Raw genomic sequence first — 57671 nt, 5'->3', positions numbered from 1 at the left:
TGTTCCGACACCAGCAGGACGGCGCCGCCCCACTCGCCGCCCAGCGCGAAACCCTGCACCAGCCGCAGCGTGGTGAGCAGCACGGGAGCCGCGCTGCCGACGGTGGCGTGGGTGGGCAGCAGGCCGATGGCGAACGTCGCCCCGCCCATCAGCACGAGACTCAGCACGAGCAGTTTCTTCCGCCCGAGCCGGTCACCGTAGTGCCCGAACACGAGCGCCCCCAGCGGGCGGGCCGCGAACCCGACGGCGTACGTCAGGAAGGACAACAGGGTTCCGACGAGCGGGTCGGAGTCCGGAAAGAACAGCTTGTTGAACACCAGCGCGGCGGCGGATCCGTACAGGAAGAAGTCGTACCACTCGATGGTGGTCCCGATGAGGCTGGCGGCGACGATTCTGGGGAGGCTGGCGGGGGGTGGGGGAGCAGTGGTTCCGGAGGCCATGTGCGCCACTTCCTCGTGTGCGGTGGGGACGGGTACGTGTCGGCACACGGTAGGAAGATGCAGGTCAGGCGCACATGTGGTGGGGCTACATAGTTTCGGGGTTGGCTATGCGTGTGACCACCATGCCGGTTCACGGAAGGGCGTTTCAGGGGCTCGAAGACGGTCGAAACGAGTGCTGTCCGGGATGCGCAACAAGCCCGCGGCGGATGGTCATCACCCGGTGCGTGAGTTGGACGGGCGGTCAGGGGCATTCGTACGTGAGGCGGGTGGCAACCGTTCGGTGGTCGGGAGAGACGATGTGTAGTTCGGCTCGTGCCCTGTAGTGGCCCTTGCCCTGGAAGGTCCACAGAAGGTGTAGCCGCGCCTGCCTCTGGCCCCGGGGCACCGTTTCCCGCAGGACGGCCGAGGCGGTGCCGTCGCTCCGGCTCCAGCGGTAGGAGAGTGTGCCCGGGCGGCCGTTGGTGGTGACCCGACCGACGATGTCCGCGGTGCCGTCGCACGCGACAGTCGTCGGCCGGACGGTGACCGACAGCGTGCGCACCCCGACGGTCGGCGAGAGATGCTGCCAGGCCAGGAACGCGATGACACAGATCAGCGCCAGCGCGGGCAGGGTGTGTCTGCGCAGGCCCCGGCGTAGGGGTGCGGGAGCCGGTGGCACGGTGGGCGGCGTCCTGTTGGTCCGTTGCCCGGCGGCGGCCGTCACTCCGGGGCCGAAACGCAGCACGGTGCCTTCGATGCGATCCGGCCGCGTCGGCGCGGTGGGCCCGAGCCCCTTGCCGGGCGGCCCGACGAGGGTGTCGTCGGGCTCGGGCCGCTGGATCCAGTGGCTGGCGAGCACGGTGGCGCTGTACCCGGCGTCATTCGGAAGCGTTTCGCGGACCGGGGGGCGTTCGGCGCCGGGGGCGAGGCGGGTGGCGGGGGCGTGCTCGTCATCAGGTGCGAGGTGGACGGTGGGGGCGTGCTCGTCGGCCGGGACGAGTACGTGGGTGGTTTCGGCGCCGGGTTCGAGCGCGTGGGTGGGTTCGCAGTCGTGGGCAGGTGCCGCGGAGCGGCCGTCGTCAGCGGTCATCGAAGGTCACACTGCCTGGTCGGAAGCTGCTGCGAGGCGCCGCCGTCGGCGGCGGCCGGGGTCGTCGTGGCCTGCACCGCCCAGTAGCAGCCCTTGTTCTGGAAGGCGTGGTCGACGGTGAGCGCGTACTGGGTTGCGCCACTGCGCTCGAAAGTCTGCGACGTACCGTCGGGGGTGCCGAGCATTCCCGCGGAATCGCTGGTGAACCACGAGACGGTGATGGAGACCGGCCCGGTGCCGTCCGTGGTGACGCCGATGGTCGCCGTGGCGGTGGACGGATCCGTCTGACGGAAGGCCGACACCGCGACGTCCCTGACCGCGGGAGCGGCCGGCGTGGGGGAGGCGGTGGTCGGAGTCGGGTGGGTGGTCGGCTCGCCGGACGGCGTCTCCCCAGGCGGAGTCGTGGTGACGGACATCGAGGGGTCGTCGGTGCCCGTGATCTCCGGAGTCGGTGGGGCCGAGGACGACAGGCTCGGGGACGCGGCGGTGGTCGGGGACGGGAAGGGGTGGGCCGACGAAGTCGGTGCGATGGGCCCCTGCGACGTCATGCCGGGCCGGGCGATGGTCGTGGCCAGGGCCTGTGCCGTTCGTTGCGGATCCGCTGCCGGGGCGTGCTGGGCGGCGTAGGCCAAGAGGATGCCCAGGAGCACGGCCGCCGCGGACACCAGCATCCCGGCCCGGCCGGGGAGCCACGACCGGGCCCGGCCGTGGCCCGCTCCCTCGGCCAGGACCGTGCGTGCGGTGTCCGTCGTGGTCTGCGGGGCTTTGCGCGCCGAGGGCAGCAGCAGCGGCAGCAGCGCGGCCAGCGCCGCGAGCCGGCCCCGCCCGCGCTCCTCCCAGTCGGGCCCGTAGGCGGCACCGGCGGCCGCCACCAGTTCCGACACGAACGCCTCGGCGTGAGTGGGCCGTTCCTCCGGGTCCTTCGCCAGGCCGCGCCGCACCAGTGCGCGCACCGGCTCGGGGACCTCGTCGGCCGGGATCGGCGCATCGACGTGCCGTAGCGCGAGTTCGGCGAGGTTGTCACCCGAGTACGGCTTGTGGCCCGTCAGGCACTCGAAGAACGTGGCCGTGACCGCGTACACGTCGGCGGCGGGAGAGGCCGGTGCGCCGGTCCACTGTTCCGGCGCCATGTAGGAGGGCGTTCCCGCGATGCCGACACGGGTGCCGGTGTCCACCGCGATTCCGAAGTCGACGAGCTTGGACGTTCCGTCCGTTGCGACCAGGACGTTCTCCGGCTTGTAGTCGCGGTGGACGATGCCGAGACGGTGCGCGTCGGCCAGGCCGAGCAGCGATCCCTTGAGGATCACGAGCGCGGCCTCGGGCTCCAGTGGACCCTCCCTCGACAGCAGGATCCGCAGGGAGACACCGTCCACCAGCTCCATCACGATGGCGGCGCCTTCAGGACTCTCGACGTACTCGTACAGTCCGGCGACGTACGGGCTTTCCAGCCCGCCGAGCAGTCGCGCCTCGGCCCTGAACTCGGACACGAAGCCCGGCCGGTTGCACAGCGACTCGCTGAGATACTTCACCGCGACCGGGACGCCGGTCTCCTCGTGCACCGCCAGCACGACCCGTCCGCTCGCCCCCGCTCCGAGTTCGAGCGACTCGATGTATCCGGGCACTGCCCATGCGTCCATCCCGTCCCCCAGTTCCGCCGTGCCACCGGAGTCCTACTCGCTCTGGAGCTTCGGGCACGCGCTGAAAGACACAATCTCGGCCACAACGGTTGCGGTGCGGTGCCGCGGGCGTCACGGGTCGCCACTCCTCGCAGCGCGGGAACCGGCGCTGCGGGTGGCGGAACTGACCTGGACCGGGCCGCGGCTTGCGTCCCCGAAATGCGGCGTCATCCTTCCGCTGCCGGGGCCGGGCGTTCATGCGCCCGGCTCTCCCGCGGCGCCGGAGAGGGGAATGCCCGGATCCAGGCCACGCCCGTGAAGCTCTTGGCCGGCACGTGGATTTCGGCGCGACGGAACCCCGTGGCGGTCAGACCGCTGTAGCCGTGGGAGACGAGGTCTTGGTAGAGGCCGTCCGAGAAGGCGGCGACCAGGTGGGTCGCGGGGGCGTCGGCGAGGGCACGGCGCACGGGGTCGGAGTCGAGGACACGGAACAGCGAGACCACCGCGGAGCCGGCGTACCCACTGTCCGCCTCGTGGACGATGCCCTGGTGCAGACAGGCCCTCATCCGGACTCGCTGCGGGGGACTGGCGGTGGCATTGGCCTCGGCCAGGGCCGCGGCGAGGCCGTTCAGGAGACCCGGCACCACCCGGGTCTCGTCGACGTCCGGCTCGAACACGAGCAGATAGCCGTCACCTTGTGCCTGGCGACCGCACCTGTGCCAGTCGATGCCGGCCCGCGCGCATGCCTCACGCAGCGCACGCAGCAGGACTCGCTGCAGACGGACCATGCCGGTGTTGTCGCGGGCGCTGTACTTCTCGATGTCCACGGCGAGGCACAGGCGCCGCAGTCCTGGTGGCAGTCGCTCTCCGGCAGCCGAGGCGGTGTCCTCGTACGAAGCCAGTGCCCAGGCGCCGGGCAGCGCCCCTTGCCGGACGGTGGGTCGTACGGCGGCGGGCCAGAGGTCGGCGGCCGAGAGCCGGAACGGTGTCTCCTGCGGGGTCTCCGCCTCTCTGCGCCGGAACGCACCGCCGAGCACCGGCTGTACGGTGACCGTTGTCAGGCTCAGCCTGCCGGACAACTCGGTCGCGGCCGCCGGGAGCCGGACGACTGCTTGGGCCCACCGCCCGTCGGGGCGCAGCGCACCGCTGCGTCCGGGTGCCCGGAAGACCCATTGGAGCCGGTCCTTGCCAAGCCCGAAAGCGGCGACTTCGGCTCCGTCGGCTGCCGTGCTGCCGGGGGCCGGGTGCAGGGTCACGGCGTGCGAGCCGTCGTCGAGCCGGACCGTGAGGGTCGCCTCCCGGTAGTCGCGGGCGCCCGGAAGTTCCTCGAGGTCGAACGGGAAACAGAGCAGGATGTCGCGTGGCGCCCCTCCGACCGTGGTGAGGTCGTCGGTGACCGGGGGCAGGGCGTAGGCGAGGGGGCGTCCCAGGGAAGCGCCGGCGATCCGTTCGCGTGAGGGCTCACCTCCTTTGGGTACTGCGGTGTCTCGGTCCAGTAGGTCGATGGCGGCCAGTTCGTCGTCCTGTGTACGGTCACGTCCCAACGCCCTGATTCCCCTCACCGGTTGTGTGGCTGCCGGTAGTCGCCGTCGGTTCCGGGCCTTCGTCCGTCCCGGTCAGCCGGGCGGACATGCGCAGTTCGTCCGGTGAGAGGATCGTCAGTCGGCTGTAGCCGACCTGGACGACGCCCCTGTGGGCAAGTTCGCCCAGGGCGTGGTGCACGCGGCGTTCCCCGGCGCCGACCAGCCCGGCGATCTCCGCCTGGGTCAGGCGCGGCCCGATGAGAACGCCGTCTCCCTGCGGCCGGCCGTAGTCTTCGACGAGATCGAGGAGGACCCGGGCCACGCGGGTAGCCACCGGACAACTGCCGAACTCACCCCGGCGCCGTACCGACCAGCGGTTCTTGCGCACCAGCATCCGGCTCACCGCCAAGGCGGCCGCGGGGTACCGGTCCAGGCAGCCGAGGAAGTCCCGTTGCCCGATGCGCCGGACGGTCACCGCACCGGCCGCGGTGACCGTGGCCGATCGCGGCCCGTTGTCCAACGCGGCGAATTCACCCACGAGTTCTCCGCCGAGCCGGACGGCCAGCAGAGCCGTGTCGCCGTTCTCCGAGAGGGCCGTGACCTTGGTGACGCCGGTCATCAGCAGCAGGACGAATGTCTCCTGCCGGCCTTCGCCGAGGAGTGTCTCCCCGGGGGCGTAGGTACGGGGTGTCCCCAGGGAGAGCAGGGCCTTCACGGCCTCGCCGGAGCCCGCCAGCTCCGCCAGCAGAGTGCCGTGCGGCCAGCGGCCCCCGGGCTGCGGGCCTGTGGGGATCTTCTCCGGCATAGCGGTACCTTCCCGACCTCACCGGCGTCTTGTGGCAGTTGCCGCATGCGGCATCGTAATGGGCCGGTGGCCGTCAAAGTCGCTGTTTGGCAGAGAATTGCGTTCCGCACTGCCGGCCGGGAGGCGCTCCCGAGAACGCATGCTCGCTGCGCAAGGGGCTCGGCACGGGGACCCCACCGTTGCACGACGACGGGGTCCCCGTGCTTGCGCCGCGGACCGTCGGAGGCGGCACGCTCAGCACGGTGGATTCATGCGCCGGCCTCCCTGGGGTGGGGCAGTGCGACGGCACGCACGGTGCGGACGCAGTAGTGGAACTCTTCCGACCCTTCCATGACTTGATCCCTGAACGCACCCCACACTTCCTGCAGCAGGGGCTTCAGGGCCGGCTCGGTGGCTTCCGAGGCCCGGCGGGCCTCGGCCGACGTGAGCACGCTCAGGTCCATGGGGCGGTCACCGACGAGGAGGTGCACCGTCTCGGGTCGCGCGCCCAGCCGCGGGACGTCTGCCGGCCAGGTGATCTTGACCGGCCTCGTCGTGCGCGCGCTGCGGTGCGGTGCACCGTGGGGCTCGATACGGTAGCCACTGGGCTGGTCGTTGGTCACCAGGGTGGTACGACCGCTCAGTCCGACGCCGAGCACCCAGAAGTACAGCGGCTCCTCGGAATGGTTCGTCACAGTGACGCGGTAACGGTCTCGGTCGTACAGGCGCTCGTCCGCCCACGGCAGGGTGCGCCAGGTGCCGCTGCGGGCCGGTACCTCGATCTCGAATCGGACCTCCACGTCGGCGGCCAGCAGGGCTCCGCCCTCCGGGTCGCGCAGGGCGCGTACCCGATCACCCCGTGCCAGGTCCTCCAGCAGCCCGGTGACGCTCGGGAGTTGCGACAGAGTCGCTTCCCACGGCTTCCGGAAGGGCAGGTCGTCGCCGTTCACCACGGTGGCGGTGCCGTTGCGGAGACGGACGGTGGCGAAGGCGTCCCCTTCGCGGCTCTCGGCCAGCCGGGGACAATCGGCGAGCTGTCGACGCAGCGCGTCGGCAACGGGGCCGTGGCCGTCGACGCACACCAGTCGGCGGTCGTGCACGCGCAGCGGCAGGGCGTAAGAGCCAGGTGGCAGCTCCGCCGTGAACAGCTCTGCAGACAGGGGAGATCCACCGGTGGAGGCATCGGTCTCCGGCTGCGTACGCAGTACGGCGTCACCTCCCTCCATCATGTCCACGGTGGCCGGCACCGTCGCGGCCGTGCCGTCGCCCGGCTCCCCGCCTTCGGTCTCCCGGCCCGTGGCCTCGAGGAACTCCGGATCCCCACCGAGGCCGTCGCGCGGAAACACCATGCGCAGCGTGTCCCCGCGGTCGAGGCCGAACAGAGCGCCACCGGGGACGACGAAACGGCCGTCCCTGCGGACCAGGGGCAGCCGGTCCGGGTCCGAGTGCTCTTCCAGGGAGAACGGCAGCCGCCCGGAGGGTCCTCCGGCATCGGGCCACTGCAGCGGCTGCCGCTGCTTGACACGGTCGCGCACACGAGCGATCAGCGATGACCAGGGCACCTCGTGGGCTGCGGGCGTGTCGAGTACGCCGGCCAGTGCGGCAGTGAACACCCCCTGGCGTCCGGCACCCGGGCGGATCTCGGCCTCGAACGCTGTCCCGTGCTGCGGACAAGCCGACAGCCTGACGACATTCGGGACCAGCGGGGCGTTGTGGCGGGCGAGGGCAGCGGCGCGGGCGAGCCCGTCGTCGTGCGTCACCTTGGGCGGTACCGTCGACTTGAGCCGCCACCGGCCCGGCTCGTGGTCGGCGTCGCGCACCGCTCCTCCGGAGTGGCACGAGTCGAGCACGGACGTGACGTTGGACGTGATGCGGCTGAGAACACGGACCGCGGCGGTCAGCTCGGCGGCCACATAGCCCCTGAAATCGTCGGGTGTGCTCTGTTCGATGTCGACGGGCACCAGGTACTGCAGGTCCCCGTGTAGCGCGCCGTGTCCCGAGAAGTAGACGACGACACCGTCGCCGTACCTGGTGTCCCGGCACAGCTGTTTCAGCGCCCGTGTGATACCCCCGTAGGTCGCCTCCTCCTCGACGTGGGCACGGATGTCGGTGAAGCCGTGCTTTGCCAGCACCCCGTGCATGATGTCGACGTCGGTGTTCACGCCCGTCAGGCCGAATGTCTGGGCGCCGATCAGCACCGCGCGCAGTGTCATGTCATACCCCCACATGGATGAAGGGCGCCCAGTGATACGGGTGCCGGTCGTCCGCTTCCGCTGAGCGCAGCTGTTCGCTGTCCCTGGTCCCGAGGCGGTGCCAGGACCTGGAGCGGTACGCAGGTCCTGGACACTCCCCGGCCCGTGCGCTGAGCGCCCGGAACTCCTCGTCCCGTTCCGTAGCTGACAGGTTCCGTACCTCCAGCTGGGCCTGCGCCAGCGCCGCGCCGACGGAGGCCGCCGGATCGTCGGCGAGACGACGGTAGGTACGAGTGATCACCAGGCAGCCAGTGCTGTCACGGACGGGCCAGAGCGAGACCACGGCGTGCCGCGCGCCGGTGATCAGTGCCGCGCGGGTCAGCCCGAGAACGTCACCTCCCGCGGTGGCCGTACCGCGTCCGGTATCACAGGCGGACAGGGTGAGCAACTGCGGGGCACGAGCGGCGGTGAGGAGGTCGGCGAGTCCGAAGTGGTCATCCCCGGCCAGCTGGAGCCGGCCGCGGTGGGGCGCGAGATCGTCGATCAGCCCGTGGGTGGCGAGGTGGATCACCGCGCAGTTGCTCGCCGCCTGCAGCACCTCCGCCCGCGTCGCGGCAGTTCCCGTCAGCAGTCGGTGGCGGGGCAGCAGCCGGGCGATCTCCGCCGTTTCGGCCGCGGTGCCGGGCAGGGGCGCCAACCCGAGGCGGGGGGTGGTGGCGGGGTTGCCCACCAGAAGTGCGTCGAGCTCGGGCCAGGGCCGCTCCGGAGGCTGTCGGCGGGTGAGGAGGGACGCTGCAGGGAGGTACGACACCTCATGGGTGGCGCCGAGGAGGTCCCCGTCCCAGGGAAGCGCGTGGAAGGGCAACAATGCGAGACCGGCCGGCAGGATCACGATCACCTTCCGCCGGTCGCGGAGCTGCCGGCGGAAGGGCTCCAGCATCAGATCAGCGAGCTCCTGGCCGTCGGCTTCGCCATCACCGCCGCCGTCCTCACCGGCACACCAGGCGTGGAACCGGCGGACGCTCGCGACAGTGCCGTGGGCCCAGCGGGCATGGCGCCGCGGGCGCAGGGTGTCACGGGTCATGGCCCAGCCGACGAGGTCATCGTCGTGGAGGTGGTAGGTCAGAAGGACGGCGTCACGGGACAGTGCGGTGGCAACTGCGGCAGCGTCCGGGGGCTCGGTGGTGTGCGACGCGGTGAACGCGGCGGGAGCGAGCCTGCGTACCTCCGACTCGGCGGCGTCCAAGTCCCGTTCCACCTCGTCGATCCGACGTCTGCGCTCGGGTACCGGCGCGGTGACCGCGCTGCGGCGGAGCGCCGCGGCCTCCGTCTCGAACTGTGCGGACCAGCGGATCTCGGCGGCCAGCCAGTTCCTGACCGCGGTGTGAGCCGCCTGGTCGTCGCCCACGGCGTCGAGGGCTCGCACGGCGTCGAGGAAGCCGGAGCGGGTGCGCTCGGCCACGTCGAATGAGGCGGCGGCCGCGTCGGGTCTGCAGCCTTCCAGCAGGGACAGCACGGCGGCGTGGTAGAGGCCGGCGACCACCGGATCGTCGGCGGACGAGGCGCGCAGAGCGTCGCGAGCCAGCCTGATGCGGCGCTCTTCGTACGCTGACAGCCCGCGCAGGGCGTGGCCGGCTGCCTTGTCGTACACGCCCCTGCCCAGCTCCAGGTCCGCTTGGAACGCGGGCAGTTCCCATGGCTGTGCGGGTTCGGGGCCGTCGGCGCCGATCCGGCGCACATAGGGTGCGGCGCGCTCGGGCTCGCCCACGTTCAGCCACAGGGCGGCGGCTTGGCTCGCGGAAAGGTGCTCCTCGATGGCCGCAACCTCGGCCCGGGCCGCGGACCGGTTGCGCAGGTCGAGATGGGCGGAGCAGCGCACGAGTCCCGCGAACATCGGGTCCGTGATCCGTTCGGCCTCCCGCAGGGTCTGGTGCGCGTGGAGGTCGGCTTCCGCGTCCAGTCCGGCCGAGCGGGCGCGCCGGGAGCGGAACCAGGTCTCCTGGGCACGGGAGGTGACGAGGTCGGACTCGAGCATGCCGAGCACGGACCGCAACGCGTCCGTGGAGGCTGAGCCGGTGTCGTCCGTGTCGGTTTCCTTCGCGTCCGCGGCGGTCAGAAGGCTCTCGGCGACATCGATCGCCGACTGGATCGAGGAGCGTGCGGCGGCGATCAGATCAGGGTCCCGCAGGGCGGACGCCTGGTCGTGGAGGACCTTCCCGCACTGGATGACGCCGAGGCAGTCGGTCAGGTCGAGCGGCTCGCCCCGGTCGGTCCGCTGCCGGATACGGTGGAGGTGTTCCTGCTGTTCCATGCCGGAGAGCACGAACGTGGCGAGGCGGTGGCCGGCCCGCTGGTAGCTGCCTGCCGTGGCGCGGGCCGTCGGGTTTCCCCGGCCGCCCGCGGGCTCACTGGTGAGCCGCATCGCCAGCAGGCCGGCCCGCTTGCTCTTGACGACCTCGCCCTGTGCGCCCCAGTACCGGGATCGGTCCTCGACGAGGTGGCGCAGCCCCCGGAGCCAAGACGAACTACCGTCCGTCGTGGCCCAGTTCACGATCCGTTCCGCGGCAGCGGATTCGGCCTCCCCGGCTTCCCCCGCCTCGATAAGGCCGAGCGCTTGGTGGACGCGGACCAGTGCCGTGCACCCGCCGTCGCCGGCGGAGACCGCCAGTCCGAGGGCCTGGCCGAGGAGATCGCGGCACTTCTCGTGCCGGCCGGCGAGCCGGTGCGTGTGGGCGAGGCGCAGCAGCGCTGCCGCCCGGCCGCGCGAGGATTTCGCCAAACCGTACGATGCTTCGGCGCGCTCGTAGCTGGCGGCAGCCGCCGCCAGCACGGCCGGGTCCGGCGCGGCCGGTTCGAGGGTGCAGCATTCCGCCGTTCCCGGGGGGCCGAGCTGCCAGTCACCGGTGAGTAGTGCGGCGAAGCCCTCGGCGGCGTGATTGCCGGTGATGCACTGCTCCGCGTCCCGCAGCAGGGGCGTTGCCGTCGCCCGGTCACCGGCCCGGACACGGAGATCGGCCGCGAGCAGCCGGTGGTATGCGCGGACGTCCGCGTGACCGAGTGCCACGAGCGGCTCGTACAGAGCGTCGAACCACTCCAGCGGCTGCAGCACGTCGTCCGCCGGCTCTCGCTCGGTCCAGGGACTCCGCGCCGCGTATCGCAGGCTATGGGACCTTGCTGCGATCGAGGCCGTGGCGTGGCCGAGCGTCATGCGGGCGGAGAGCAGCACGACGCCGACCTGACCGGCGAGGTGTGCGCAGAGCCGAACCGGCGGATCTGTGATCGATGCGATGGCCGCCTCCGTCCCGGAGTCGGCATCGGTCAGCGCGCGGAAGTCTTCGCGCCGCAGGTGGAGGAACGCCGCGCCGGGGTGCCAGTTGTGTTCCATCGCCACGGCGGCCGCACGCAGCGCCCCGGCCAGCGGTGCGTGGCCGGGGGGTGCGGGCTCGGAGCGCGCCAGGAGAGCAAGGGCCCTTTTGGGCTCGCCGGCGGCGAGCGCCGCCGCGGGCCGAAGCCATCCGCCCCACGTGGGGTCCTCGGTGCTCGGTTCCCCCGAGAGGTATGCCGCCGGGTCGCTGCCCCTCTGTTCGGTCAGCAGCAGTCCGATCAGCTGTTCGTGGGCATCACCGGTTTCCCCGGCCACGCCCCGGCCTTCGGTGTCGGCCATGCCTTCCCCCTGTCCCCGCGGTATGAGCCGGGACTTTGATACCGCACCATCCCTGTGGCCGATTCCGCAACACGACGGGATGTCCGCTGCTGGTGACTGGCATGGTGCAGGCCGGGTCGGGAGCCGTGTCGCGGATGGGGGCGAGTGCCATGGAACGGTCGTCTCAGCACGTCAGAAGCGGGTTACCGCTCGAGCCACTTGGGGCGGCGCCCCGGCGCGCAACGGCGCTTGTGCGCGCCGCCAAGCGACTCCACACTCCTGCCCACGGCCCCAAGTTGTCCGACAACCATCTCGGCGGCCGCCTGTGTCCTGCCACTCTGGTCCGGTCGGCGCGCAGGGGCGGGAACCGGCCCTGCGCGGCATCGGGGGAGCATTCGGGGGGACACATGGCACGGGCGGTCGGACGCGCCCTGGCGACGCTGGCGGCGGTGCTTGTCCTGACGGTTCCCTCGACGGGGGCTTCGGCGGGCGACGGCACCACGGTTCCGGACTGGCTGGACCGGACGGCGAGAGAGATGGATCCGGGCAAGGGACAGGGCGGCACCCTTGTGGTGACGGTCGGGCAGCCGCTCGCCCTGGGCGAGGGTGATGTGCGGGCGGGCATGGAGGGTGTCGTCGAAGCCATGAACAAGCCGGACGTCCGGCTGGTGGTCGTTCAGGAGAGCCCTGACAGCGGGCCGGGCGGCGCCTTGCTCCTGTTGCTCGCGGACAGCGCAGTCGTCCCCCGGGACGCCGGCATCAGCACACTGTCCCAGAAGCTTCTGCAGTCCGCCAAGGAGCTGCACCTCTGTGACCGGACCAGGAACCGTCTGTGCCAAGCCCTCGCCCAGCGCAACGGCAAGCACGTCCGGGCCGGGGACCCCGGCCCCGAGTCCGATCCGCGTATGGCGCAGGACGAGCAGGCGGCACTGGGGAAAGCCCGCCCCCCCGAGGGCACCGAACCGCACCGGCTCGTGTTGCCCCCGCCCGACGGCACGGACGGAGACGGCACCGGTCCGCCCGTGACGCTGCTGTTGACGCTGCTCACCGCCGGGGCCGCACTGATCGCCCTGGCGGTCCTCCGGACGAGGTACCGGCCCGCGTCCGCCGCCGGAGGGGCACGCGACGCCGCCCTGCCCGCATCCACCGGACCTGCAATCGACTCCTCGTCGCCGGCCCGTACCGCCGCATCCGCGCCCGCGCCGCCGCGGTGTCCACCGCAACGGTCGTGGCCCGCGGACCGTGCGGAGCCCGCCCCGGGCGGTTCGCGCGCCGTGCCGGCCGGCCCAGTCCGTCCGGCGACCGTACGCACCGGCCTGCATCCACAGGGATACGTGGAACTGGACGGCTGGCTGTACCGCGCGAGTTGGGCCGAACCGTATCTGGCCCCGCCGGCCCCCGGCGAGACCGTCGACGTCACCGACTGCCGGGCCGGAGCCCTCCTCGCCTACGCGCCCGGGGACTGCCGGAGCTGACACGAGAGCCGGACACCGGCGCCGAAGCCGGCGCCTGCCGTGCGCGCGCCGAACCGCAACGAGCGACACCTGCACCACAACACGGACACGACAAGGGGATCACGTCCCATGAACCCAGCGATTCCGGGCCCACCGACCACGCAGCCGCAGGGTCTGCCCGCCGCGTACGCGGACATCGAGCTCGGCAACAACGCCCAGCGGCTGCCGCTGCTGCTGTGCCTGGACATCTCCAGCTCCATGGCGGGCGAGCCGATCCGGCTGCTCAACGAGGCGCTGACCCTGTGGGGGCGTGAGATCCAGGAGGACGTGGGCCTCAGCTCCAGCGTCGAGATCGCCGTGGTGACCTTCGGGGGCGCCGGGATCGGAGTCTGGCAGGGCCCGAGCCTCCTCGACCCCCGGACCACGGCCAGTCCCTTCGTCACCGCCCATCAGTTCCGGCCGCCGCAGCTGACCGCCTCTGGCGTCACGCTGCTCACGGAGGCCGTGGAGACCGGGATACGCCTGGTGGCGGCACGGAAGACGGAGCTTCGCCGGTCCGGCCTCCAGTACTACCGCCCGCAGATCTGCCTGGTGACCGATGGTCTGCCGACCGACAGCCAGGGGATGGCGACGGATGCCTGGCGCAGGCTCGTCCCGGTGCTCGCGGCGGAACAGGGCGCGAAACGCTTCCGCTTCTACGCCTTTGGTATCGGCGGGATCAGCGAACGCGGTCAGCAGGTGCTCCGGGAACTGGCGCCGAAGTACCACGCCACGCTCAAGGGCTTCCCGTTCCGCGACCTGCTGCAGACCATGTCGGCGAGTGCCAGCGCCGAACAGCAGGGGGCGGAGGAGGAGACCTTCGAGCAACTGTTCAACCGGTTCAAGACCCAGCGGTCGGCCTGGGACTCCTGAGAGCGGCAGCGAGGGTGAGGGACCATCGGGTGGCGCGGGCCACGGAGACAGGACCGGTCGAGGGCCGGGCATGGCGCGTGCACGGCATGAGCGTGCAGGGGTACAGGCACGCCCAGCAGGGGATGCCGTGCCAGGACGCCTGGGGGACGACGCACACCGGGCCACCCCGTTCCAGGATCACTGTCCTGGCGGTGGCCGACGGCGCGGGCAGCAGACCGCGCTCGCAGGAGGGTGCGCAGCTGGCGATCCAGCTCGCCACGTCGGTGTACGGGGCGCGTCTGGCCGAGTGGGACAGGGCGCCGCGGAACGCCGAGGACCTTCGCGGGCAGCTGCAGGACGCCTTCCTGGAGGTGCTGGACGCGTTCCTCGCCGACACCCGGGCGCTGTCCGGCGACCGCTCGGGCAGCAGTGCCGGCCGGGACGGCCCGGCGGACTTCGCCACCACCCTCACCGTGGTGGTGCTGGGTACCGGCTGGCTGGGCTGCACCTCGCTGGGGGACGGGTTCGTGGTGCTGCGTGCCGGCGAGGAGGACGGCGAACCGCAGTTCCATCTGCTGCCGCAGCCCGAGTCCGCAGGCGAGTACGGCAATGAGACCACGTTCCTCAGCTCGGCGGACGCCGCGCTGAGGGTGGGGATCGCCTGCGTGCGGGACGACGGCGTGGACGGCGTTGTCGTCTCCACCGACGGTCTGGCGCAGGCCGCGCTGTCCGGTGGGCAGGGACCGGTGCTCTCGGTCAACCGCTCGTTCGCCGCCTCGGTGCTGCGCTCGCTGGACCGTCCGGGCCCGGACCCGCGGTCCGACGCGCGGGAGTTGCGGGCGCTGCTGCTGTCGGACCGGCTCACCGCACTCAACGCGGACGACAAGACGCTGGTGCGGGCGGTCCGTACGACGGACGGTCCGGGGTTCGGAGGGGAGCTGCCGTGACGGGGCGGAGGGTACTGCTGGACGGCAGACCGGTGGTGCTCCTGGAGCAGGCGCTGGGCTCGGGCCTGGAGGCCGCCGTGCATCCGGTGGAGGGCACCGACGACCTGGTCGTGAAGGTCTACCATCAGCCCGACGCCGCGCGTGAGCACCGGCTACGGCGGATGCTGGCGCTCAACCCCCTGGCGGGACGCCCGGTGGACGGAGGCCAACCTCCCGAACTGGCCTGGCCGGTGGGGCTCGCGTACGGAACGGACGGCGGGTTCCTCGGCTACGGCATGGGGCGTTTCGCGGGGCCGGAACACGTCCAGCTCATGGCGCTGTTCAACCGGGAGCAGCGGCTGCGCAGGTTCCCCGCGGAGGCCGACTGGCGGTTCCTGCTCGGAATCTGCTGGAACCTGGCGTTCATGACGGCCAGGCTGCATCACGAGGGCCTGATCATCGGTGACTTCTCGGCGAAGAACGTGGTCGTCGACCAGCGTGGCTTCGCGACGTTCCTCGACTGCGACTCGATCGGCTTCGCCGCCCCGGGCACCGGTGAGACGTTCCCCGCGACCCTCCACACACCCGACTACGCCGCCCCCGAGCGGCTGCGGGGCGAGCCCGGCAGTGTGCCGAGCGACGACTTCGCGCTGGCGGTCCTCGTCTACCAGCTGCTGACCGCCGGGTATCACCCGTTCGGCGGGGTGCCCCGGGACAGCGAGGACGACGTCCAGATCTCGGACAACATCACAGCCAGCCGCTCGTTCGTCGTACGGCCGGAAGCCATGATCATCCCGCGCGGCCTGGTCGATCCGGCGGTGCTCCCGCCGGCCGTGCTGGCCCTGGCCCGGCAGGCGTTCGGATCGGGACTGCTCGACACAGCGCAGCGTCCGTCGTCACAGCAGTGGCTCGCGGCTCTGGAGGAGTCGCGGGCGGAGGGCGCGATCACGATCTGCCCGCGGCGGCCGAGGCACGCCCATGGGGCCCATCTGGCGCGTTGTCCCTGGTGCGACCGGGCGGACGAGACGGGGCACGACGCCTTCAACGCACCCGAGCAGACACCGCAGCCACCTCCCACGGGGTCGCCACCCGTGCCTGAGCCGCTCTCCCCAGGGCCGGTTATCCACGGAGTCACGCCGCCTCTTCCCGCCCACCCGCCGGGGCAGCAGGCTGCGCCTTCGGACGGAAACGACCCCTGGTCGGACTGGATCAAACCCCTTCTGATCGGCGCAGGCGTGGTGCTCTTCTTCCTCCTGCGCTTCCACTGGGGGGTGTGACGGCATGACGGACACCCTCCTTCCGCCGTCCGTCGAGGGACCCCACAGCAGGGTGTTCGACCGAATCGCCGAGGAGCTCGGCCCCATGGGCCCGGAGGCAGGCAACCTCCCCGTCATCCTCCGTGCCGCGGGGATCCGCATGACGCAGCCCATGCGGGTGGCGGTCGCCGGCCAGATCAAGCGCGGCAAGTCGACACTGGTCAACGCCCTGCTCGGCGAGGAAGTCTGTGAGACCGGTCAGCTGGAACTCACCTTCAATGTCGCCGAGTTCCACCACGCGCAGCGGCCGCGGTTGCTGGTCCACTTCAAGGACGGACGTCCGGCCGAGGAGTGGCCCCCCGATGCGCTGTCGCGGCTGACGGTGCGTGACGCCGCGGCGCTGCGGCGACTGCGTGCCATTCGCAAGGTCGAGGTCGGTCGGCCCAGCGCGCTGCTGCGCCGCTTCCGGCTCGTGGACACTCCGGGGCTCGGCAGCGTACACGGCACCGATGCCGACAACACGCTGTCCTTCCTCGGAATCGACGATCCGGTGGAACGCGAGGACGCCGCCCGGGTGCTCGGGGAACTGGGCGGGGACGCTCGGTCGGTGCACGACCTGAGCGCGGCCGAGATGGACCGGGCCGACGCGGTCGTCTTCGTCTTCAGCCGTGGTCTGGGCCGGGCCGATCAGCAGGCGGTCGACTGCTTCGCCGGGGCGTACGGGGCGGTCGTGAGCCCGCTGAAGGCGTTCGGGGTGCTGTCGCGCAGCGACCAGTACTGGCCCCCGATCGGCGAAACCGGTCGCGACGGGATGCCCGCCGACCCCTTGGATCACAACCCGATGGAGACCGCGCGCCGCATCGCCGACGCGTACGCGAGACGGCCCGCCGTGCGACGCGTGTTCCGCACGGTCGTACCCGTCGCCGGCCTCCTCGGCATCGCCGCCCAGCGCATGCCTTCCGAGGCGTTCGGTCCGCTGTCGGAACTGGCCAACGTGCCACCCCGGCAACTCGCGGACCTCATGGAGGACGTCGGTCACTTCTGCGGCCGCGACCATCCGCAGCTACCGGTCCCGGCCGGCGTCCGTGCCGATCTCGTCGGCCGGATGGGGGCATGGGGGGTCTTTCTGGCCTGTGGCCTGCTGCGTGAGGGGCTGGGAGAAGACGCGGTACGGCGGAGTCTGCTGGAGAGCAGCGGTGTGCTCGCGCTGCGGGCGCTGGTGCTGCGGCATTTCGGGAACCGAGCCGGGCTGATCAAGCTGGACCACGGTCGCCGCGAGATCGCCGACGAGGTGTCCCGGCTTCGGGCCACGGCGCAACTCACCGGCCGGCCGGTGCCCGCCGCGGCGGACCGGGTGGCCGCTGTGCTGGAGCGGCTCCAGGTCACCGATCCGGGGCCGGCGGAACTGGCCGCGCTGCGCGCGTACTACCACGGAGGTCTCGACCTGACGGCGGAGCAGGAGTCCCAACTGCTCGCGGTCACAGGCGAACAGGGCACCAGCTGCGCGGCCCGTCTGGGACTGCCCGTCGGCACACCCGTCGGCACGCTGCTGGCGACGGCTCGCCGCCGCGCCGCCCAGTGGGCCGCCCTGTGCTCCGACCCGCTGCTCGACGGGCCCACCCTGACCGTGGCGCGGGCGGTACTGCGCTCCTACGAGCGGGTGGCGGACCAGATCGGCCGGGCCTGGCAACTGCTGTACGGCGACGAGGACGAAGGGACCGCGCGATGAGCTGGGAACTGGACGATCCGGGCGCCGGTGCCGGCGTCGACCCCGCGGCCGACGTGGACCTCACCGACTACCTGGACCCCGCGTCCCCCATCAACCTCACGGATCACATGCTCCTGGGCGCCCCCGTAGGCCAGCCTGCCGTGGCGGTCCCTCACGAGGACAGCGGGGCGGCGGCTCCGGCGCTCGATCCGGCCGTCGGCGGCATTCCCGACCTGCCGAACTTCCATCCGGGGCAGAGTGATCCCACGGCGGTCACCGGAAACCCCGGCGAAGCCATGGAGGTGTGGCGCCCGCACACCGGTGAGAACGCCTGCGCCATCGGCGCGCAGGGCATGGTCCTGACCTATCTCACCGGACAGGAGTTCAGCGAGCAGCAGCTCACCCAGGAGGCGGCGAGCATGGGCTGGTTCGACGGTTCCGGCACCGCGCCCGACGATGTGGGAAATCTGCTGGAGTACCACGGTGTCCCGGTCGAGCACGTCGAAGGGGCGACCCTGGAGCAGCTGGAAGAGGTGGTCGCGAGTGGCGGCGCTGCCATCGTAGGGCTCGACTCCAGCGAGATCTGGACCCCCGGTTTCGACCCGGCCGACGACCCGGTGGGCGGTGTGCCGGGCATCCCGGGCCAGGGTGCCGACCACGCCGTGTGGGTCACCGGTTTCGACCACAGCGACCCGGCCAACCCCATGGTGATCCTCAACGATTCCGGGCATCCGGACGGACAGGGCCTGGAAGTCCCGTTGGACGAGTTCCTGGGGGCGTGGCAGGACTCCGGCAACCTGCTGGTGGCAGCCGGTTCCCCCGGGGTGGTGCCGGCATGACCCGCACCGGTCGTGATCTGCCGCGCTGCGAGGATCTCGTCAGGACACTGCGCCGCTCACGGACCATGCGCGAGGTCGCGCCCATGGAGTGCGGCATCGCCTGGCCAGTTCCCATCGCGGTGCTCCAGGACGGCGAGCCGCGGGTCTTCGCCCGGCTGCCGCTGTTCGTCCTGCGTCCCGATCCGGCCGGCGGCGCCGATCTCTTCGCGCCGTTCGCCACTGCCACCCTGGACTGGTCCACCGGGCGCCTCGTCGAGTACTCCGACCTGCGCTTCAAGGAGCCGCACCGCTCCCGGCAGGAGTGGGCGCACCCCGTTGGCCGATTCCCCCATCCCGCCGTGGAGGGGCTGTCACATGCCGGGTACCGGGCGCTGCGCACCCGTTTGTTCGGCACGTACGACGAACTCTTCGCCGCGTTCTCGCTCGGGCAGCAGCCTGACGGGGCGGTGACCGCGGAGTTCCGCGCGCTGCTGGGCCGGCTGCTGGAGCCGTGTCTCGTCCCCTGCTACCGGCGACTCGCGCCCAAGTTCCTCCGGCAGTACCTGCCCGGCGATCATCCGCCCGACGAAGGGTGAACCACCATGCGGCACAACACCATCAGTCGTCTTCGCACCGACGTGCTGGCCGCCTATCCGAAAATCCTCGACGAACTGCTGGACGAGCTCGGTCCCCGGCAGCGGGAACTGCTCGCGCGGTCCAGGCAACGCCTGGAGGCCGGCACCTGTCACGTGGTGGTGGTCGGAGAGTACAAGCGCGGCAAGTCGTCCCTGCTCAATGCGCTGATGGAACGACCCGGTCTGTTCCCGGTGGATGCCGACGTGGCCACCTGCGTGGTGTCCACGCTGGCGTGGGGAGCCGAGGAGCGCGCGGTGGTGCACCTCGGGGACACGGGCGCCGGGGGCGTCACGCGGCTGGAGCTGCCGTTGCCGGAGCTTGCGGAGTATGTCACGGAGCAGGGCAACCCCGGCAATCACAAGAACGTCCGGCTGGTCGAGATCCAGGCCCCGGTACCGCGACTGGAAGAAGGCCTGGTGGTCGTCGACACCCCCGGGGTCGGCAGCGTCAACGGTGAACACACGGCGGCCACCCGCGCCTTCCTGGAGCGAGCCGACGGACTGGTGTTCGTCTGCGACGCGATCGAGCCGCCCGCCACGTACGAGCTGGACTTCCTGGGCGAGGCCCTGGAGAAGTGCGAGGTGGTCGTCACCGCCGTCACCAAGACCGACAGGGTGCGGGATGCCGGCCCGGTGGTGGCGACCACCCGCGACAAGCTCGCGGTACGCACCGGAAGGCCGGCCGACGACCTGGTGATCGTGCCGGTGTCCTCCTTCCGCAAGCTCAAATGGCTCAGGGACCGCACCGACGACCGGTTGCTCACCGACTCGGGATTCCCGGAACTGGAGCACGAACTGTGGGAGGGGCTCGCCACCACGAGTTGGGCCACACAGCTTCGGCAGGCACTGGACGGGCTGGGCGACGCCCTGACGACGGCGGGATCTCCGCTGGTGAACGAGTTGGCCGCGCTGGAGTCCGACGAGTCCCTCCGGCGGATCCGCCGCCAGGTCGAGGAGACCACCGCCCGGCTCACACAGTTGAGTTCCGGCAGCGCGAGCTGGCGTGCCGAGCTGACCCGGCGCTTCGAGGTGGACACCCGGCAGGCCCGCGCGGCGCTGCAGGACGCCTTCGACGCGGTGCTGCGCCGCTATCAGGAGATGGTGTCCGCCGGATCCGACCCGGGCTCCGACGAGCTGATCGGCGAGGTCGCCTCCGGCATGCACGGGGCGCTCACCGAGGCACGTGACCGGCTGGCCGGCGTGGCCATGCAGATCATGGAGGACTTCGCCCGGCTGACCAGTCTCCGCCTCACGTCGCCCGAGGCACCCCAGCCTCCCTTCACCCCCAGCATCGCGGTCCCGACGGTGCCGCTCAACGTCCGGCCGGCCCGCGTCTTCGACCAGATCCGGGCGAGTTGGTCCACAGGAATGGCGGGCCTCGGAGTGGGAGCAGGCGTCGCCATGATCGAACCGTTCAGCGGCATGGTGGTGGCAACCGGGCTGGGCCTGATGGGCTTGGTCCACGGCGTCCGCAACCATCGGCAGGATCTACGCGAGCGCGCCCAACGCGAGCGCGACGCACGGCTGCTCCAGCTGGTCTGCCAGGAGATCGCCGCCAACCGGCGGCACGCCTCCGAAGCCTTCCAACACGCCTACGGGGACATCGCCCAGTCCATGGTCAAGGAACTGAACAGCCAACTCGCCGCACAAGAGGAGTCGCTGACCGAGTCGTGCCGCAGACTCCACGAGACGAGCCGACAGACCAAGGAGACCCACGCACACAGGCGCGGTGAACTGCGTACCCGCCAGGAGCGCTACCGCCACCTGCAGGGGGAACTCGACCGGCTGCGCTCCCGCGTGGACCGCCTGGCCACGCGGTCGGCAGCACCCCCCGCACCGCGGCCCGCGCCGACGGAACCTGCACCGCGCCCGGCGCGGCCGGGAGTGCCGCAGCACGCCGCACCGGCCGCACCCTCTGGGGTTGCCGCCATGGCCGGGGCCACGGCGGCAGCGGTGGCCGGCGAGGTGGCGGTGGACCTCGCCCTGGACGCCGCACTGCACGCGCTGGGCCAGGGCGTCCCGGCCGACACCGCGATCGCCGTCCCCGGCCAGGAGGCAACCCATGTCGCCGGGATGGACTTCCCTTCGGATTCGGCGGGAACCGACACCACCCTGCCGCCGGAGATCGGCGCGTCCTTCGACCCCGACCAGTTCGACACACCATGAGCGACGGCACGACCAGCGAAACAGCGGGCCGCCCCCACGGCGTGGTCTACGGCATCGACTTCGGCACCTGGACCTCCGCCTTGGTGGTCCTGCGCCAGGGGCACCCCCCGCTGCCGGTACGCGACCCCGTGAGCGCTCACGGGGCCACCTCGGTACGCAGCGCCGTGTGTCTGCTGCCCGACGGATCCATGGTGGTGGGGCAGGCGGCCCAGAACGCGCGCCTGCGACGTCCCGAGCATTTCCGGGCCGAATTCAAGCGGGAGTTCGGCGAGCCGTTCCCGCACCGGCTCGGCGAGCGCCGTTTCACCAGCGAGGAGCTGACCGCACGGGTTCTCGGCTTCCTCGTGGCACAGGCCCGCCGTGCCGTCGGGGCCGAGCCGGACCGGGTGGGGATCAGCGTTCCGGCCACGTGGGAGCGAGCCCGCAGGGGGCTCATGGTGGACGCCGCCGAGGCCGCGGGCCTTCCGCGGGAGACGGTGGAAGTGCACACGGAGCCGGTTGCGGCCGCCGTCCACGCCCTGCACGATCACGGGATGGACCGGGAGCGGACCATTCTGGTGTACGACCTGGGTGGTGGCACGTTCGACCTGGCGATCGGCCGGGGGACCCGGGACGGCCTCACCGTCCTCGGTTCCCCCGGCGGCCTGCCCCATGTCGGCGGGCTGGCCATCGATCAGGTGGTCCTAGGCCTGATAAGGGCCCGTTGTCCCGCCGCCCTGGATTCAGTGCGGTCCTCCGACCCCGGCGCCGACGTGCTGCGCCGCAGGACGCAGCTTGCGGAGGTGTGCACAGCCTTCAAGCAGCAACTGTCCGTCTCCTCTGAGCATACCGATCTGCTCACCATGCTTGATCCTCCCGTCGAGGTCACGGTCAGCCAGGCCGAGCTGAGGGAGGCCATCCGCCCGCTGCTGTCGGACACCGTCGCGGAGTGCGAGCGAGTGCTGCGGGCGCACGGCCTCGGCTGGGCGGATCTCGACCTCATCGTCCCGGTGGGCGGCAGCTCCCGGCTTCCCATGGTCGGTGAACTGCTGGCCGCCCGCTCCGGGCGGCCGGTCATGGACGTGTCCGAGCCGGAACTCGCGGTGGCCAAGGGGGCGGCCTGGCTCGCCTGGGACGCGGTTCGCGCCCGTGTGGCCGACCCGCCGTCCCTTCCCGACGCGCCGCCGGAACAGCCCCGTCCGGGACGTACGTTCCCGGCAGGGGTCAGAGCTCTGCTTGACGCCGGTCTGACCGATCGTTTGGTGCTGCAGGCGGTACGACGTGCCCGAACCTGACGTCCGGTCGTTCGACGGGCTCCCGCTGGCCGATCACTGGCATCGGCTGGTGCGTATGTGGGGGGCAAGGCACGGACTTCCCCTGGAGGCCGATGCGAGCTCCGTGACGGTCGGGGTGGACCATGCGGACGCCCGGCGGAGGATCACTGTGGCGTTCACGACGACGCGCAACGAGCTGCTGCTGGTGCTGGTCACGGACGACCGCTATCTGACAGAGGACCGGATCGCTCTCGCGGCGGCCGCCGCCAATGCCTGGAACGTCGACCGGCTGGCCCCGATGCTCGCGGTCTGCAACCTCGGCGGCGGCCAGCCCCCGTACCTGAGCGGTATCCGTACGCTGCCACTGGTCTGTGCGCTGTCCCAGCAGGCGTTCAATGCGCTGGCAGACCGATGGCTCGACGAAGCACGGGATCTGTTCACCTGGTGCCACCGGGAGTTCGGGCTGTAAGAGGTCCTGAGCAAGGCGTTGGACGTGCCGGTGGGTGATGAGGCGGGTGGCGAGACCGAGGAATGGGAGCAGCGCGTTTCAGGTGCCTTCCTCGCGGGGGCGACCCCCTGCGGGCGATCACTGCACGTGGTGTCTGACCGGCGCCTCGGCCATCGACTGCCAGCCTCGGTCGCATCCGCACGGGGTGTGTCTCGGCACGATCCGTCGCCGGTGTTGGTCCGTTGCGGGCCACCGATGGGGCGAAACCGCAGGTTCTAGCCCCGGTCGGATGAGTTGTCGTACCGCTCGATGGTGGTGCCGATGAGGCTGGCGGCGACGATTCCGGGGAGGCTGGCGGGGGGTGGGGGAGCGGTGGTTCCGGAGGCCATGTGCGCCACTTCCTCGTGTGCGGTGGGGACGGGTACGTGTCGGCACACGGTAGGAAGATGCAGGTCAGGGGCCCATGTGGTGGGGCACCATACTTCGAGTATTGGCTATGCGTGCGGCCGCGTGCTTCGTCACCGGGCGCGGATCGTCTGCGTCGCGTTCCCGGCGGCCTGCGCCGGCGTCACCGAGCGGGGGGCGCCGCACCGCCTCGCCACAGCGGTATCCCGGCGAGGCGGCGCCCATCGGCGCAGATCACGAAGGAGCCGGGGTTGGCGGCGTTCGCGCGGGGTGCCCGCGTCGACCTGCCTCGGGCCGGACCCCCGGACGCTCCGTCCGCGGCCGGGCGCGCGAGGGTGCCTGGGCACCGCTGCGGACTGCCCGGACGTCTGTCGTCAGCGGGTGGGGTCGAGAATGATCTTGCGGACACCGTCGGAGCGGCCTGCGAACAGTTCGTAGGCAGCCGGGCCTTCGGAGAGGGCGAAGCGGTGGGAGACCACGACCTCGGGCTTGATCCGGCCGGCACGGGTGAGGGCGATCAGGGGAGGGAGTTCGTAGTGCACCGAGCACAGCCCGATGGCGAACTCCAGTTCTTTGACCTGCGCCAATCCCATGTGGAACGGGAATGCCTTGCTCTGGCTGACCCCGATGACGCTGACCCGGCCGGCCTGTCGGACGGCCTTGAGGGCGAGCTCGATGGTGGCGTCCGAGCCCACGGCCTCCACCACGGCGTCCGGCCCGCGTCCGTCGGTCATGTCCCGTACGGCCGTCCGCGCGTCCTCTCCCTCGACCGGCTCGACACCCAGGGTGGCTGCGAAGGCGCGGCGCTCCGCGACCAGGTCTGCACCCAGCACCCGCGCTGCGCCCATGGCGAAGGCGGACTGGGCGGCCATGAGGCCGACCGGGCCGAGGCCGATGACCAGTACGGTCTCGCCGGGCTGGATGCGGGCTCGGCGGCAGCCGTACCAGGCCGTGGGGGCGTTGTCCGTCAGGACGACGGCGGCCTCGTCGGAGATGCCCTCGGGCACGCGCACCAGATTGACGTCGGCGTAGGGCACCGCCAGGGCCTGAGCCTGGCTGCCCGGGAGCTTCGGGCTCACTCCGTAGCAGAGGTCCGTGCTGGACGTGGCGCGCTCGCAGCGGGCGGTGAACCCGGCCGCGCACGACCGGCACCGCGCACAGCCGACGGAGGCGGGGACCAGAACCCGGTCGCCGCGCCTGAATCGGGTGACCTGGCCGCCGGTGTCGACAACGACGCCGACGCACTCGTGTCCCGGTGTGTAGCCCAGGTCCTGGCTGAACCCGTGGCCGCGGTAGATGTGCAGGTCGCTGCCGCAGATGCCGGCCGCGGTCACCCGCACCACCGCGTCGGTCGGGCTGGTGACGGCCGGTTCGGGGACGTCTCCGTAGCGGATGTCGTGACGGCCGTGGTAGGTCAGCGCCTTCACCGGAATTCTCCCTACTCTCAGCCTGTTCCCCGTCGCCCGGCTGCCCGGCCGGCTCCGCGAACTGCTCCGAGTCGGTGGGCCGAGGTTCCACCCGGCGGTTGCTCCTGCGCATCTCCGGCGGTTCCTTCGCCGCATGCATACCGGCTAGTCGGTATGAACGGTGAGTTTATGGGTGCTGTGCCTCCGAGACAAGAGGGGGTCCGGAGCGAGCTACGGTTCGCGCGCTGGCCGGCCCACTCGTGCCCTGTATCGCATGTCGCGCCTGAGGGCCGTCCATGGCGGATGACCCCCCGTGCTGCAGAGCGGCCGAATGGCGACCTGTTCGATAGTCATCCGGCACAGTGGAAGCGGCGGGGTGTACGTCTGTCAGCGCCGAGTCGGCACGGTCACCGATCCGGTGCTGGTTCCGTGCAGACCTCGATGGCCGAGATGATGGAATCCGGAGCGGGAGCGGCGGTGCCGCCCTTCACCCGCGAGTACGGCACGGGCGACACCGAAGCCTTCAGTCGCGGTAGCCGCTGTGTGATCCGGTTGAACAAGTCCGTCAGCGGCTCGCTGACGTCCTGACCGAACTCGGACAGCCCGTAGGTGACCTGGGGCGGCGTCGTCGGCTCTACCTCCCGCCAGATCAAGCCGTCTTGGACCAGCGCGCGTAGGGTCTGAGCGAGCATCTTCTCGCTGACGCCCTGGATGCTGTCGCGCAGCTCGTGGAACCGAAGGTCGTTGCTCCGCAAGGAGATCAGCACCCAGATACCCCATCTGCTGGTCACGTGGTCGACCACGTTCCGCGCGGGGCAGTCGGTGTGAAACACCTCATACCGGTTGCGTGTCTCAGCCTGCGTCAGCTGCGCACCTTCCTTCATGTCGGGAGCTTACCCCTGGGTATGTTCTTACGAAAAGTAAGCCTGCCTCCTAGCGTCAATTACCGAAGTGCACGAAGGACTAGGAGCTGAACATGATCGTGGTGACCGGGACTACCGGGAATGTGGGCCGACCTTTGACGCAGGCCCTGGCCGAGGCGGGCGAGCTGGTGACGGCGGTGTCGCGGCACGCGGTGGCGATGCCGGACGGAGTCCGGCATGTGACGGCCGACCTGGCCGAGCCGACAAGCCTCACACCCGCGTTGGACGGGGCGAAGTCCCTGTTCCTCCTGCTGTCCGGCGACCTGCACGCCCCCGAAGCCAGGCCGGCCGACATCATCGGCCTGGCCGCGGCCAGTGGGGTCCGCCGGGTCGTCCTGCTGTCTTCGCAGGGCGTGGCGACCAGGCCGCTCGGCCCGTCGCGGGTCGCGATGCGCGCGGTGGAGGATGCGTTGCGGGAGTCCGGCCTGGACTGGGCTGTCCTGCGACCGGGCGGTTTCGCCTCCAACGCTTTGGCCTGGGCGGAGTCCGTCCGCACGCAAGGGACGGTCGCCGCGCCCTTCGGCGACGTAGGGGTGCCGGTCATCGACCCGGCGGACATCGCCGAGGTCGCGGCGGACTGCCTGCTGGACGACCGGCACACCGGCGGGGTGTACGAGCTGACCGGGCCGGAGGTCATCACGCCGCGTCAGCAGGCGGAGGCGATCGCCGCCGCGCTCGGCTCGCCCGTACGGTTCCAAGAACTCACCCGCGACGAGGCCAAGGCCGCGATGACCCGGTTCGTGCCGGCGGAACTCGCCGACGACACCCTGGACATCATCTCCGCCCCGAACCCCGCCGAACTGCGGATCAGCCCGGACGTGGAACGAGTCCTCGGCCGCGCCCCGCGCCCCTTCGACGGCTGGGTCGCCCGCAACATCGCCGTTTTCCGCTGAGGCGCAGCCCGACTGAGACCGCCGACCCCGCTCTCATCGCCGCGGACCCCGCACCGCTTCTGAAAGAGAGCCACGGCCGCTGCGGCCTCCGCGTCGTAGCGGCCGTCGATCGCGCCGCCGTCGTAGATGTCCCGTATCTGCCGGAGACGCACCTGCAACTCGTAGACCCGATGTTCGCTGTCGCCTTGGCGCGGGACGCCCGTGCCCGGTATTTCGGGGAGCGGTGGGTCCGGTGTGCTGGGTTGCGGGCGGTCGGTCTGACCCGGAGCCGCGGGAGGGGGGACTTCGGTGCGGGATTCAGGGGCTTCCATGTGCCCGGGGAGCGAAGAGCAGGTCGCAGGCTCGGCGTTTCGGTCGGTCAGCCGCCAAGCGGCGAGGGTCAATCCGCTCGCCGCGCCCAGCCCCAGGACTCCGGAGACTCGCAGGTCCCTGGGCTCGTGAATCGCCGCCCTCTGCCACGGGTCCTGCCCGGCCGGGGACTCCTGCTGCGTCCGCTTTCTGGGCAAGGAACCGGAGTGGCGAAATCCATGGTTGGTGCGACAGCCTCCGGGTCCGCCGGTCGACGGCGGCGTTCCCGGTGACGGGGGCGGGACGGCCTGCAGCCCTCGGGGCAACGCCGGTGACTCCGGCGCGGCAGCATGCGGGCTGGCGCCGGTATGTAACCCACGCCTCAGTCAAAGCCCGGCCGGTGGTCCAGTCGCATGTCTCGGCCTACCGAGCCCCGAATTCACCGAGCCGGGGACCGATCACCGCGTCCGCGCCTGTGACACCGCCGAGCGGAGCTGGACCGATCGTGGATCGGCTCGGTGATCCTCACCCACCAGGCGCTCGGCCCCTCACATGCACGGAGCGGGTGGGCTGCCGAGAGCACGTGTGATAGCCCACAGTTAAGTTGTGCACAATCAAATTGCGTACTAGCGTCTGTGGATACTGCATCACGACAGGGAGGCGGCATCATGAAGCCCGTCCGCTACGAGGAATACCGTCCCATCGAACGCCCGTCCTACCACGAGGAGATGGAGGCAGTTGTCGCCGAGGTGGCACGTCGTACGCGCGCCTCGGTCGAGCGCGAATCCGTCGGCCGAGCTGTTCGCGCTGCTCACGCAAAGACCTACGGCCTCCTCAAGGCCACGGTCACGGTCGGTGACAATCCCGGCTTCTACGGGCAGGGAATCTTCGCCCGGCCGACCGCGTACGACGCCGTCGTCCGCTACTCGAACGGCTTGGGCCACCACCGCCCCGACCACCAGCTGGGCGCGGCGTGCGGAATGGGCATCAAGCTGTTCGGGGTCGCCGGCCCCTCACTGCTGGACGACGAACCGGACAGCGGCACCTTCGACCTCAACCTGATCAACAACGAGGTCTTCTTCGCGAACACCGCCTACGACTACATGGTGATCGAGGATTTGTTCGCCGAACTGCCCGAGGCCCTGGTGGACCCAGCCCGCCGCAAGACCTGGATGGCGGAGTTCCTGACCCGCCGACAGACGCTCACCGATCCAGACAGCTGGCTGTGGGACGAACTGCTCGCCATGCTGTCGTTCACTGCCGTTCCCCGCAGGAACCTGCTGTCGTACACCTACAACAGCATGGGCGCCTTCCGGTACGGCGACCACATCGCCAAAATCCGTACCGTGCCGACGGCCGCGTCCCTGGCCTCCCTCGCGCACCCGATCGTGGATGTGCGCGCGGACAACGAGGCATTCCGCCGCACCCTGGTGGCCGAGGCCGCGGAGCGAGACCACTCCTTCGAGGTCCAGGTCCAGCTCAACACCGATCTGGCCCGGATGCCGGTGGACAACACGTCCGTCAAGTGGCCCGAGGACCTGTCCCCCTGGGTGACGGTCGCCCGGGTGGATCTCCCGCGCCAGGACATCGGCGGGCACGACAACCTGGCGGCCGCCGACGCCACGTCGATCACGCCGTGGCGATCACGCGAGGAACACCGGCCCATCGGCGAGATCCAGCGGGTGCGGCAGGAGGTGTACCGGCGCTCGTCCATCGAACGGCACCGCATCAACGGACAAGAACGGCGCGAACCGGTCGGCAGCGCTGAGCTGTTGGGCTGAGCTTTTCGCCGCCACGCCGGGGCAGCCGCCGTCGTGGGGCTGCAGGAGCATCCTGTCCACCACGACATGCTGCGTACCCTCAAACTGTACGGTGGGGCCTGATCGGGAGGGCCCCGGTCTCGAACAGACGCCGCCCATGGAGGTACCGGGTCGGGAGCCGCAGGGGCGGCGCTGCCTCGCGGACCAGGTTGCCGGCGCCTGCTGGGCCTGCGACTGTTCCCCTCCCCAGTTCGCCGGCCGTGTTGTCGCACCGTCCGGGTGGCGACTGCCTCGGCGGATCGACTGCTGTGCCACGACGATCGCGTTCACGGTCTGCTCAGCCCTGACCGGCCGTTGCACGCAGCTCCGCGAATCCCCGGAGCTGCGTGCCCGATTGCGGAGACCGTCACAGGTGTGGGATACCGCGTCCGATGAGCCCACACGGTTCGCGGACGGACCCCGCCGCTCGAACCGGGTCCTCTTGGCGAGGGAGCCTGCGGCTGCGCCTGACCGCGGTGTTCGGCCTGCTGTTCTTCGTCGCCGCAGCGGCCGTTCTCGCGGGGGCTGTGATTCTGGTGCGCAACAGCATGCAGTACAGCCTGGACATCGTCTTCTCGCCCGACCACGCATCCGACAGTGACGCAGGCACCAAGAGCATCATCATGGACTCGATGCGCAGGAACCTGCTGACCAAGGGCGGTCTGAACGTCGCGCTGTTCGTCCCGCTGGGGGTGGCCATCGCCCAGGTCCGACCGAGGACACGTGCCTCGCTGACGGCTGTGGCCGCCGCCGCGCTCCCGTTCGGTATCGAGGCCGTTCAGTACGCCGTGCCGTGGCTGCTGCGCGCCGGCGACGCCCAGGACGTCGCCGGCAATCTGCTCGGCCTGGCGCTGGGAATGACCGCACTCGCCCTGCCGTGCCCCCGCACCCGCGACGGACGGAGCGGGGAGCCGCAGCGGCCGCGCCGTGAGCGCACTGCTCGCTGACGCCCGGTGAAGATGCGTCCGGACACGGCGCTACTCCTGTCCGGGGACCGCCATCTCCCCGAGGAGCGACCAGTCGTCCTGCGGAACGGCCGCGTTGACGATGCGCGGCGTCTCGGCCAGATGGGGCGGCAACGTCTGCTGCGCAGCCTTGAAATGCGCGGACTGCACATGCGCGGCCCCCGCCTCGTCGTCGCGGAAGGCCTCGACCAGGACGTACTCCGTCGGCTCCTCCACGCTGCGCGACCAGTCGAACCACAGGCAGCCGGGCTCGGCGCGCGTGGCCCGGGTGAAGTCGGCGGCGATCTCGGGCCAGCGGTCGGCGTGCTCGGGACGGACTCGGAACTTGGCGGTGATGAAGATCATGGGATTCCTTCGCTGATGTCTGTGGCGTCCTGCATCAAACAGGCGCTGCGTACGGCGGATCGTACGACCTCGGTTTGTCGTCGTCGGCTCGCGGACCTCACGACAGCGGACGCGTCGCGGCATACCGCCGTACGGCGGCGGCGCCCCGGCGGCGCGGCGCGTCGCCTGATGGGTGGCCCGCCGTGGTGGGCGGGCCGGGGGCGGGGGCTGCGACGGTCGTCACGACCGGAGTACCAACTGGCCGTCCGCGTACGGAAGGACCTTGGCGCGCGGCAGGTGCACGAACACCTCCTCGCCGACCGGAACTCCTTCCTCCCGTGGAGTCTTGGTCCTGACGAGCTGCCCGGCGACCTCGACCTCCAGCACGCGCTGCGCGCCGTGGTCGCTGACGCCCCGCAACCGGCCGGAGAAGGTGTTGGGGCCGGGCTCCGTGACGACCTTGACGTATTCGGGCCGGATGCCGATCTGGATACCGGCCGTGTTCCGGGGAATGTCCCAGGCAGCGGACAGCGTCCGGCCGCCCAGCGCGAAGCGCCCGTCGCTGCGGTCCACGGTCAGGAAGTTCATCGGCGGTGAGCCGATGAAGTAGCCGACGTAGGCGGAGGAGGGCGCCTCGAAGAGCTGTTCAGGGGTGCCCTGCTGCACGGCGCGGCCGTCCTTCATGACCAGCACTTCCTGCGCGAAGCTCATCGCCTCGTACTGGTCGTGCGTCACGTAGATCACGGTGGGCCGGAACTGCTCGGTGATCTCACGGATCTTGCGCCGGAGGGAGAACTTCAGCTGCGGGTCGATGACAGTGAGCGGCTCGTCCATCAGTACGGCCGCCACGTCGTCACGGACCAGGCCGCGGCCCAGTGAGATCAGCTGCTTGTCGTCGGCGGTGAGCCCGCGGGCAGGCTGCTCCAGCCGGTCGTGCAGGTCCAGGGCCTCGGCGACCTGCCGGACCTTGGCGTCGATCCGCGCCTTGTCCCAGCGCCGGCACTGCAGCGGGAAGGCGAGGTTGTCGTAGACCGTCATCGACTTGTAGATGACGGGGAACTGGAAGACCTGGGCGATGTTGCGTGCCTTCGTGGGCAGGGCAGTGACGTCGACGCCGTCGAACAGCACCTGTCCCCGGGATGGTCTGACCAGGCCGGAGAGGATGTTCAGCAGTGTCGTCTTGCCGCAGCCGGAGGGTCCCACCAGCGCATAGGTCTTGCCGGACGCGAAGGTCAGGTTCAGCGGCTTGAGAGCCCACCGCTCTTCCTCTGCACCCGGCGCGTAGGCGTGCCCGACGTCGACGATGTCCAACTGCGCCATGTCAGCGCCCTTCCACTGAAGCGAGATCGTATGAAGGCGTTCGCACGAGCGTGCCCTGCTCGTCGAAGGCGAACAGCCGGTCGGGACGGAGCCGCAGCTTGACCGGGTCGCCAAGGGCGACGTCGTGAATGCCCTCGATCTGTACGACGAAGGGGGCCTCGCCGACGACCACATGGACGAAAGTCTCGGAGCCGGAGATCTCCACGAAGGTGACCTCGCCCTCGACTCCGCTGGAGGCCAGGCTGACGTCGGTAGCGCGCAGACCGAACTGGTAGGAGCCGTCTGGCAGGTCGGCCAGGTGCGCGGAGACGTGCGTGGCCTGGAAGCCGGCCACCGTGACCCGCCCGCCCTCGAGCCGGCCCGCGAAGATGTTCATGGGCGGGTCGTTGATGATGGACGCCACCGTGGTGGTCGCCGGGCGTTCGAAAACCTCCTGCGGGGTGCCGGTCTGGAGGATCCGCCCCTCGTGCATGACCAGGACCACGTCCCCGAGCATCATCGCCTCGGCGGGTTCGGTGGTCGTGTAGATGACGATCGTGTCGCCCCGGTCCGAGAAGAGGGCCTTGAACTCGTCGCGCAGTTGTTCGCGCAACTTGTAGTCCAGGTTCGCCAGTGGCTCGTCGAGCAGGAGGATGCCGGTACCGCGGGCCAGGGCGCGAGCCATCGCGACGCGCTGCTGCTGGCCGCCGGAGAGCTGGGAGGGCTTGCGCCTCTCGAAGTCCGCGAGCCCCACGCTCGCCAGACTCTGCCGGACCCATCGCCGGATCTCGTCCCGTGACAGCCCGGCCCGCTTCAGCGGGAAGGCGACGTTGTCGAACACATTGAGATGCGGGTAGTTGATGAACTGCTGGTAGACCATGGCGGTGTCGCGCCGCCACACCGGCGTCTTCAGGAAGTCGGTTCCCGCCCGGGTCAGCGAGCCGGAGTCCACTTTCTGCAGGCCGGCCAGGGCCCGCAGCAGCGTCGTCTTCCCGGCCATCGTCCGGCCGATGACGGTGTGGAGCCGTCCTGGCTGGAAGGTGGCGGTCACGTTCCTGAGGTGCTCGACGCCGTCGACGGTCAGGCACAGATCAGTGGCGCTGAGATTCATCGGACGGCTCCCGACAGGTTCCCCTTGGACAGATAGCGCTCCACCCAGAGGGCGAGCAGGATCAGCGGTGCCACGCCGAAGAGCGCGGCGGCGGACAGCGTCCACCACGGTGGTATTGAGGAGTTGAGGGCGACGACCGCCTGGGGCAGCGTCTGGACCTCGGTGAAGGTCAGCCGGAAGGCGAAGAAGAAGTCGTTCCAGCCGAACACGGCGCAGAACATCGCCGCCACGGTCAGCCCGGGCAGGGAGTTCGGCAGGATCGCCCGTACGAAGGTCTGGAACGGAGGGCAGCCGTCCAGCATCGCCATCTCGTCGATCTCCCGGGGGATGCCGTTGAAGAAGTCCACCATCACCCAGACCGCGATCGGCAGCAGCAGCGCGACCGTCACGATGACCAGGCCCGGGATGCTGTCCAGGAGGCCGCCCCACTGCAGGAGGTAGAAGAAGGGGATCACCAGGACGACGGGCGGCATGATCCGTTGGGAGACGAAGAAGAAGACGATGTCGCTGTTCTTGATGAAGCCCAGCCTGAACCGGTACCGGGACAGCGCGTAGGCGGCCAGGGACCCCAGGGCCAGGCTGATGGCGGACGCGGCGATGGTGATGATCGCGCTGTTGACGAAGGGATCGATCACATCGATACCGCCGGCTCCGCCGAAGATGTTGCGCCAGCCGGTGAGGGTGGGCTTGTACTGCACCCAGGGGATGTAGGTGGGACCGCCCTGGACGGCGTTGGCATTCTTGAAGCTGGTCGTCATCGCCCAGAAGAACGGTCCTGCGACGAAGCAGGCCCACAAGGCGATCACGGTGTACTTGAACACGGGATAAAGGTGCGACCTCATGACTCCCCCTTCAGCTTGAAGGCCCTGGTGAGCAAGGCGGCGACGACCGTGAGGGTGACGATCATCAGGACGAGGTAGGTCAGGGACATCGCCCCGCTGTAGCCGGTCTGCTGATCGCGGAGCCCCTGGATGTAGAGGTAGTAACCCGGGGTCTCCGTGGAGGACCCCGGCCCGCCGGACGTCAGGACGTAGACGCTGTCGGAGAGCTTGGACGCCTCGATCAGCCGGATGACGATCGCCGCGACCGAGACCGGTGCCATCAGTGGAAAGGTCACCTTCCAGAAGGTGCGCCAGGTGCCGGCTCCGTCGATCGCGGCGGCCATGAACGGTTCCTTGGGAAGGCTGAGCAGGCCGGCCAGCAGCAACAGGAACATGAAAGGGGTCCATTGCCAGACCTCGACGGTCATCAGCGCGGCCAGGGCCGGTCCGGACTCGGTGAGCCAGGGAATTCTCGTCAGGCCCAGCATCCCCAGCAGGTCGTTGACCGGCCCCAGCGACTCATGGAAGATCGTCTGCCAGATGGCGGCCATCACCACGGGCGTGGTCATCATGGGGACGAGGAAGAGCACCCGCCAGAATCTGCGGCCGCGTACGTTGCGCCAGACCAGCAGGGCCATACCGAACCCGATGACGTACTGGATCAGGACCGTGCCGCCCGCCAGCAGGACCAGCCGGGTGATGGAGGCCCAGAACCGGCTGTCGTGCAGCATCGCGGTGTAGTTGGCCCCTCCGATGAAGTTCATCCGAGGGTTGCTGACGTTCCAGCCGGAGAAGCTGACGCGGATGGTGAACAGAAGCGGGAAGATGATGATCAGAAAGAGCGTGAGCAGTCCCGGTAGCAGGAACATGCTCTTGTGCCGGCGCAGGCCGTCCATGGTTCTCCTTGCGGAAGAGGGCGGGCGCCCCTGGGTGGCCGACCGGTCCGATCCGGCCACCCAGGGCGTCCTCGCGTCGGATCAGGAGTTGTCCTCGAGCGCGACCACGTTGCGATAGGCGCTCTGGACCTTGTCCTTGCCGATCTGGTCCGTGATCTTGGACCATTCCTTCGCCACGTCGTCCAGTGCCTGCTGCGGGGAGCTCTGTCCCGCCAAAGCCGCGGCGACACCGTTGGCCAGCGCGGACATGTACTGGTTGACACCGGGAACGCGCAGGTCGAAGACGCGGTTGGGGCTCTTCTCCATACCGGAGAGCGTGAGCACGTACGACTCGGCGACGTTCTTGTCCCAGCCCTGCTCCTCCCAGAACGCCGGGTCGAAGTGGGCGTAGCGGTAGGGGTTGACGCCGAATCGGCCGATGGTCAGGTCGAGTGCGGCGTTGGCCTCGTTGCTGAAGAAGCACAGGTAGTCGAAGGCCATCTGCTGGTGGCGCGAGGCCTTGGCCACCGCCGAGGTCCATCCCCACGTGAAGTAGGGCGCCTGATTCGCCTTCTTCTCCCACGACTTCGTGGTCCGGTTGTAGACCTCCGTGGAGCCCGGCAGCGGCGCCGCCTGAACCTTGTTGCGGATCCTGCTGTCCGGCTGCTGGGCCTGGATGAAGGCGTCGTCCCACGAGTAGGACATCAGCGTCTGGCCGCCTCCGAAGGAGAAGATCTCGTCCCCCAGGCCGAAGTTGGCACCGCCGGGTGCCCAGGCCGACTTGGCCTTCACCATGTCGTCGAGGGCGCGGACGAAGCCCGGCGTGTTGATCAGCGGCTTCATGGTCTTGACGTCGAAGAAGACTCCGCCCTTGACGTCCGGGTTCTTCACGTACGGCGCCGCACGGCTGATGAACGCGGAGAAGGTCAGGTCGTCGCGCTTGGTCACCTCGGCACTGCCGTAGTTGGGCTTGCCGTCACCGTCGACGTCCTTGCCACTGAAGAACGCGGCTGTCTGCTGGTACTCGGCCCACGTCTTGGGGATTTCCAGGTCTTTGCCCGTGGCCTTCTTGTACTCCGCCTGCCACTCGGGGTCCTCCAGCACATCGGTGCGGACCTTGAGGTAGTGCCGGTCACCGTCCACCGGGTACTGCACGACCTTCCCGTTCCAGGTCGCCACGTCCATGTAGGCCTTGGTGACGTCCTTCATGCCGGGGGTGTCCAGGTACGTCTTCGGCACCGGGGCCAGGTACGGGGCCATGTCGCCGATCCACAGGGACGGGTAGAACATGACGTCGTACGCCGGCTGGCCCGCCTGCAGGGGCGTGAGGATCTTCTGGTGAAGTTCGCCGAAGGGGACGTTGACCACCTCGACCTTCCCGCCGGTGATGTCCTCGAACTGCTTGGCGTGCAGCTGGGTCGGCTCACCGATGACGGGAACGGCGTGGCTGATGATCTTCAGTGTCTGTCCGGAGTAGTCCTTGCGGCTGATCGACTCATAGCTGCAGGGTCCGGAGACGTCCCTGACCTTCGTCGCCGGGTAGTCCCTGCCGTACTTCTTGTAGCTGATCTCCGAGCCGGGCTTGAAGAGCGCGGCCTTTTCCTTGGGCTTTTCCTGTGCCTGGTTCTGGGCGGTGCATGCGGTGGCGGTCAGGGCCGCGACGGCCGCGACGGCGACCAGGCCGGTGTACGGTCTGCTGCGCATGGGGCTTCTCCTGCGGTGTCAGGGGATCAAGATCGCTCGGCCGCGCACGGCGCCGGCGTCCAGGTCGTCGAGGGCTTGCCGGAAGGAGGCGAGGGGATACCGCTGGGTGTGCAGCGTGACCTTGCCTCGGGCGGCCAGGACCATCAGCTCGGAGAGGTCGTTGTAGGACCCCACGAGGTTGCCGATGAAGTTGATCTCGGCGGAGATGACGTCGATCGTCGGCACGTTGAGGTGGCCGCCGTAGCCGATGACGTAGTAGTTGCCGTTGCGGCGCAGGCAGGCCACGCCCGTCTCGACGGCGCCGCCCTCACCGACGAAGTCGAGGACGGCCTCCGCGCCGTGCCCCGCGGTGAGGTCCCGCACGCGGTCGGCTTCGCTGCCGTCCGCGACGAGCGTGTGGTCGGCGCCGAGTTCCTCGGCCAGCGCCAGGGCCTCGGGGCTGCGGTCGATCACGATCATCTCGACCGGCGACAGGGCCCGCAGCACCTGGATGCCGATGTGTCCCAGTCCTCCCGCACCGATGACCACGGCCTTGTCACCGGGCCGCAGCACCCGGGCCGCCTTGGCGACGGCGTGGTACGCCGTGAGCCCGGCGTCGGCCAGAGCCGCGACCGAGGCCGGTTCGAGGGACGGGTCGAGGGGCACGACCGAGCGGGCGGTGGTCTTCAGGTACTCGGCGTAGCCCCCGTCGGTGTCGATCCCGGGGAAGGCCGAGTTCATGCAGTGCACGTCGTCGCCGGCCCGGCAGGCGCGGCACAGACCGCAGGTCACGAGCGGGTGCAGGATGACCGGGTCGCCGACCCGGACGTTGGTCACGGCCTGCCCGACCTCCGCGACCCAGCCGGCGTTCTCGTGACCGATCGTGTAGGGGAGGCCTATCCCGCTCTTGTCCTTCCACTGTCCTTCGAGGATGTGCAGATCGGTCCGGCAGACCCCGGCGCCCCCGATCTTCACGATCACATCCAGCGGACCGGTGATCTGCGGGTCCGGCACGTCCACGAGCACGGGCGGCTCGTCGTACTCGATGACCTGCACGGCTTTCATGGCGGCTCCCTGCGAGTCGGCGGGTGGGTGGTGCGCCGATTACACAGGCCGCCGTTCGCAGGTCGATGTCTCAGAATCCGGCCGCGGATGTCTCAATGTGATACACGCCGTAGGCGCGGTGCCGCCGAGCTGTTCCAATCACTGCACCGAGGAATGTGACGCGCGCGCCACGGGAGTGTTAAATGCCCCGACACCAACCCGGGAGCTCACTGAGAGCAGCCAGAGAGCTCTATCTGGAGGTCACCAAGGACCCGAGCGCCCGGCCGCTCGTGGTCGCCTCATGGCAACGCTCGATCGAGTACAAGGTGAAGTCGGGCAGCCTTGAGGCTCCCTATCTGGACAACCCCAATCTGGACAGCCCCCTCGCCAGGGCGGCGCTGCCGATCCTGGACAGGCTGCACGAGCAACTCGCCGACGACCCAGTGTCCACGATGATCACAGACCGGAAAGGTGTGGTGCTGTCCCGGAAGGTGTCCCACGAGGGTCTGACGACGCACCTCAACCGCGTGCAGCTGGCCCCAGGCCATGTGTTCGCCGAGCGCTACGTGGGCACCAACGGCATCGGGACCGCGCTGGCGAGCGGCCGCCCGGTCATGATCGCCGGAAGGCAGCACTACGTCGAGGACCTGCGGGACTTCCACTGCGCGGCCGTGCCGATCCTGCATCCCATCCGGCGCACCCTGCTGGGAGCCTTCAACCTCACTACCATCCGTCAGGGCTCCGACGGCATGCTGATGGCCTTCGCCCGCTCGGTCGCGGCCCAGATCGAGGCCGAGATCGCGGCGATCGCCTCGCGGCGTGAGCGGGCTCTCTTCCAGGACTACATGGCGGCGTGCTCCTCGGCGCGCCCGGGGCCCGTGCTGGCCCTGAACCGGGATGTCGTCATGATGAACGAGCAGTTCAGGGCGGCGGTGACGGGGCCTGACCACTATGCGCTGCTCGATCACGCACGGGAGATCGCCGACGACCGCCGGGCGGAGGGGACGCGCAGCATCGCCCTGCCCTCCGGGCGCGTCGCCGAACTCAGGGTCAGCCGCTGTCGGCGCGAGGACAGCAACGCGGGCGCCGTCCTGCGAGTCCGGCTGATCGGGCGCTCCCAGCCCGGCCCCGCGGTTTCCACCGCACCCGCCCGGCCGGTCCTGGGCCTGCTGGGCTCCTCCCCGCAGTGGTTGCGCGCGGTCGCCGACAGCGAAGCGGCGTTCGTCGCCGGAACACGGCTTCATCTCCTGGGCGAAGCCGGCGTCGGCAAGAGGACGCTGGTCGAGGCCCTGCACCGGGCCCATGGCGCCGGACGCCGGCTGGAAATGGCGGAAGCGCCGCTGTCGGATGGACCAGCTGTCACCGAGCGCTGGCTGCACGACATCCGAGAACTGCTTGCCGTACCGTCCAACGTGCTCGTCCTGCGCGACGTCCACATGCTGAGCGACCAGCTGCGGCAACGGCTGAGGAGCCTGTTGACGCAGCTGGACGGCACCGCCACCGGACAACTCGTGATGACCAGTCAGCCCTCGATGGTCGGCACCGACGACCATCTGGACCGGTTCTGCGATGCCACGGTGGAGGTGCCGCCCCTGCGCCATCGCTACGGGGACATCGAGCACCTGGCGCGCTCGTTCCTGCGTAAGTACCGGCCGAGCGACGAGAGCAGGTTCTCCCCGGATGCGCTGGCCCTGCTTCAGCGATGCCCCTGGCCGGAGAACGTCCGGCAGCTGGAGTCGGTGATCCGTGGCCTGGTCCGGCGGCCTCCCGGCCGGGTGATCCACGTGGAGGACCTGCCGCCGGAATGCCGGGTGTCCTCGCACAAGGTCCTGACCACCATCGAGACGCTGGAACGCGACGCCATTCTGCGTGGGTTGATGACCCGCAACTCCAACGTCCAGCGCACCGCGCAGGACCTCGGGATCTCCCGCGCCACCATGTACCGCAAGATGCGCCGTTACGGGATCGTCCCGTCGAGCCTGACCTGACGGGCCGCCGTCGGGCACGGCTGTCCTGGCCCTTCGCCGGCCGTGGACCATCTGCTGCATCTGTGGATGCCGCGCACACGTGGACCGCACGCCTGGTCACCTGTGGGACGTGCTGGGACGGGAGCCGGGGTTCACCCGTCAGTGGCAGAACATGGCCCAGCGCATCCGTGCAACTGGCGGTCCAGGCCATTCATTGCCGCACGAGGCGCTGGGCACAGGCTGAAGGACCGTACGAACCAGTACCCGACGCGGGCGGCCGGGAAGGGAGTACCGACAGAGGCGGTCCTCCACCGTGGCCCGCTGGAGGAGGCCGACGCCCAGGGAGGCTGACGACGTGGGGCGGTGTTCCCTGATCAAGGCCGCGGCGTCGGCGAGAGGGTCAATGCGCCTCTGCCGGCTACGGTGCGTGATGGCTGGCCAGTAGTCGGCGTCCTCGCAGACTCAGTCTGACCCGCACCGGGGGCCGACCCAGCACGGTCCGCTGCCGGTGCTGGTCAAGTGCTGACCTTCAGGCCACCGGTGAGGCAGAACCGCATCCCAGCTCCGAGCGGATGAGTCGTCGTACCGCTCGATGGTGGTCCCGATGAGGCTGGCGGCGACGACAGCTCGGTCGTGCCGATCAGCCAGCGGAGTCGGACATCCCCGTTGGTCCCATGGCCGTCCGGCGTCGCCGGACGGCGCCGACGACGATGTCGGCAGCCAGGAAGGCGGCGAGCGGTATGCCGAACAGGGGGAGCGCCCAGCCGATCCCGGCGACGGCGACGACGCCGGCTGCCAGGGTCCAGGAAGGAATGCCGCGCCAGGCTCCGCGGGCGGGCGGGGCGCCGAGGAGGGCGCGGCGGTCGGAGCGAGTGGGGCGACGCTGCCACCACATCCGGTAGCCCCAGACGATCATGAAGATCAGACCGATGGCCAGTACGGCCAGCCCAATCTGGTTGACGAGTCCGAACAGCGTGCCCATGTGCGCGTTGACGCCCCAGCGGGTCAGCTTGGCCAGGACCGGCCAGTCGGCGAAGTCCACCCGGTCGATCACCTCGTCGGTGGAGGCGTCGACGGCGACGCTGTCGCGTCCGACCGGCCACAGATTGCGGGTCTGCGAGACCGTCCATGCGGTGGTGTCGTCCTGCGGGACGCCGATTGTCACGGGCCCGGACAGACCCTCGCGCCGTGCGGCGTCGAGGACGCCGTCGATGGCCTTCGGGTCGACACCGTGGGCGGTGTCGGAGTCTGCCGGACCACCGTGGTGGTGGCTGCCCGGTGCGTCGCCGGATTTCCCCGACAGGGAGGCGGATACGGCGGGCGTGTGGGAGCGCAGCGCGTCCAGGGCCTGGGTGAAGTGATCGCCCGCGAAACGTGACCAGGTCAGTCCGGTCGCGGAGAGGGCGAGCAGGCCGATCGCGAGCCACACACCCGTCACCGCGTGCCGGCTGCGGGTGCGGCGTACGCCCTTCTTCGCGGCCAGGTCGGGCAGCAGCAGGCGCCGGGCGGTCCGGGTGCGTCGCTGCCGGCGCCACCACAGGACCAGGCCGCCGAGGACGAGGACCCACAGCCAGCTCGCCGCGATCTCCGAGTAGTACCGGCCGACTGTGCCCAGGTGCAGGTTGCGGTGCAGGTCGTCCAGCCATGTCTTCAGCGGCGTGGATCCGTACCAGGTGGTCAGCTGGCCTGAGACCTTGCCCGTGTACGGGTCCACGTAGACCGTGTGAGCCTTCTCGCCCAGCTCGGGCAGCGCGAAGTCCACCTGCGTCGTCGAGTCACCGCTTCCTGGGCGGACGGCGACCAGGGTGCCCTTGGGGTGCGCGGCCCGGGCGGCGGCCACCTGTTCGGCCAAGAGCCGAGAACTGCCGGTGGCGTGCGCGACAGCGAGTTCCTTGTCGTAGACGAGCGAATCCAGCTGGGGGGTGAACGTGTAGAGCAGACCCGTCACTGCCGCTACGAGAAGGAACGGCGCCACCAGGACCCCGGCGTAGAAATGCAGTCTCGCCATCAGGGCGCCGAAGCCCGAGGCTTGTCGCGCCGACCGCGCCGTCGGTACTTCAGTGCCTCTGTCCGTCTGTCTTTCGGCGACGGAATCGTCCGGCTCGGGGAGGCCGGCGGCCTCGGACTTGACTGACATCAATCCACCTCGTTCTTCGTTGGCAGCACGCGACATCCCTCATCGGCCTCAGGCGGTGGACGCCCGACCGACGACACCGCTGCGGCGTCGCTCACCAGCCTGGTTTCGGCCGCTGTCCTAAAGCAGTCGGATGAGGGGGCTCTTGAGTTCCCGCGCCGACCGCTCGAGTGCGCAGAAACTCGTCGAGGTCCGTGCGCGCACGGTTCCCGCACCCCCGACCACACGGCGCTGAACGGTCGCCGTCCCCTACTCGTAGAGAGAGCGGGTACGACCAGGTGACTCGCGGGCGGAGGCGCGCATGCTCGGGCGGGGGGAAAGATCCTCGGCGGACGTGGCAGCATCTGTCGCCGTGAGTGTGTCCCCGGCAGTGCGGAGCGTGCGCGCGGCGGTGTTCGCCGCGCTCTGCGTGCTGCTCGCTGCCGGGGGTCATGGTCTGGCCACGGGCGCGGCCCCGTCGGTGTGGGCGCAGATCACGGGTTCTGTGCCGGTATTTGCCGCTGGGTGTCTACTGGGGGGCCGCGAGCGGTCGCTGACCGGTATCGGTGGCGCGACGCTCGCCGCCCAGGGCGGGCTGCACCTCGTGTTCCACGCCGCCGGGCGGCATCACCCCGTGATGGTCATGCACGGTGTGCGGATGTCCCATGATCAAGCGCATGCGGCCACGCCTCACGCGACCGCCGCGCACGTCGGGGCTGCCCTCGTGCTCACCTGGTGGTTGCGGCAGGGAGAGGCCGCGCTGTGGTCGCTTCTGAGGCGGACGGGCGCCTTCGTTCCCGGCCTTGTCGCCTGGTGGCGGCTGGCCCGTGGGTCGGTGCGCGTTCCGGACGCGCCGTTCGTCCGGTGGTCCGGTGGGAAATTCTGGTCACTGAGGATGGTGCGGCTGCGGTACGCCGTTCACCGGCGTGGACCGCCTGCGCGGACGGCGTAACGCGATCGGACCCCGACCCACCCACCCCTCAGTACGGAGATCAGTCCACTCATGTCCCCGAACCGCACCACCCTGCGCCGTGCCGGCACCGTCACCGCCCTGACCGCCGCCGGGATCCTCGCCGCCGCCGGCGTCGCCTCCGCGCACGTCACCGTTCATCCCGACAGCTACGCAAAGGGAGCCACGGACGGTGTCCTGACCTTCCGCGTGCCGAACGAGGAGGACGGCGCGAGCACCACCAAGGTGCAGGTGTTCCTCCCCACCGACCACCCCGTCCTCGGCGTGCTCGTTTCCCCGCAGGACGGCTGGACCGCGAAGGTCACCAACACCAAGCTCAAGACGCCGGTCAAGACCGACGACGGCACCATCACCGACGCCGTCTCGGAGATCACCTGGACTGGCGGCAAGATCGACCCCGGCCACTACGAGGACTTCAACGTGGCCTTCGGTCAGCTGCCCGACGGCACCGACCAGCTGACCTTCAAGACCCTCCAGAGCTACTCCGACGGCAAGACCGTCCGCTGGATCGAGGAGCCGACCGGCGGCGAGGAGCCGGAGAACCCGGCGCCGGTCCTCAAGCTCACCGCCAAGGGCGCGGCGGAAGGCCGTACCGCGTCAGCGACTTCCTCCGCACCCGCGAAGAGCGCCGCGAACTCCGCGTCGAACGCATCCGACGATTCGACGGCACGGGGGCTGGGTGTCGCCGGTCTGGTCGTGGGCGTACTGGGTCTGGCTGCCGCCGCCTTCGCCGTAGTGCGCACGCGTTCCACCGGGGGCGGGGACGCGTAGCACGTGTGTTCGGCATGCGTCGGCACACGCCATAGTTCCTTGTCGGAACTCGGCCGTCGATCCGTCTGACTTCCAGCGCGGGACGGCTGAAACTGGTCTTCGCGCGTACGACGGTTCCGCTGCGGCTTCTTGCCGACCGCCGCCGCTTTCCCGACGGGCGGCGGTCGGGAGGGGAGAGACGCCCAGCGCTCGGTGAGCCGGGCGCTGGTGTGCGGCTGGGAGGGAGCCATGGCTGCATAAGTGCTGGGGCCTTCGAGTACAGGGTCACGCACAGCGCGGCCGAGGAGCCGTGACGCGTTCGGGCTCCGCCGCGCGGGTCACGCCGTGGCGTCCTCGAACTGGCCCAGAAAGCGGAGGCGGCCACCGGACGCCTGGAAGAGGTACATCGCCTTCGTGGTGTAGCCCGCGCTCGAGCCGGTGTAACGCAGTCGCTTGGTGATTCCTCGGTAGTCGGTCTCCCGCAGCCGCCGCACGAGCGGTCCCCGTTCAGTGAGGGACGTGCCCAGCGTCGTCAGCGCGCGGGCCACGAAGAGTGTCGCGTCGTAGGCCTCCGCGGAGTACCAGGGCGGGGCGGTGCCGAAGCGGTGGCGGTAGTCGGCGACGAAGGACTTGGCTGCCGTCACTCGGGTCGGATCGAGGAAGGCGGTGGCGAAGACCCAGCCCTCGGCGGCGTCCCCGGCCACGGTGAGGAAGCGGGTGTCGAGGGCGCGTTGGGTGGCCAACCGGGCTCCGGAGTAGCCGGCTGCGCGCAAGGCCCGCGCCAGTTTCGCCGCGCGTTCGAACCCTCCGGCGAACAGCACCGCGTCCGCCTTCCAGTCGGTCACCGTCTCGGCGAGGGCACGGAAGTCGTCGGCCGTGTCGTCCTCGGCGGCGAGGCTGCGCCGGGTCGTGGTGCGCTGTCCGGATCGGAGCGCCTGGGTGACGTCCGCGCAGAGCTCCCAGCTGAAGTCGCCCTCGGCCGCGTCGTCGATCAGCACCGTCCTGCGCGTTCGGACGGTGCGGACGAGGTGGGCGATCAAGGGTGCCGCCAAGGTGCGGTCGGGGGGCCGGGTGGCCGCGTAGGTCCGGTACCTGCCGGCGGACACTCCGTCGAGCCCGACCGACACGGTGACCATGGGCAGCAGCGCTTTCCGGTACTGCTCAAGGACGGCCTCGGCGCAGGAGTCGGTGGTCGGCCCGATCACCGCGCGGATCCGGCCGTCGGCCGACAGTCGCCGCGAGATCTGCCGTGCCCGGGTGGTGCTGCCCGCGTCGTCGTGCACCTGGAGGGCGAGGTCGAAGCCGCGGTCGGCACGGGAGTTGAGGTGATCGACGGCGAGCCGGACACCGTTCTCCTGCGCCAGGCCGGCCGTCTTCTGGTCTCCGGACAGATCGGCCTGGAGGGCGACGATCTGCTCAGGAAGCCGTGTGCCGCCCCCTTGCGCCGGCGCGCGGCGGGTGCGACCCGCGGTCCACCAGGTGGCCGTGGCGCCCGCCGCCACGACCCCGGCGGACGAGCCCAGCATCAGCAGGCGACGCCGCGTGGCGCCCTGCGGCCGTTCCTGCAGGCCCGGCACCGTGTCGGCGCCCGCCGGGGCGCCGGACACCTCGGTCGCCTCGACCGCGGGCAGAGCGAGGACGGCGGCCGAACGGCGTGCGATCAGCCGGGTGAGCGACTCCGGCAACCAGCCACCGGCCTCGCCCGCACGGTCCAGAGCCGCCCGGACCTCCGACACGGTGGGGCGGGCGCCGGGCTCCTTCGCCAGGCAGTCCCGCAGCAGCGGCAGCAACGGCGTCGGTACGGCGTCCAGGTCCGGCTCGTCGTGGACCGTACGCACCAGCACCTCGGCCGCCGAGCCCCACCCGAAGGGGCGCTCGCCCGTCACCGCGTACGCCAGCAGACAGCCGAGCGAGAACACGTCGCTGGCCGGCCCGATCTCCCGGCCCCGCCCCTGGGCCTGTTCGGGGGAGAGGAAGCCGGGGGAGCCGACCACCATCCCGCTGGCGGTGAGCGCGGTGTCCTCCGGCGGCCGGGCGATCCCGAAGTCGATCATCCGCGGCCCGTCGACCGCGAGCAGCACATTGGCGGGCTTGACGTCCCGGTGCACCAGACCCGCCCCGTGCACCGCCTCCAGCGCCTCGGCCAGCCGCGCCCCCAGGACGCGGGCACTCCGGTACGGCAGAGGGCCGCACTCCTCCACCGCTTCCGCGAGGGAGGGCCCCGGCACGAACGCCGTTGCCAGCCACGGCGACTCCGCGTCCGGGTCCGCGTCGAGCAGCGGCACGACCCAGGGGTTCGCCACCCGGCCCGCCGTCTCCACCTCGCGACGGAAGCGGGCCCGAAAGCCCGGGTCGTCCGCGTGCGCGGCGCGGATGACCTTCACCGCGACGAGCGAACCACCACCGGAGCGGGCCAGGTAGACCACGCCCATGCCGCCCGCGCCGAGGCGGCGCAGCAGCCGGTGACCCGCGATCCTGGCCGGGTCGGCTCCGCGCAACGGCTCCATCATCGCCCCATCAGCCGGCCACCTGGTACGGCGCCGGGCCCTGGTACGCGAATCCGCCGCCCTCGACCTTCCACAGGTGGACTCCGCTGCCGTCGGGCACCAGCGCCCCGGTCTCCTTGGAGAAGGCGAGGTTCCGGGCGATGCCCTTGTGCGACCCCGATCGCAGTGCCGTGGTCAGAGTCTGCCGCGTGCGGCGCCCCGCGCTCAGCGACCGCAGCGTCTTCACGGCGAACTGCGCCACGTCGTACGTCTCCACGGCGTACCGCTCCGGCTCCGCTCCGAAGAGCTTGCGGTGGGCGGCCCTGAACGCCTTCGCCGCAGGCACCACGGTTGCGTCCATGGCCGGGGCGACGATCACCCAGCCCTCGGCCGCGTCCCCCGCGGCGGACAGGAACCGGGCGTCGAGCACCCCTTGGGCGGCTGCCCTGACTCCCGAGAAGTCACGGCTGGTCAGCTCACGGGCCAGCAGCGCGGCCCGGTCGTGGTATCCGGCGAAGACCACCGAGTCGGCACCCGCCTTCAGCAGGGCGTCCAGGGTCGGCCCGAAGTCGGTGCGCAGTGCGCTGACCACCTTGGGCACGGCAGGCAGCGGCACCTTGCGAAGGAGGGTGGCGAGGGTGCTGCTGATCTCCCAGGCGTAGGCGTCCGCCGCCCGGTCGTCGACGATCCCGACCGTGCGCGACTTCGCCGTACCGCGCAGGTACACGTCCAGATAGAAGGGCAGCAGCGTGTCCGTCACCCGGGCGTGCAGGAAGGACCGGCTGCCCATCACCTGCAGCGCGGTGGCGCCGGGCGTCACCGCGATCAGCGGCAGCGACGCGGCGTCGTACGTCGCCAGCGAGGCCAGGGCGGCGGCGTCCGTGGTGGGACCGATCACCGCCAGCACGGAAGGGTCGGCAACGAGTTCCTTGGCCGCCTTGGGCGCCCGGGTCGGATCGCCACCGTCGTCCACCGTCTTCACGGCGAGGGTGAAGGGCCTGCCCGCACGGGAGTTGAACTCGTGGACCGCGAGCCGCAGCCCTCGATCCTGAGCCCGGCCGACCGCTTTCTGATCACCTGTCAGATCAGCGTGCAGACCGAGGGTGTACACCGGACCGGTGGCCGTCGGCGTGGCGTCGTCCTCGCCGCCGCCGTTCCCGTCGAGTGCCGCCCACGCCGCCAGTCCACCCCCGGCCGCGACGACCGCCGCGCCTCCGGTCAGGAGCAGGAACCGGCGTCTGCCGACGGCACGGGCCGCCGGCTGCGCGGCCGCGGTGTCCGACGGGGCGGTGCCGGCGGACACGGGGTCGACCTCGGTCATGTCGACGGCGGGCAGGGCGAGCCCGGCCGCCGAGCGTTCCGCGATCAGCCGGACCAACGGCTCGGGCAACCAGGCTTCGTCCGCGGCCAACCGCCCGTCGGCCGCCTGCCCGGCCTCGCCGCCGGCGACCGCGTCCGGCGCGTCGGTGTCCCGGGGCGTCGCGGGACGCACCGCCTGCAGCGCCTCCCGTGGGTCGGGTGGCGTTTCGGACGCGGTGACCGTGAGCGTCTCCGACAGCGCCTGCGCCGTGGGCCGCAGCCGCGGGTCCTTCTCCAGGCAGCCGCGCACCACCTCGGCGAGCGGCCGGGGCACGCCCTCCAGGTCCGGGGCGTCGTGCACCGTGCGGTACAGCAGCGCGTCCAGCGAGCCGGTGCCGAACGGGGGACGGCCGGTGGCCGCGAAGGCCAGCACGCAGCCGAGCGAGAAGATGTCGCCGGGCGCGGCCGACTCTCCTGTGCCGCGGGCCTGTTCGGGTGGCAGGAAGCCGGGGGTGCCGACCACCACACCGGTCGAGGTGAGCGCGGTGTCCCGCGGATCGCGGGCCACACCGAAATCGATCAGCCGGGGCCCGTCGAGCGCCAGCAGCACATTGCCCGGCTTGACGTCCCGGTGCACGAGGCCGGCGCCGTGCAGCTCCCCCAACGCCTGGGCGAGCCGCGTCCCCAGTACACGCAGGCCCCGTACGGGCAACGGCCCGTGGGCCGCGACGGCCTCTCCGAGCGAGGGTCCCGGCACGAAGGCGGTGGCCAGCCAGGGCTGCGCCGCATCCGGGTCCGCGTCGACGAGGGACGCCACCCAAGGACTGGTCATCCGGCGGGCGGTCTGCGCCTCCCTGCGGAACCGTTCCCGGAAGCCGGCGTCCTCGGCGTACTCGGCCTGGATCACCTTCAGTGCGACCAGCGAACCATCCGCCGAGCGGGCCAGGTAGACCACACCCATCCCGCCCGCGCCGAGCCGCCCGAGCAGTCGACGACCCGCCAGCCTGGACGGATCGGAAGTACGCAACGGCTCCATCACTTCCCCTTCAACCGCTGCTGGACGCGCACCAGCATCTGCCCGAGGACGTCGGCGCCCAGTTGTTGCAGCTCCTGCTCGGTGTGCCCCTTCGCGCCCGTCACGGAGACGGCCACGACGACCGTGCCCAGCCGTGCGACCATCCACCGGTACGGCTGCGCGGCACCGTCCTTCTCGACGTACTGCCCGGCCTCCAGCACGGAGTCATCGGCGTACTCCTGCTCGCGGGCGCCGAAGGGGGTGCCGAGCGAGTTCAGGCCTGTGATCCGGGTGTCGGCCCGGGGGTGCTGCTCCGGGCAGCGCAGGGCTTCCTCCAGGGTGGTGCTCAGTTGTTCGTCGGCGCCGAGGGCGGAGGAGTGTGCCGTGGCCGCGGCGGTCACCTTGACGGCCCCCTTGGAGCCGTCGGCGGGCAGCAGGCTGTAGCGGGACAGGCTGGCCAGCACGCCCCGAGGGGCCTTCTCCCGCTCCCAGCGGCAGCCGTCGTCCAGCACGGGCCAGGTGCCCGGCCGGCTCACGGCAGGATCCTGGGCGACGAAGCCCCGCCCCCAGTCACCCGGAGTGAACACCACGGACTCCACCAGCCTCTGTCCGTCCTTCGAGGTTCTGGGGACGAAGGCCGCGTCGGGTGTGAAGACGGGGGTGGCGGTCGACCCGCCCGTCGGGGGCGCCGTGGCTTGCGGCGAGGCGGTGTGCGCGGACGCCCCGGTCCGCCGCGGGGACCCGCCGTCCGCTCCATGAGCCGAACACCCGGCCAGCAGACTCCCCGTCACCAGGAGCGTCACCCAACTACCCCGTACACCATGGGCGTTGCCTCTCACGCATTCCCCTCTGCACCGCTTGAGTTGTCCGACTGGTCGAACGTAGACGGGCGGCGGGGGCGGCGGCCTCAGTGGAAACACGTAATCGACTACGGGTTCCGCCATGCCGCAGGGTGTTCGGTGCGCGGGTGGCGTGCAGTACGTCGTTCCACGGATGCGCCGGTGTACACGGCACCGCCACACCGAGGCGGTGCAGAAATCCCCCGGCCCGCGTCCTTCCCGGGCACGCCCCGGGCCCGGAACTCGGCACAGGTCCTGGCAGTCCTGGCGGCCGCCGTGTGCTGGGCGTTCATCCAGCTCTACCGGGCCGATGACCCGCGGGCCGGCGGTCGGCTCCAACCGACCCGCCGGCGCCGCTCACGACCCGGTTCCCAGTCCGACGCGGGTCATGAGTCCGGCCAGGGCCGCGCGGGACGGCACCGACGCCTTGCGGTAGATCGAGGACAGGTGGGTCTCGACGGTGCGGCGGCTGAGGTGGAGCCGGGCGGCGATGTCCTGGTTGCTCAGCCCCTGCGCCACCAGCTCGGCCACCTCCAGCTCACGCACGGTCAGTTCCGCGAGCTGCGCCGGGAGCGCCGGTGTCTCCGCCAGCACCTGGGGGCGGATCAGTTCGGCGAGGTCCACCAGCAGGCGTGCGCCGCCGCCGACGGCGATGCGGTGCGCCCGGTGCCACATCGCGGCGGCGCGCGCTCCCTGCCCGGTGCGCTGCACCAAGGGCGCCGCTCGCAGCAAGGAATACGCCTCCCACAGGGTCTGGCCGCAGCGGGCGTATTCCTGTGCCGCCGCGTCGAGGAGCCGTACGGCCTTGCCCGTCTCGCCGTGGTGCTCGGCCAGTGTGGCCTGGGCGCGCAGGGCGGCCGCGCGCTGACCGTCGAGGCCGAGCCGGTCGGCCTCGTGGGTGGCCTGAGCGGCCCAGCGGCCGGCCGCCTCGACGTCCCCGGCGGTGAGGGCCGCGGCCGCGAGCGTGTCGAGCTGACCCGGACGGATCGACGGCTGCAGCAGGGGCAGTCCGGGGCCGCCGCCGGCCGTCGTGATGGCCTCCTGGGCGCGATGAGGGTCACCGCTGACGAAGGTCGCGTGCCCGAGCATGCACCAGGCCAGCGACGACCACCAGCCCCTGCCGCGGCCGGCCGCGGCGGTGGCCTCCTCACCGGTGGCCAGGGCGCTTCCGTCGCCCAGCGGTCGGGCCAGCAACAGCACCAGCGTCTTGATGGCAAGGGTGAAGCCCAGAAGGTCGTCGCTGCCCGCGGCCCGGGCGATGGACTCCGCCTCCTCGGCGGCCTCCAGCGCCGAAGGCAGTCGGCAGGTGGTGAGGTGGACGAAGGCCCGGCTCGTCAACAGATGCGGCAGGACGTGGAGTTGTCCGGTGCGGCGGGCGATGCCCAGCCCCCGGGTGATGTGCCGCTCGGCATCGGCGTAGCGCTCCAGCAAGGTTTCCGCCCAGGACAGCCAGACCAGCGCCTCGCACAGACCGGCGATGCCGGGATCGGTCAGAGAGTCCGCGAGTGACGCGGCGGAGTCGGCGAACCCGGCCGCCGCCGCCGTCTCGCCCTCGTACGCCTCGCCCAGGGCGGCAAGCGCGAGCGCCGCCGCCTCACCGGTGGGATCGTCGTCGGCGCGGGCGACGGCGACGGCCCGCGCGACGTCCGCGCGTGCCTGTGGATAGGACGCGGTCAGCAGGGCGGACATGCCGAGGGCCAGGCGCAGGGAGACCGCCTGGGCGGGGGACGGGCCGGGGTCGCGGGACAGCTCCCGGCGCAGCAGGGCGGTGGCCTCGGGGGAGTGGCCGAGGTGCCGCTCCATCACGGCGCACTGGGCGACGGCCCGCGTCCGTAGTTCGGGATGGTCCTTGCCGGCGGTCTCGATCAGCCCGTGCAGCAGGTCCCGGCTCTCCCGTAGGTTCCCGCTGACGCCGAGCGCGCGGGCGCGCGCCAGGACCAGTTCGCCGCGTCGCGTGAAGCGGTCGGGAGTGTCCGGCATATGGGTCAGGACGACATCCAGCAGCTGGGCGGCGATGGCCGGCGCGGTCGACGCGAACCGTGCGGCAGCCTCGGTGAGCACCTCCGCGGCCTGGGCGTCCCAGTCGGTCAACGACCGTGCGACATGGTGGGCCCGCTCGGTGGCGGGAGCGCCGCGGCGGGCGAGTTCCCGCGCGGTGCGGCGGTGGAATCCGGCACGCCGCCCCGGCGCGGTCCTCTCGTAGACCAGGGCCCGGACCAAGGGATGACGCAACATCCACCGGCCGCCCGGCCCGGCGCGCAGCAGGTCGCGCACCACCAGGGCTGTGGTCTCCTGCTCCACGTCCCGGACGGAGAGCTCGCTCGCCACGGCCAGCAGGGCGGACGAGGCGTGGTCGCCGAGTGCCGCGACCGCCTCCACGAGCCGGCGCTGCGACCCGGTGAGCGTTCCCAACTCGTCCAGCAGCAGCGCCGCGAGCCCGCCGGGTACGCCGGCCGCGTACCCGGCGTCCGTGGCGTCGGCGTGGATGTCCGGGGTGTGGCCGGGCAGAGACGCCCCGGTGCGGTGGGCGTGCCCCAACGCCAGCAGATACAAGGGGTTGCCCTCGCTGGCGGCGTGCAGCCGCTTGGCCTGGTCCTCTGCGATGTCGGGCGCCAGCGCCAGGACGGACTCCTGTTCGGAGAGCGGCTCCAGGGGGAGGTGGAGCACGGTTCCGCTGCCCGCGCCGCGCGTCAGCGCCGCGGTCAGGGTGGTCGGCGTCTGCCGGACCCGCCGGGCCACCACCAGCAGGACGCGTCCGCGCGCGGGGTGCCGGATCATGTGGTCCACGAGCTCGCGTGACGCGGGATCCGCCCAGTGCACGTCGTCCAGAGCCAGCACCAGACCGCGCTGACCCAGCTGCGTCAGGAACGCCGCGATCGCACGATGCAGCCCGAACCGGGCGGCGGCGCTCTCGACGGAGCCGTCGCCCGGGGCCTGCCGGACGCCGTGCAGCACCGAGTGCACCTCGGCGAAGGCGGCCTGTGCGCCGGGATCGGCATCGGCGAACGCGTCCGTGAACAGATGGAAGGGAACCTGCTGTTCATACTCGGTGGCCCGTCCGCGCAGTACGGTGAACCCGGCCCCGCGGGCCCGCGCGCAGACCTCGTCGAGCAACCGGCTTTTGCCGATGCCGGGTTCACCGACGACGTCGACGACCTCCGGCAGCCCGGAACGGCCCAGCCCTGCCAGCACTGCATCCAGCCGTTCCAGCTCCGCCGATCTGCCTACCAGTCCCGCCACGTCCCCGTCCCCCCAATGGTGATCTCTCACCTGCGTCGATCCCTGTTCCCCCACAGGTCAGCCTAAGGCGAGGTTTCGCGCCCCTCCTGTACGCGGGTCAGTGAACGTGACCCGGGCATCCGGGGCCGGTCGGCTCACAGGCGCCGCGCGGTGGCTGACCGGACCGACGGACCGTGCCCGGCCTCGCCGCTCAGCCTTCGCGGGCCGAGGCTCCGGTGCCGGCGCGGGCGAAGGAGGGCCGGGCGGTGTGTCCCGTGCTAATGTCGACTCTTTGCAGCGTTGCCGTGTCGGTGGCCCGTACCCTCGTACGGTGTCCCGGCCGGCGGCCGCGTCCCCGCCGCGCCTTCCTCGGTACGGTCCTTTCGGAGGAAGGCTTTCTGTGAGCGATCCAGTACGTACCGATGCCCGGCGGCAGGACCGTGTCTCCGAGACCCCGGCGCCGCCCACGGTGGCGTCCTTCGCACAGCTGGGGCTGCCGGCCGAGGTTCTGCGGGTGCTCGGCGAGCACGGTGTGACGGTGCCCTTCCCCATCCAGGCGGCGGCGCTGCCGAACGCGCTCGCGGGACGGGACGTCCTCGGCCGGGGCCGCACGGGATCCGGCAAGACGCTCGCCTTCGGCCTCGGGATGCTCGCCCGGACGGCCGGGCGGCGCGCGCAGCCCAAGGAGCCGCTGGCGCTCGTTCTGGTCCCCACCAGGGAGCTGGCGCAGCAGGTCGGCGAGGCGCTCGCCCCGTACGCCGAGGCGCTGCGGCTGCGGATCGCGACGGTGGTGGGCGGAGTGTCCATCGGACGGCAGGCCGCCGCGCTGCGGGACGGCGCCGAGATCGTCGTCGCCACGCCCGGCCGGCTGCACGACCTCGTCGAGCGCAAGGGCTGCCGGCTGGGACGGGTGCGCATCGCGGTCCTGGACGAGGCCGACCAGATGTGTGACATGGGGTTCCTGCCGCAGGTCACCGAGATCCTGGACCAGGTGCGTCCCGACGGGCAGCGGATGCTGTTCTCCGCCACCCTCGACCGCGACGTCGATCAGCTGGTGCAGCGCTACCTGCGCGACCCCGCGGTCCACTCCGTGGACCCCTCGTCCGGCGCTGTCCCCGAGATCGAGCACCACGTCTTCGTCGTGCACGGCCCGGACCGGTACGCCGTGACCACGGAGATCGCCGCCCGGGACGGCCGCGTCCTGCTGTTCCTGGACACCAAGCACGGCGTCGACCAGCTCACACGGCATCTGCGGGCCAGCGGCGTGGCGGCCGCCGCCCTGCACAGCGGGAAGTCCCAGCCGCAGCGCACCCGGACCCTGGCCCAGTTCAAGAACGGGCAGGTCACCGCGCTGGTGGCGACGAACGTCGCCGCACGCGGCCTGCACGTCGACGACCTCGACCTCGTGGTCAACGTCGACCCGGCCACCGACCCGAAGGACTATCTGCACCGCGCGGGCCGCACGGCCCGGGCCGGCCGCTCCGGCACCGTCGTGACCCTCGTCCTGTCGGGACAGCGCCGCGAGACGAGCCAGGTCATGACGGACGCCGACGTCGCTCCCAAGGTCACCAAAGTGCGGTCCGGCGAGGCGGAACTGAGCCGGATCACCGGCGCCAGGGCCCCCTCCGGAGAGCCTCTCGACGGCGGGCCGGCCGTACCGCGCCCCAGGAACCACAACGCCCCGTTCCGCGGTCTGGGCAGTACGAAGGACGCGAAGAGCGGCTCCGGTGGCAGGGGATCCCGCAAGAGCAGCGAGGCCCGCAAGCTCGCGGAGGCCCGCAAGGCGGCCCGGGTGCGGCGCGGCGGCTGAGCCCGGCTTCCTGGACCGCGTGGCGATGTCTTCGGCCATGCCGTCCGCGGCCTCGTGGTCGACGGGCAACCGGTGCACCACCCCGGTCGTGCCGTCGCGGTCGGGGTGGTCTGGTCCCGGCACCCGGCTGACCGCTGGTCACTTGGTCCGCAGCATCAGGGCGAGGCGTGTCTCGGCGCCGTAGACCCCGTCCTCGTCGCCGCGGATCCCGTACCGCTTCTGGAAGAGGGCGACCGCGGCCCGGACCTCCGCGTCGTAGCGGCCGTCCACCGGGCCGCCGTCGTAGATGCCCGGTATCTGCTGGAGTCGTACCTGGAGCTCGTAGACTCCGTGGCCGCTGTCGCCCTGGCGCAGGACGCCCGTGCCGGGGATCTCGGGAAGCGGCGGATCCGACGCACCGGGCCGAGGCCGGTCCGTCCGCCCTGCGGCCGGGGGAGAGGGGTTCTCCGGCGCGTAACTCGCCGGCCGGCGGCCTGCCATGTGCCCGGAAGGCCGGGAGGAGGGTGGCGGTTCGGTGTCGTGACCGATCAGCAGCCAGGCGGTGAGGAGCGCGCTCGCCGCGCCCAGCCCGACGATTCCGGCGACTCGCAGGGGGCCGCCGCCGGTGAACCGGCGCGCCCTGTGACCGGTCCTCCTTGCGTGCGCGCGGCCGGCCGGCACCACCGGCGGGGGTGGGGCGGCCTCCGGTTCTCCGGGTGACCCCGGCGGCTCCGCCGCGAGGTCCTCCGGGGTGCCGGCCTGGCACGAGCCGAGTCCTCTGGGTGGCCTCGGTGGCTCTGCCGCCGCGGCCTCCGGGAGGCCGGCTTGGCGCGAGTCGGGCCTTCCGGGGGACCTCGGTGGCTCCGCCGCGACGGCTTCCGGGGTGCCTGCCGGGCATGAGCCGAGTCCTCTGGGTGGCCTCGGTGGCTCCGCCGCCACGGCCTCCGGGAGGCCGGCTTGGCGCGAGTCGGGCCTTCCGGGGGACCTCGGTGGCTCCGCCGCGACGGCTTCCGGGGTGCCTGCCGGGCATGAGCCGAGTCCTCTGGGTGGCCTCGGTGGCTCGGCCGCGACGGCTTCCGGGGTGCCTGCCGGGCATGAGCCGAGTCCTCTGGGTGGCCTCGGTGGCTCCTCCGCCGCGGCCTTCGGGGTGTCGGCCTGGCGTAGGTCGCCGGTCTGCAACGGTTTGACGGCTGTCGGCCGGTGGGGGCCGGGCCGCTCGGGGGGCGGGCCCGGCGGCATGCGTTCGGCCGGCGGTGCCTCGTCGGATGCCGAGGAAGCAGGGGGCGGGGACGGCTGGTGAGGGCGGACATGCTCGGTCGGGTGATCGTGCCGTCCCTGGGGCCGGGACGGGCCCTCTGCGGGTTCCCGTCGCTCGTCGCGCAGGAGGTCGGCGCGTGCGGCATCCAACGCGTCCAGCACGGCCTGGAAGGAGTCCCTGGTCTCGCGCACGATGTCGGGGTCCGAGGCGGGGGTTTGCTCCGGGTTGGCGTCGTTGCGCCCCATGGTTTCTCCTCGGCGGGTCTCGTTCCTGACGGACCGGTACTTCCCCGGCGGCGGCCGGGTTCCAGGCCTCTGCCTCCGGTCGCCGTGGTGCCTGCGCGCTGGGTCCCGGCCGCGGGTGCCCCTTCTGCTCCCTGGGCAATACGTGGGCCGCGCGGCTTCGTCTTCGACCGCGGCCGGTATGTAACTCACGCCTCATGCCCGGGGTGGTCCGGCACCCGTCTCGCCCGCCCCGCGGAGCCCGCATCCGTCGAACGGCCGGCCGACCACCGCGTCCGGGCGGGCAACTCCGGCCCGCCGCGCCTCCTCAGCCGTCGGCGACCGTCCCGGCGGGGTTACCTACCCCACACCTCGGCCGGCGTTTGAGTGCTCGCCCGATCGGCCCCGTTGACCCAGGTAACCGGTGTTCCCCTGAAGACCGGTGAGGGAGGTTCGCAGATGTAGAGGTCGGTCCGAAAAACCCTGGGCGGCGGCTTCCCGCCGTCGGCCGCCGCCCGGATCGGGCAGGCCTCTCCCTCCGTCGATTCAAGGACTGAGAACGGTCGCTTCATGGACTACTGCATTCCCTGCAACCGCACGCTCAACGGAGCCGTGACCTGCCCCGAGTGCGGGGCGTTCGACTCCGGCATGGGACAGCCGAGCGAGCGGAGAGACGGTGCTCCGGCCGTCGACGCGGCGATGCCGGTGGTCCGCTCGAGCGGGGAGCCGGGCAGCCCCGAGTTCCCCCTGCCCGGGCCGCCGACTGCCGTGCAGGACTTGGTGGCAGACCGGTACGACGACCGTCCGTCGCGGCTGCGGAAGTATGCCGTCCAGTCCCTCGCCGCGGCCGCCTTCACCATTCTCGGAGGGCTGGCCACCGCTTCGGTGATCCTCCCCTCGGCGGCACCGCGGGCAGCGTCGGTCCCGGAGCCGCCCCCCGCGGAGCCCGAGGTCCGCATCACCGATTCACCGGCTTCACCGGAGCGAGTGCCCACGCACCCGGCGCGAAAGGGCGTCCGGGACCGCAGCAGCGACAGGATCCGGCGTCCGCTGCCGCAGCCGGCCCGCAGCAAGTCACCGGTCTCCCGGCCACCCGTCGCCGCCACCACCAGCGCGCCGCCACCCGCGAAGGAGAAACCGACCCCCCGCCCCTCCAGCAGCCGCCGCCCCAGCCCGCCGACACGGACGGCGACCCCCACCCCGCGGCCCTCCGCCACTCCCTCCGGCAGCATCAGCGCCTCTCCCACCAGCAGCGGCTCACCGAGCAGTACGGCGGAAGCCGGTGGCTGAGTCCCCCCGGGACCAGAAACGGACGGTCCCCACAGCCGCACGCACTCCCCGCTCCGGGAGCCGCACGCACCACCGCGACCGGGCTGGAGGAGATCAGCGAGTCGGCCGTGCGCGTCGCCGGGCGAGCCCGCTGCACCGCACGTCACCTCGGCCGGACGTACTCCCCGGTTCCCGGAGCCGCGCACCCGCCGAGCCCTCGCTGCACCGGACCGCTCCGCCTCGACGCGCCTCGCCACCAAGGGATGCCGACGCCCGGCACCGTCAGCCGAGTTGGATGAGGCCGGCTTCCTTGACGGCGCGGCCGAAGGGGCTCGCGAGTTCGGCGAGACGCGCGCAGCCGCTGTCACCCAGGGCCGCGTAGGCGGGCAGGGCCAGGCGGTCGGTACGGTCCTCGATGTGCCGGCGCAGGCGCACGCCTTCCGGGCTCAGGGCGTCCCCGTCGAGGAGCCCTCGCTCGCGCAGGCGCTCCTGGGCGCCCGCCCACTCCTCCTCGGGCCATGCGCGGCTCGCCCTGAGGAAGGCGACGGGGACCTCACCGGTGGCCGCGTGCAGGATCAGCGCCTCCAAGCCCCCGACGCCCTCGCTCAGCAGACACGCGACATGGCCGTCCCCGCGGAACTCCCTGAGCAGCGTCTGGGCGTGCCACAGCCGCAGTACCGGCTCATCCGGCCAGGGCAGTGCGGCATGCGCGGCGAACAGCGGGCGGCCCTGCCCGTTCTCGCAGGCCGCCTCGGCGGCCCGGTGGGTCAGCGCCAGGACCTCGTCCAGCGCGGGCAGCTCGTGGATCGCGGCCCGCCGCAGGGCTTCGCCCGCCGCGGCGTACCGCGCGTCCAGCACCTGCTGAGGTGTCGTCACGTCCCAGGCCCCGACGACCGCCCGCCGGACGAAAGCGGGGTTGAAGTTGTAGAACGTCGAAATGATCAGCTCGGCGGACGCCCGGCCGAAGGCGGCGCTGCGGGAGGCGAAGTACCCGGCGCGGCCGCTCAGTCCGAGATCCCCGTACCGTCGCCTTGCCTCGGGGACGAAATAGATCATGCCGTGCACGGGCTCGAGGCGGCGCCAGGCCGCGCGCGCTGTCTTCATGGGGTCACCTCTTCGGAGAGTCGACGAGCGGGATCCCGCAGGTACGGCCCGTTGATCCGCCGTTGCCGCACCGGCCCCGTCCGCGGGGTGCCGTACAGGGGGCGGGCATCGGGCGGCCCTCGGGCGGACCCGCCACGATCGTGTCGAGCACGCCCGCAGCCAGGTGACGTGCCAGGACCGGTCACGACCACCCCATCATACTGACTGGTCGGTAGCTTTCAGTGGAAGGAACCGACTGTCAAGACCCGAAGCAGGCGTATCGCGGTCACGGCGGTATTCCGCCGGCACCGGAGCCGGCACGCCGGGACTTCAGCCGACGGCTCGCGTCCACGGGAGGGTGTGGGCAGAAGGCCGGGTGCCACTCCGTGTGCCGTGGAGCGCCGGCACGACCGGCTTCTCGGCGCGGGAGCGCTCCTTCAGCCCCAGGATCTCGACGGCCTCGTCCAGCGTGCCGGGGCCACCCGCCCCGACCGGCCCCGCTGCCCGGCCAGGGGCGGGGGTTCAGCCGGGAGGAGTCGACAGATGGACCAGGATGCCGCACACCTCGCCCACGATCTCCCGCGCCTCCGTCTCGTCCACGCAGTCGGCCAGCTCGCGCGCCGCCCCTCCGATGACGGTGGTCAGTACGCTCACCCGGACCCGGCCGGCGCGTCGCCGTTCGTCCACCCGCAGCAGCCGGGCGTTGCGCCGCACCCATGCACGGTCCCACTGGCG

Annotated in this window: 41 protein-coding genes and 1 pseudogene (2 of these 42 cut by a window edge); 18 read left to right on the top strand and 24 right to left on the bottom strand. The window is 71.2% G+C overall.

Annotated elements, in window-relative coordinates; translation table 11 throughout:
* The 7 genes from JK361_RS18850 to JK361_RS18820 all read right to left on the bottom strand — a co-directional run.
* Positions 1-440, bottom strand: the 5' end (the start) of a protein-coding gene (locus JK361_RS18850; RefSeq protein ID WP_201819402.1) for an MFS transporter. It extends 937 nt beyond the left edge of the window; only the first 440 of its 1377 coding nucleotides appear in the window; its start codon is at positions 438-440; its stop codon lies off the left edge, out of view.
* Positions 441-681: 241 nt separating this feature from the next.
* Positions 682-1509, bottom strand: a complete 828-nt coding sequence (locus JK361_RS18845; RefSeq protein WP_201819399.1) for a hypothetical protein — start codon at positions 1507-1509, stop codon at positions 682-684.
* The gene (locus tag JK361_RS18840) at positions 1506-3146 is read right to left on the bottom strand and encodes a serine/threonine-protein kinase (protein ID WP_201819396.1); all 1641 of its coding nucleotides are present in this window, start codon (positions 3144-3146) and stop codon (positions 1506-1508) included. Before JK361_RS18840 ends, JK361_RS18845 begins: the two co-directional genes overlap by 4 nt.
* A 206-nt stretch (positions 3147-3352) precedes the next feature.
* Positions 3353-4669, bottom strand: coding sequence for a hypothetical protein (locus JK361_RS18835; RefSeq protein ID WP_201819394.1), 1317 nt, complete (start codon positions 4667-4669; stop codon positions 3353-3355).
* Positions 4659-5453, bottom strand: coding sequence for a Crp/Fnr family transcriptional regulator (locus JK361_RS18830; RefSeq protein ID WP_201819392.1), 795 nt, complete (start codon positions 5451-5453; stop codon positions 4659-4661). Before JK361_RS18830 ends, JK361_RS18835 begins: the two co-directional genes overlap by 11 nt.
* 248 nt (positions 5454-5701) lie before the next feature.
* Complete coding sequence (locus JK361_RS18825) at positions 5702-7645, bottom strand: caspase family protein (protein WP_201819390.1); 1944 nt, start codon at positions 7643-7645, stop codon at positions 5702-5704.
* Position 7646: 1 nt separating this feature from the next.
* A complete protein-coding gene (locus JK361_RS18820; protein ID WP_201819389.1) occupies positions 7647-11288 on the bottom strand; it encodes a CHAT domain-containing protein in 3642 nt (1213 codons plus the stop codon).
* A gap of 386 nt (positions 11289-11674) precedes the next feature.
* Between JK361_RS18820 and JK361_RS18815 the strand changes: the two genes are divergently transcribed.
* The 10 genes from JK361_RS18815 to JK361_RS18770 all read left to right on the top strand — a co-directional run bounded on the left by JK361_RS18815 (position 11675) and on the right by JK361_RS18770 (position 22843).
* Entirely contained in the window at positions 11675-12742 is a 1068-nt protein-coding gene (locus JK361_RS18815; protein WP_201819387.1) for a hypothetical protein, read from the top strand.
* A 108-nt stretch (positions 12743-12850) separates the two neighbouring features.
* Positions 12851-13633 carry a vWA domain-containing protein gene (locus JK361_RS18810; protein WP_201819385.1) on the top strand — a complete coding sequence of 261 codons (783 nt, stop codon included), beginning with the start codon at positions 12851-12853 and terminating at the stop codon, positions 13631-13633.
* An 86-nt stretch (positions 13634-13719) separates the two neighbouring features.
* A complete protein-coding gene (locus tag JK361_RS18805) occupies positions 13720-14559 on the top strand; it encodes a PP2C family serine/threonine-protein phosphatase (RefSeq protein WP_201819383.1) in 840 nt (279 codons plus the stop codon).
* Positions 14556-15815, top strand: a complete 1260-nt coding sequence (locus JK361_RS18800) for a protein kinase domain-containing protein (RefSeq protein ID WP_201819380.1) — start codon at positions 14556-14558, stop codon at positions 15813-15815. The genes JK361_RS18805 and JK361_RS18800 overlap by 4 nt, the downstream gene beginning before the upstream one ends.
* A 4-nt stretch (positions 15816-15819) precedes the next feature.
* On the top strand, positions 15820-17523 hold the full coding sequence (locus JK361_RS18795) for a dynamin family protein (RefSeq protein WP_201819377.1): 1704 nt from the start codon (positions 15820-15822) through the stop codon (positions 17521-17523).
* Positions 17520-18341, top strand: coding sequence for a C39 family peptidase (locus JK361_RS18790; protein WP_201819375.1), 822 nt, complete (start codon positions 17520-17522; stop codon positions 18339-18341). Before JK361_RS18795 ends, JK361_RS18790 begins: the two co-directional genes overlap by 4 nt.
* Positions 18338-18916, top strand: a complete 579-nt coding sequence (locus tag JK361_RS18785) for a hypothetical protein (protein ID WP_201819373.1) — start codon at positions 18338-18340, stop codon at positions 18914-18916. Before JK361_RS18790 ends, JK361_RS18785 begins: the two co-directional genes overlap by 4 nt.
* 6 nt (positions 18917-18922) lie before the next feature.
* Positions 18923-21121, top strand: coding sequence for a dynamin family protein (locus JK361_RS18780; RefSeq protein ID WP_201819371.1), 2199 nt, complete (start codon positions 18923-18925; stop codon positions 21119-21121).
* Positions 21118-22395: an Hsp70 family protein gene (locus tag JK361_RS18775; protein ID WP_201819370.1), complete on the top strand. Its 1278-nt coding sequence runs from the start codon at positions 21118-21120 to the stop codon at positions 22393-22395. The genes JK361_RS18780 and JK361_RS18775 overlap by 4 nt, the downstream gene beginning before the upstream one ends.
* A gap of 148 nt (positions 22396-22543) precedes the next feature.
* Entirely contained in the window at positions 22544-22843 is a 300-nt protein-coding gene (locus JK361_RS18770) for a hypothetical protein (protein WP_201819368.1), read from the top strand.
* 758 nt (positions 22844-23601) lie between these two features.
* Here JK361_RS18770 and JK361_RS18765 read toward each other — a convergent pair.
* Both JK361_RS18765 and JK361_RS18760 read right to left on the bottom strand, forming a co-directional pair.
* Positions 23602-24654: an alcohol dehydrogenase catalytic domain-containing protein gene (locus JK361_RS18765; protein WP_201819363.1), complete on the bottom strand. Its 1053-nt coding sequence runs from the start codon at positions 24652-24654 to the stop codon at positions 23602-23604.
* 509 nt (positions 24655-25163) lie between these two features.
* Positions 25164-25517: pseudogene (locus JK361_RS18760) on the bottom strand (winged helix-turn-helix transcriptional regulator); the annotation flags it as partial.
* 92 nt (positions 25518-25609) lie between these two features.
* Here JK361_RS18760 and JK361_RS18755 point away from each other — a divergent pair.
* The 3 genes from JK361_RS18755 to JK361_RS18745 all read left to right on the top strand — a co-directional run bounded on the left by JK361_RS18755 (position 25610) and on the right by JK361_RS18745 (position 29483).
* Entirely contained in the window at positions 25610-26449 is an 840-nt protein-coding gene (locus JK361_RS18755) for an NAD(P)H-binding protein (RefSeq protein ID WP_201819358.1), read from the top strand.
* A 956-nt stretch (positions 26450-27405) separates the two neighbouring features.
* Positions 27406-28518 carry a catalase family protein gene (locus tag JK361_RS18750; RefSeq protein WP_201819356.1) on the top strand — a complete coding sequence of 371 codons (1113 nt, stop codon included), beginning with the start codon at positions 27406-27408 and terminating at the stop codon, positions 28516-28518.
* A 410-nt stretch (positions 28519-28928) separates the two neighbouring features.
* Positions 28929-29483: a VanZ family protein gene (locus JK361_RS18745; RefSeq protein ID WP_201819354.1), complete on the top strand. Its 555-nt coding sequence runs from the start codon at positions 28929-28931 to the stop codon at positions 29481-29483.
* A 30-nt stretch (positions 29484-29513) separates the two neighbouring features.
* Here the strand turns inward: JK361_RS18745 and JK361_RS18740 are convergent, their stop codons facing one another.
* The 7 genes from JK361_RS18740 to JK361_RS18710 all read right to left on the bottom strand — a co-directional run bounded on the left by JK361_RS18740 (position 29514) and on the right by JK361_RS18710 (position 36679).
* A complete protein-coding gene (locus JK361_RS18740; protein ID WP_201819352.1) occupies positions 29514-29846 on the bottom strand; it encodes a putative quinol monooxygenase in 333 nt (110 codons plus the stop codon).
* A 219-nt stretch (positions 29847-30065) separates the two neighbouring features.
* Complete coding sequence (locus JK361_RS18735; protein ID WP_201819350.1) at positions 30066-31145, bottom strand: ABC transporter ATP-binding protein; 1080 nt, start codon at positions 31143-31145, stop codon at positions 30066-30068.
* 1 nt (position 31146) lies between these two features.
* Positions 31147-32235: an ABC transporter ATP-binding protein gene (locus JK361_RS18730; protein WP_201819348.1), complete on the bottom strand. Its 1089-nt coding sequence runs from the start codon at positions 32233-32235 to the stop codon at positions 31147-31149.
* Positions 32232-33077: a carbohydrate ABC transporter permease gene (locus JK361_RS18725; RefSeq protein WP_201819345.1), complete on the bottom strand. Its 846-nt coding sequence runs from the start codon at positions 33075-33077 to the stop codon at positions 32232-32234. The genes JK361_RS18730 and JK361_RS18725 overlap by 4 nt, the downstream gene beginning before the upstream one ends.
* Positions 33074-33952, bottom strand: coding sequence for a carbohydrate ABC transporter permease (locus tag JK361_RS18720; protein ID WP_201819343.1), 879 nt, complete (start codon positions 33950-33952; stop codon positions 33074-33076). The genes JK361_RS18725 and JK361_RS18720 overlap by 4 nt, the downstream gene beginning before the upstream one ends.
* Before the next feature lie 81 nt (positions 33953-34033).
* Positions 34034-35635 carry an extracellular solute-binding protein gene (locus JK361_RS18715; RefSeq protein ID WP_201819341.1) on the bottom strand — a complete coding sequence of 534 codons (1602 nt, stop codon included), beginning with the start codon at positions 35633-35635 and terminating at the stop codon, positions 34034-34036.
* Between the two features lie 18 nt (positions 35636-35653).
* Complete coding sequence (locus JK361_RS18710) at positions 35654-36679, bottom strand: NAD(P)-dependent alcohol dehydrogenase (RefSeq protein ID WP_201819338.1); 1026 nt, start codon at positions 36677-36679, stop codon at positions 35654-35656.
* A 182-nt stretch (positions 36680-36861) separates the two neighbouring features.
* Between JK361_RS18710 and JK361_RS18705 the strand changes: the two genes are divergently transcribed.
* A complete protein-coding gene (locus tag JK361_RS18705) occupies positions 36862-38646 on the top strand; it encodes a sigma-54-dependent Fis family transcriptional regulator (RefSeq protein WP_201819335.1) in 1785 nt (594 codons plus the stop codon).
* Positions 38647-39265: 619 nt separating this feature from the next.
* Here the strand turns inward: JK361_RS18705 and JK361_RS18700 are convergent.
* Positions 39266-40762 carry a PepSY-associated TM helix domain-containing protein gene (locus JK361_RS18700; protein ID WP_201819325.1) on the bottom strand — a complete coding sequence of 499 codons (1497 nt, stop codon included), beginning with the start codon at positions 40760-40762 and terminating at the stop codon, positions 39266-39268.
* A 376-nt stretch (positions 40763-41138) separates the two neighbouring features.
* On the opposite strand from JK361_RS18700, the gene JK361_RS18695 reads away from it, so the two are divergent.
* Both JK361_RS18695 and JK361_RS18690 read left to right on the top strand, forming a co-directional pair.
* A complete protein-coding gene (locus JK361_RS18695; RefSeq protein WP_307787274.1) occupies positions 41139-41690 on the top strand; it encodes a hypothetical protein in 552 nt (183 codons plus the stop codon).
* A gap of 51 nt (positions 41691-41741) precedes the next feature.
* Positions 41742-42479: a YcnI family copper-binding membrane protein gene (locus JK361_RS18690; protein ID WP_201819320.1), complete on the top strand. Its 738-nt coding sequence runs from the start codon at positions 41742-41744 to the stop codon at positions 42477-42479.
* Positions 42480-42796: 317 nt separating this feature from the next.
* On the opposite strand, the gene JK361_RS18685 is transcribed toward JK361_RS18690, so the two are convergent.
* From JK361_RS18685 to JK361_RS18670, 4 genes are all read right to left on the bottom strand, one after another.
* Entirely contained in the window at positions 42797-44965 is a 2169-nt protein-coding gene (locus JK361_RS18685; protein ID WP_201819910.1) for a bifunctional serine/threonine-protein kinase/ABC transporter substrate-binding protein, read from the bottom strand.
* Positions 44966-44975: 10 nt separating this feature from the next.
* Positions 44976-47279 (bottom strand): bifunctional serine/threonine-protein kinase/ABC transporter substrate-binding protein, encoded by a 2304-nt coding sequence (locus JK361_RS18680; protein ID WP_201819318.1) that lies wholly within the window; start codon positions 47277-47279, stop codon positions 44976-44978.
* Positions 47279-47845, bottom strand: coding sequence for a hypothetical protein (locus JK361_RS18675; RefSeq protein WP_201819315.1), 567 nt, complete (start codon positions 47843-47845; stop codon positions 47279-47281). The genes JK361_RS18680 and JK361_RS18675 overlap by 1 nt, the downstream gene beginning before the upstream one ends.
* 609 nt (positions 47846-48454) lie before the next feature.
* Entirely contained in the window at positions 48455-51337 is a 2883-nt protein-coding gene (locus tag JK361_RS18670) for a helix-turn-helix transcriptional regulator (protein ID WP_307787273.1), read from the bottom strand.
* 379 nt (positions 51338-51716) lie between these two features.
* Between JK361_RS18670 and JK361_RS18665 the strand changes: the two genes are divergently transcribed.
* Positions 51717-53126, top strand: coding sequence for a DEAD/DEAH box helicase (locus JK361_RS18665; protein ID WP_201819312.1), 1410 nt, complete (start codon positions 51717-51719; stop codon positions 53124-53126).
* Positions 53127-53264: 138 nt separating this feature from the next.
* On the opposite strand, the gene JK361_RS18660 is transcribed toward JK361_RS18665, so the two are convergent.
* Positions 53265-53786 (bottom strand): peptidoglycan-binding domain-containing protein, encoded by a 522-nt coding sequence (locus tag JK361_RS18660; RefSeq protein WP_307787272.1) that lies wholly within the window; start codon positions 53784-53786, stop codon positions 53265-53267.
* Positions 53787-55154: 1368 nt separating this feature from the next.
* Here JK361_RS18660 and JK361_RS18655 point away from each other — a divergent pair.
* A complete protein-coding gene (locus JK361_RS18655) occupies positions 55155-55874 on the top strand; it encodes a hypothetical protein (RefSeq protein ID WP_201819311.1) in 720 nt (239 codons plus the stop codon).
* A gap of 261 nt (positions 55875-56135) precedes the next feature.
* Here the strand turns inward: JK361_RS18655 and JK361_RS18650 are convergent, their stop codons facing one another.
* Both JK361_RS18650 and JK361_RS18640 read right to left on the bottom strand, forming a co-directional pair.
* Positions 56136-56957 (bottom strand): SCO6745 family protein, encoded by an 822-nt coding sequence (locus tag JK361_RS18650; RefSeq protein ID WP_201819309.1) that lies wholly within the window; start codon positions 56955-56957, stop codon positions 56136-56138.
* A gap of 501 nt (positions 56958-57458) precedes the next feature.
* A protein-coding gene (locus JK361_RS18640; protein ID WP_201819307.1) for a TetR/AcrR family transcriptional regulator crosses the window boundary here: on the bottom strand, positions 57459-57671 show its 3' end. It continues 417 nt past the right edge of the window; only the last 213 of its 630 coding nucleotides appear in the window; its start codon lies beyond the right edge, outside the window; the stop codon is at positions 57459-57461.

Origin of the sequence: Streptomyces musisoli, assembly GCF_016741855.1 — a bacterium.
Classification (GTDB): Bacteria; Actinomycetota; Actinomycetes; order Streptomycetales; family Streptomycetaceae; genus Streptomyces; species Streptomyces musisoli.
The sequence above is the reverse complement of the archived record's forward strand: the minus strand, read 5'-3'. Positions and strand labels throughout refer to the sequence as shown.

Coding starts and splice junctions, on each gene's coding strand:
- JK361_RS18820 (WP_201819389.1), bottom strand. CDS start 11,288: ATGGCCGACACCGAAGGCCGGGGCGTGGCCGGGGAAACCGGTGATGCC.
- JK361_RS18790 (WP_201819375.1), top strand. CDS start 17,520: ATGAGCTGGGAACTGGACGATCCGGGCGCCGGTGCCGGCGTCGACCCC.
- JK361_RS18650 (WP_201819309.1), bottom strand. CDS start 56,957: ATGAAGACAGCGCGCGCGGCCTGGCGCCGCCTCGAGCCCGTGCACGGC.
- JK361_RS18795 (WP_201819377.1), top strand. CDS start 15,820: ATGACGGACACCCTCCTTCCGCCGTCCGTCGAGGGACCCCACAGCAGG.
- JK361_RS18690 (WP_201819320.1), top strand. CDS start 41,742: ATGTCCCCGAACCGCACCACCCTGCGCCGTGCCGGCACCGTCACCGCC.
- JK361_RS18785 (WP_201819373.1), top strand. CDS start 18,338: ATGACCCGCACCGGTCGTGATCTGCCGCGCTGCGAGGATCTCGTCAGG.
- JK361_RS18680 (WP_201819318.1), bottom strand. CDS start 47,279: ATGGAGCCGTTGCGTACTTCCGATCCGTCCAGGCTGGCGGGTCGTCGA.
- JK361_RS18705 (WP_201819335.1), top strand. CDS start 36,862: ATGCCCCGACACCAACCCGGGAGCTCACTGAGAGCAGCCAGAGAGCTC.
- JK361_RS18700 (WP_201819325.1), bottom strand. CDS start 40,762: ATGTCAGTCAAGTCCGAGGCCGCCGGCCTCCCCGAGCCGGACGATTCC.
- JK361_RS18730 (WP_201819348.1), bottom strand. CDS start 32,235: ATGAATCTCAGCGCCACTGATCTGTGCCTGACCGTCGACGGCGTCGAG.
- JK361_RS18805 (WP_201819383.1), top strand. CDS start 13,720: ATGAGCGTGCAGGGGTACAGGCACGCCCAGCAGGGGATGCCGTGCCAG.
- JK361_RS18750 (WP_201819356.1), top strand. CDS start 27,406: ATGAAGCCCGTCCGCTACGAGGAATACCGTCCCATCGAACGCCCGTCC.
- JK361_RS18810 (WP_201819385.1), top strand. CDS start 12,851: ATGAACCCAGCGATTCCGGGCCCACCGACCACGCAGCCGCAGGGTCTG.
- JK361_RS18720 (WP_201819343.1), bottom strand. CDS start 33,952: ATGGACGGCCTGCGCCGGCACAAGAGCATGTTCCTGCTACCGGGACTG.
- JK361_RS18685 (WP_201819910.1), bottom strand. CDS start 44,965: ATGGAGCCGTTGCGCGGAGCCGACCCGGCCAGGATCGCGGGTCACCGG.
- JK361_RS18780 (WP_201819371.1), top strand. CDS start 18,923: ATGCGGCACAACACCATCAGTCGTCTTCGCACCGACGTGCTGGCCGCC.
- JK361_RS18845 (WP_201819399.1), bottom strand. CDS start 1,509: ATGACCGCTGACGACGGCCGCTCCGCGGCACCTGCCCACGACTGCGAA.
- JK361_RS18710 (WP_201819338.1), bottom strand. CDS start 36,679: ATGAAAGCCGTGCAGGTCATCGAGTACGACGAGCCGCCCGTGCTCGTG.
- JK361_RS18735 (WP_201819350.1), bottom strand. CDS start 31,145: ATGGCGCAGTTGGACATCGTCGACGTCGGGCACGCCTACGCGCCGGGT.
- JK361_RS18740 (WP_201819352.1), bottom strand. CDS start 29,846: ATGATCTTCATCACCGCCAAGTTCCGAGTCCGTCCCGAGCACGCCGAC.
- JK361_RS18755 (WP_201819358.1), top strand. CDS start 25,610: ATGATCGTGGTGACCGGGACTACCGGGAATGTGGGCCGACCTTTGACG.
- JK361_RS18840 (WP_201819396.1), bottom strand. CDS start 3,146: ATGGACGCATGGGCAGTGCCCGGATACATCGAGTCGCTCGAACTCGGA.
- JK361_RS18815 (WP_201819387.1), top strand. CDS start 11,675: ATGGCACGGGCGGTCGGACGCGCCCTGGCGACGCTGGCGGCGGTGCTT.
- JK361_RS18775 (WP_201819370.1), top strand. CDS start 21,118: ATGAGCGACGGCACGACCAGCGAAACAGCGGGCCGCCCCCACGGCGTG.
- JK361_RS18830 (WP_201819392.1), bottom strand. CDS start 5,453: ATGCCGGAGAAGATCCCCACAGGCCCGCAGCCCGGGGGCCGCTGGCCG.
- JK361_RS18825 (WP_201819390.1), bottom strand. CDS start 7,645: ATGACACTGCGCGCGGTGCTGATCGGCGCCCAGACATTCGGCCTGACG.
- JK361_RS18655 (WP_201819311.1), top strand. CDS start 55,155: ATGGACTACTGCATTCCCTGCAACCGCACGCTCAACGGAGCCGTGACC.
- JK361_RS18725 (WP_201819345.1), bottom strand. CDS start 33,077: ATGAGGTCGCACCTTTATCCCGTGTTCAAGTACACCGTGATCGCCTTG.
- JK361_RS18715 (WP_201819341.1), bottom strand. CDS start 35,635: ATGCGCAGCAGACCGTACACCGGCCTGGTCGCCGTCGCGGCCGTCGCG.
- JK361_RS18745 (WP_201819354.1), top strand. CDS start 28,929: ATGAGCCCACACGGTTCGCGGACGGACCCCGCCGCTCGAACCGGGTCC.